This window comes from Chroococcus sp. FPU101, from assembly GCF_017312365.1.
Classification (GTDB): Bacteria; Cyanobacteriota; Cyanobacteriia; order Cyanobacteriales; family Microcystaceae; genus Chroococcus.
The window spans coordinates 460,653-518,323 of record NZ_BLJI01000001.1; the positions used below are offsets into that span (position 1 = coordinate 460,653).

A 57,671-nucleotide genomic window follows, 5' to 3' on the forward strand; every position below is an offset into this window, starting at 1 on the left:
GCCGAAGCAGTGATTCAAACCACCCAACAAAACGCTAACCTATATGAATATTTACCGAAACCTTGGTCAAAACACAAATTTTTGGCAACGGTTCAATCTGCATTAACTCAATCATGAGTAAACTGGTTATTCTCTGTGTAGACGACGAAAAAAGTATTCTAGATAGTCTCCAAATTGAGCTAGAAGCCGCTTTAGGAGACAGTTACCTCATCGAACTTGCCCAAAGCGGTGAAGAAGCCTTAGAAGTCATTGAAGAGTTAGTGGCCGAGAATTATGAGATCGCTTTGGTGATTGTCGATTACATCATGCCTGGTTTTAGAGGTGATGATTTATTAATTCGCATCCATGACCAGTCCCCAAAAACAGTTAAGATTATGCTGACGGGACAAGCGGAATTAATTGCGATCGCAAATGCCATTAATAAAGCAAATCTCTATCGCTATCTGACTAAACCTTGGCAATCAGACGATTTAATTCTCACCGTTAAAGAAGGGATTTATCGCTACTGTTTTGAACAACAACTCGAAACCATCAACACGCAACAAGCGAACCTCATAGCAGAACTCCACGACAGCCAAAATCAGCTAAAACAATTTTTAGAAGCGGTTCCCATTGGTATTTTTATTACCGATGCACAAGGAAAACCTTACTATCTTAATCAGATGGGACAACGCATTACAAATAGTGATGAGCCTCCAGATATTTCAATTTTTACATTACTAGAAACCTATCAAGCTTATTTAGCGGGTACTGAGCAAATTTATCCTCTCGAAAAAACGCCGATTTGGAAAGCTATTCACGGCGAAAGTAGTACCGTAGATGATATGGAATTACACTTAAATGATCTTAGAATTCCTATCCAGGCAAGCGGCACACCCATCTATGATCAAGAAGGCAATATTATTTATGGTATCGTTGCCTTTCAAGATATTTCAGAACGCAAACAAGCTCAAAAGGTTCTTTCTGACTATAATCGTACTCTAGAGATCCAAATTTCCGAACGTACCGAAGCCCTTCAAGAAGCTAAAGAAGCCGCAGAAGCCGCAAATAAAGCTAAAAGTGCTTTTTTAGCGCATATGAGCCATGAATTACGAACGCCTCTGAATGCTATCTTAGGTTTTGCTCAACTCATGGAACGAGAAGCCAGTTTAACGCCGCGACAACAAGAATTTCTCGCTACCATTAACCGTAGTGGTGAACATTTATTGAATTTAATCAATGATGTATTAGAAATGTCGAAAATCGAAGCAGGGCGAACTGTTGTACACCCCGTTGCTTTTGATTTACATCGACTTTTACAAACCTTACAAGAAATGTTTCAAATTCGCTCTGAAGCAAAACAACTTTATTTACAGTTTCAAAGTAGTACAGATTTACCGAATTATATTATTACCGATGAAGGAAAACTGCGTCAGGTTTTGATTAATCTTTTGAGTAATGCCGTAAAATTTACTCAAAAAGGTGAAATTATTTTGCGAGTGAATTGGCATCAACTAAAAAGCGACAAACAAATTAAGCTTTTATTTGAGATTGAAGATACAGGAGTTGGTATCTCAACATCAGAAATCCAAAATTTATTTCAACCTTTTATCCAAACCGAAAGTGGCATTCACGCGAAAGAGGGAACAGGGTTAGGTTTAGCCATTAGTCGTCAGTTTGTACAGCTAATGGGTGGCAATATTTCAATTAGAAGTAGCCTAGGTAAAGGTTCAGTTTTTGGCTTTGATATTAAAGCTAAACTCGCTGATGCTTCAATGATTATGATTCCATCAGCCAAACGAGTCTTACAACTGGCTCCTGATCAACCACAATACCGCATTTTAATCGTTGATGATCAACAAGAAAATTGTAATTTAATTGCTCAACTCCTCGATAGTGTCGGTTTTTTGACTGAAACTGCGTGTAATGGAGAAGAAGCAATTAGTATTTGGCAAACTTGGCAACCTGCTTTAATTTGGATGGATATGCGAATGCCGATTTTAAATGGATATGATGCAACGCGACGCATTCGACAATTAGAGACACAATCCCATACGGTTATTATTGCACTCACCGCCAGCACTTTTGATGAAGAACAACATCACTGTCTTGCTGTTGGTTGTGACGATTTTGTCGGTAAACCGTTTAGAGAACAAGATATTTTTGACAAAATGAGTCAATATTTAGGAGTGCGTTATCTCTATTCTGAATCAATTTTGTCTGTTGTATCTTCATCTGCTCACTGTCAACTGAAAGCTGATTCTATGACACCATCCGATTTATCTATCATGCCGAAAATTTGGCTTAGTGAAATGAATCAGGCTGCTACTAGAGTCAATGCTAAATTATTGAATCAACTCATACAACAAATTCCAACTGAACATCAAAACTTAGCCAATGCTTTAACCGAATTAACTAGACAATTTCGCTTTGATCTCATTGTTGAGTTAACCCAGTCTAACCATGAATGAATCTAATTTAACTAAAGGTAATATTTTAATTGTTGATGACACTCCCGATAATCTCCGCTTGCTTTCAACCATGTTAGTTGAACAAGGTTACGATGTGCGGAGTGTGATTAATGGTGCAATGGCTATTATGGGGGCTAAAGCTGAACCACCCGACTTGATTTTACTAGATATTAATATGCCGCAAATGAACGGATATGAAGTCTGTCAGCGTTTGAAAGCAGATAATGAGACCCAAGAAATACCCATTATTTTTATTAGTGCTTTAGAAGATGTTTTTGATAAGTTACAAGCTTTTTCAGTGGGTGGAGTTGATTATATTACTAAACCGTTTCAAGTTGAAGAAGTTTTAGCCAGGATTGAAACTCATTTAACGATTTGTCGGCTACAAAATCAATTAAAACATCAAAATCTACAATTAAAATTAGAAATTGAACAACGCACACAAGCTGAAGAAAAGTTTGCTAAAATTTTTCGATCTAGTCCGAATCCAATTGCTATTGTCAGTTTCAATAATCATCAATTTTTAGATGTTAATCCGAGTTTTTTAAAATTAAGTGGTTTTACGTTAGATGAAGTACTAGGACATACCACTTATGAACTTTGGTCAGGGAAAGATAAAGAAGCGATCTCAATAACGATTCAAGAGTTACCACAAACGGGTATTATTTACAATAAAGAATTTGAACTACGAACTAAAACAGGTGAATTGAAAATTGTTTTATTTTCTTTAGAATTAATTGAACTTTCGGAACAAGTTTGTGCTTTACTGATCGCCAATGATATAACAGAACGGAAACGCTTAGAAAATGAATTTATCTCTTTAGTGAGTCATGAATTAAGAACACCGTTAACCTCTTTAATGGGTTCATTAGACCTTTTAGAATCAGGACAATTAGGTAAACTTGAGCCATCGGGACAAAAACTTTTAAATATTGCTATTACCAATACGGAAAGATTAATTAGACTTATTAATAATATTTTGAATCTAGAACGGATGAAATCGGGAAAAATTAGTATAGAAAAAACACAATGTATGGCAGCAGAATTGATGAAACAAGCCATAGAAACAATGCAAACAATGGCAGAGCAATCACAGATTCAACTTATCAGCCAGCCCCTTGATCTAGTCATTTATGCTGATAGCGATCACTTGTTACAAACCTTTACGAACTTACTTAATAATGCAATTAAATTTTCCCAACCTGATACTAAAATTTGGTTTAGTGCAGTTACCAATGAACAACATATTTTATTCCAAATAAAAGATCAAGGACGAGGCATCCCTAAAGATAAACTAGAACTAATCTTTGAACGATTTCAACAAGTGGATGCGTCTGACTCACGGACTAAAGGAGGAACAGGACTAGGTTTAGCCATCTGTCGTCAAATTGTCGAACAACACAAGGGAAAAATCTGGGTAGAAAGTGTCTTGGGTGAAGGTAGTCAATTTTTTGTGCAATTGCCGTTAGAAATAGATTCTAAATAATCAGTCGAAAATGTTAGTTTTGTGTGCCTAATGGGAATTCTAAACTCGAAGCCATAGATATCAGGCATAAGGATAGGAAACTCACTATGGATAAATCACCCGAAACAGTCATTAACAACTCTAATGCTCTACCTTGGTGGAAACTTCCGATTTGGGGTGAGGAAAGTATTATCGAATATATACTCAGTCGTGGTAAGTCTCCCATTGCTGAAACAGCCATCATGTTACACAGTCGGGAAATGATGGATGCTCATTTTTTTGCTAAAACAGCCGAGAGCATTGATAGTGAGAAATTTACAAGCCAAGAATTTATTCTGTTTCTCAAGATTAAATACTGTTTAGCTAAAGGAATAGAAGAATATGAAGGACTTGCAGATAGTGTAAAACTCTTACAAGCCGCTATTGAAGCCAAAAATAGTTTTATTACCCTCGACCAAACTGAATTACGTTATCGTAGTTCCAAACAGCAGGAATTTTATCAGTTTGTTGAAAAGTTATTAACGAATCATGAAGATAAAGAAAACTTTAAAACTCAAATTCAAGAAAAGTTAAACGAAGTTTTGCCATCTGTGAAAACAGAAGAAGGAAAAGTAGCACTCCAAGGTTACGTCAAAGAACTAGATAAACTATCGGAGTATGAACTAGGATTAAAACTACTCGCTTTGTTTAAAACCTATCAACTAGCAGATTATTCAATTCTTAGAACGGTTGCTGATATGGTTAGTACCTTACGCGAAAAAGAAGCGATTGATTTTAAGGGTTTAATTGCATTAGTAACCAGTAAATATGAAGTCTTTGAAAAACTGAGAAACATTATCGGAGTTTCCGAAAAACGAAGCAATCCTGATACTTATGCGCGCATGATTCAGTACATCACCCTTGGCTCTCGACATAAAGCATCATACGCTAAATTTGATGAACTGCTTCAAGTATTAAGAAAATGGATCAAGCCTTATTTTGCAATTAGTGCAATTCGTGGAGAAAATCCCCCCGATAAATATCGTCAACCCAAAGCATTTCGAGAACCAATTCCAGGTGAAAGTACTTACCAAAAATATAAGAAATCATTAACTGACCCAAAAACGGGGCGTATCTATCTTGATTTGGATGAGGAAACGGTTTCAGAAAAAGCATAAAAAAAATTACTGCTGCTTTCGGCTACAATGCTTTTATAGGTAAATCATCACCTTCAGCATTTTAAGAATGGCAGTACAGCAAGTAACCCAAGATAACTTAGTCCTTCGTCAAGAGGTCATCGGTTCTCGTCGTTTTAGTAATTATTGGTGGGCGACCATTGTATCTCTCGGTGGCCTTGGCTTTTTGCTATCGGGACTTTCTAGCTACTTGAAGGTTAATTTACTTCTCGTTAGCAATACGACAAGTCTACAATTTATTCCCCAAGGCGTGGCACTCCTATTTTATGGAGTAGCAGGTACTCTACTGGCCTCCTATTTGTGGTTGTGTATTTACTGGAACCTTGGAGGGGGCTACAACGAGTTTAATAAAAAAACGGGTACCATTAAAATTTTTCGTTGGGGTTTTCCTGGGAAAAATCGTCGGATCGATTTAGATTACAAGATAGAAGATGTCCAAGCGGTTCGTGCCGAAATTAAGGAAGGAATTAACCCAAAACGAGAACTTTATCTCAGAGTTAAACCTCGTCGAGATATTCCTTTAACCCGTGTCGGACAACCTCTATCTCTCTCGAAACTGGAAAATCTCGGTGCAGAACTAGCTCGATTTCTAGAAACTCCTTTAGAAGGTTTGTAAATCTTTACAAAAAGCAATCATGGGTAAATCGCTCCAATATTGGTTTAGTTTTTTGCTGTGTTTTTTGGTTTTAAATACTGTATTACTTACAGGTTGTTCATCAAATGATACAGGTACCAACACCAGCAATGCAACACCAACTGAAACCACCACTTTAGCTCAAGCAAATAATTTAAGTATGGATAATTATGTACCTCGTCTTGACGGCACTGCTGTAGTCGAGATGACAATTAAAGGTTCTCCCGTTCTCATCGAAGTGGATGGGAACAACGCCCCCGTCACAGCAGGAAATTTCGTTGATTTAGTGCAACGGGGTGTTTATAATGGGCTGGTCTTTCATCGCGTTGTTAAAGATCCTGAACCCTTTGTCGCGCAAGGGGGTGATCCTAGAGGTAATGGAACAGGTGGTTTTATTGATCCCACGACTAAAAGAGAACGTCAGATCCCTTTAGAGATTAAACTTAAGGGTCAAGAGCAACCTACATATGGCAAAGGACTTGGACGACAAGCGGGTGTTTCTGCCCCTTCTGTTGTCTTGGAACATAAACGGGGTGCGCTTGCAATGGCACGTTCTCAGATGCCGAATTCCGCGTCCTCTCAGTTCTATTTTGCTCTATCGGATCTAGAATTTCTTGATGGTGACTATGCCGTTTTTGGTCATGTTACTAAAGGAATGGAAGTCGTTGATCAGATTAAGCAAGGCGATAAAATTGATTCAGCTAAAGTAATTTCAGGTTCCGAAAACCTGAAAAAATAATTGGATTATCGCGTCTTTACAAAAATTGCCACTCAGCAAAAGTCGCCGCTTGTCCTAGATAAATCCCGTGAGCGTTCGTAATATTCCAAACGATCGCATTTTCAATTTTAAAAAGTCTTCCTGTGCTAGTAATTCGGATACCTTGATAATGATCGATGTATCCTTTTTTTTTAGCGGTATCAAGCATTTTGGCTCGTTCTGCCTCAGAAATCGTATCTTTTACTGTTTTTCTAGAAGGCGTTTTTAGTAAATCTAAGAAACTGATTTCCCAGAGATTGAGTGCTGTTTGATTACCATAATTAAATATGGGGTCACTTTTAGTATCATGAGAAACAACAACAAAGGGAGCTAAAAAAAGACTTTTTGCTTGTTCTTCTAAATCACTTTTTCGTTCAATTAAAGCTCGATTTAGTCTATTCTCATAGCTATTTAGTAAATTCTGTGTCCAAATTATAACTTCTGAATTTTGCCAAATTTTGCTCATGATGAATGACTAACTACCAACGTTTGACAGCGCGTTGCATTTCTCGTTGATCCTGACGACGCTTTAAGTCTTCTCGTTTGTCGTGTAGTTTTTTCCCTTTACCCAGTCCAATACTCACTTTTACCCAACTTCCCTTAAAATACATCTTGAGGGGGACGAGGGTTAAGCCTTTTTGTTCAACTTGACCGATTAGTTTATTAATTTCTTTGCGGTTCATCAACAATTTTCGACTGCGACGCGGGTCATGATTGAAGTATTCACTACTCGCATCATAGGGTGAGATATGAACATTAATTAACCACGCTTCCCCATTGCGTAACAAAGCATATCCATCGCGTAAATTGACTTTTCCCGCACGAATAGACTTGACTTCAGTTCCCACCAGTTGCACTCCTGCCTCAAATGTCTCTAAAATCTCATAGAGAAAACGTGCTTGGCGGTTGTCACTAATAATTTTGATTTTATCGTCTTGATTTGCCATATTGATCTAGGATAACACCTGTTTTCATCTTGCGCTTTGCCAAGTTCCATGAAATCCAGGGGGAATGACACTAGGAAGTCCTAAACGACAAATTGGATCATTTTCTAAGTGTTCGCTATTATAAATTTGAACTTCGCTACGATGCTCATTCCCATCATAGACAACGGTGATTATCCATCCTTGTTCATCGTGAGAAACAAAAATTGGTTCACTTGCGTAATAATTTTTTTCTAGATTAGCAACGGATAACGTTTGTGTCTTGTGGTCAAATTTGGCGGGAATTCCTAAAATTTCTCCTCGGTTGTCTACATCTTTAGAATAAACCAGTAAATAAGTCACTTGATGTTGTTTTCCCACTTGGTATGATGGAATAATTGGAAATTCGCAACCTTGTTCACTCAGCACATTTGTATCAATTAGTTTGCCTGTTTTTGGATTGAGACGAATTTGGGTTAATTTCCCCTCTGCAAGGGTATGAGTTTCTCCTGTGACAACTTCTTTAAGAAATTGGTTGGTTAGAAAATCTTGATAGCGAACACATTCAACAACAATCGTACCGTCATTCTCGACATATCCGTTTGTAAAATGCCACTGAAACCAAGAATCAATGGTATTTTGAGTAATTAAATTGAGAGTTTGACGGTCAAAAATTAATACTTGTGTTCCTAAGTCGGGTTTCCATTCAAACGCATCACCGACACTCTTTAAACCCGATAAAGCAAAAAACAGATTCACTCTCAAGGGTGAAATAAAAAAGATGATATACTCTCCCGCAATGACAAAATCATGAATTAGCGGTAAACCTTGTAGGGTTGTTGAGCGTTGTTGTAGAATTTTTCCATGACGATCACAGCGATATAATTTAAGTTGGGTATCTTTTCCCGCAACGACACCAAAATTATAGATTTCTCCAGTTAGAGGATCAATTTTTGGATGTGCAGAAAACGCATCCCCTGTTGTGAGTCCCCCTAAATCATCGGTTCCAAAAGTTTCGAGGGTTTGCAAGTCTAAAGCATGAGGGTATCCCCCTTCCCACAAAGCGAGAAGTCGATCGGAAAACGCTAATACTGATGTATTGGCACAATTTTTATACGTTTTTCCCCAACTTTTCCAAAAAGCACCTGGTACCGTCATTCCATAATTTGGATAAATATATTGATTTGCTTTAGTTTCTTCTTGATATCCTTCGGTTTGGACGTAGCGATAAACCGCAGAGGCACCATCGTTGGTAAAATGAACTCCTAAAATCGCACCATCACCATCAAACCAATGACCGACTCTTGTTCCCCCTCGTTCTAGTCTACCAGGGCCATTGCGGTAAAGTGTTCCTCTAAATGATTCTGGAATAGTACCCGAAAGAATGGGTAAAGGAGTTAAAGGGAATTCTTCTGCAGTGGTAGAAATCGCTTTTGACCAAGATTTCGGCGATGATGTTTTAATCATAATTTATTCTTTTATTTCTGCACCAGGAAGCCATAATAAATCAGTAACACCTGGTTCATAACCGACTTGCTTAATCAAAGTCGTCACTTGTCCACGATGATGAGTTTGATGATTGAAAAAGTGTAGAACCAAATGCCCTAAAAGATAAGTGTGATCTTTTTTTCTCACAATACTATGATAACGAAACGGTTGGGCGAGTTGGTGTTCTGTAAGATTATTAATCCAGTTTTCTATATCTTGATCAGTTTTTTGTCGTTCTTGCCAAAGTGTTACAAAGTCTGAGTATAATTCTTGCTCAAGAGAGTTGACTTTAAACAAATTATTTTTAAAGCGTCCTAACCAAATGCGATCGGCAAGTAAAATATGATTTAGGGTACCGTGAATGGATTTAAAAAACGCGCCTTTGTCTTCTTTACGAACCGCATCTGGAATATTTTGACAAATGCTGTAGATTTTCTCATTCATCCAGCAATTATAGGAACAAAGCGTTTTTATATAGTCTAATCCTTGCATTTTCAAGCCTTTTTCGGCAGTTAACTCTATTTTGGTGTTAATTTTTTAAAGATCTTTTGCAACAAGTTAGCATCATCAGGCGATTTTTGAGCCACCTCAATTACTTCTAGAGGATATTGGAAATCGAGTAATAAAACAACCCTTTTTTCTGGGCCACGATGCCAAACTTCATGTTCTGTTGTATCATCAAAAACCAAACATTTTCCTTCTTGCCAATTCCGAGTTTCTTCTCCAACTCGAATTCCACAGCCAACGCATCCCATTAAACCTAAATGACAACGTAGCACACCTTCAGGATAACCCGAATGAGGTGCGATATAAGTATTCGGTTGCAATGAAGAAAAACCAGCAGTTATCATCCCTAGAATGCTTTCTACCAGTCGCGTTGTCTCAGGACACAGTTGACAGTTTTTATGAAGTTTCATGTTATAGGCATATAAACCAAAAACGTCCCAACCTTTACCATATAAATGTTTTTCTGGCCAGGGTAAAAAGTCATTTTGCTGAAGTTGTTCTAATTCTCGTCGAACAATTTGCCAGTTATCCTCTAATGTTTTGATAAAAGGAAATTCATCTGTATTTTTAAACATCTTACACCCCTGTCAAATCAGCTACTTATTAAGTTTTTTTAATCTTCTTTTGTGTTGTTTTTGTCGCCAAGCACGCTGTATCAAAATTAAGGCAGTTGTCGTCAAAGTGCTGACAATTTCCTTTATTCCTCCCATCCGCTTTAAATTCTGCCAGCTAAAGACGAGCCATTGCCAAGATCTTTTAATCTCTCTTTTTAAAGTTTTCTTTTCTTTAGGGGGATAGGATACTGTAAAAGGTGAGTTAGGTTCTGGGTTAATCATTGAACTTATACTGTTTTTGACACTCCTGTATATAATACTATTTACCCTAAAAGTCATTAAAAATAAAGAGGTTAGTTCAATTAGTATTGACCCATGCTGTGCTAAAAGTCTATTGTACGCCGATCGCACGTCCACCAGAGCCAAAAACGATCGGTGTTTGTAGGGTATGGGGTTCCCAACCGACATCAAAACCGTTATCCCAAGCTTGTTTTCTGGCTACTCGAAATGTCGCAAAACTATCGGGACGCACAATAAAAGCTAAATAGTCTGTTTTCGGATTAAGTGTTTTTAGTAAAGTCGCAAATTTAGCATCTTTTTGAGACAATTCTTTAATCGTTTCCCCAACATTAGCCGATTTAGGTTCATATAAAATTGCATCACCTCCTACAAAGCGAACTCGATAAAAATCTGTTTCTGTTTGAAAAGATTGTAGTTGTTTCATCATTGTTATTCTACATCTTTCATATTCTTGGATTTTAAAAAGATAATCTTGGTAGGAGTATTCATCAAGTGTTGAAGGATCAGGGGGTTCTTGACAAGTTGGTAAAGTATTTAATAATTCATTTAATTGTCGATCAACTATTTTGTCATCAATATACGACACGCGATTATTGCGTATTTCAAAAAAATAAGGTTGTTTTTTACTGGCTTTAACTAAAGGAGTCCGTATAATAGAACCAGTTTGAACCGTAATTAAAGTAATAAATAAACTGACAAACATCAAAACACCAACAGTATTTGTTAAAATATCTAAAAATGAATCTAGATTCTGTGTTGGTAGATTATTTTGTCTTCGTCTTCTTCGCATCTGTTTCTGTCTCTATTTTAATTTTCCAATTTTGATCAATCGGTTCGTAACCGATATCAATTCCTTGTTTTTCGATTAATCCTCTAACTTGCTGAAATGTTTCTATCCCATCGGGACGCACAGCGACAATTAAATACTCTTTATCTTTATTTTGTTTGAGAGTCAAAAGCAATTCTAAGAGAGTATCAGAAAGTTTTAAGTATTGTTGAGGGATAAATTCTTCTTGAGGATAAATAATAATTCCATCTTGACGACATTCAATATATCTAGGTTTTTTAGACGCATTTTTACCTGTTTCAGATTTAGCAATAATTGTAACTGATTGCTGTTCGCCAAATATTTGAGTCGTTAAAACAATAATCAATAAAATAAGTGTGCCGATGGTACAAGCTAGAACAGAAAGAAAGGGAAATAATTCGATTTCTGTAGCTGGAGGAGAAAAAGAACGCCGCCGCATAAAGATTATTCATCATCCATAAAACTAACAATTCTTGGTTTACTCAATTTATCTAAACTAGGTTTGAGTTGAGTTAAACTTTCTTTAAGATCAGTTAAAAGTTTTTCGGATTCTAAAACTTCTATCAAAGAATGGTTTAAATTTAGTAATCCTTCTTTGATTTGATTGATTTCTGTCAGTTTTAGGGTCGCTTGTTCTAATGAATTTAGTCGATTTTCTAATAAATTTGAAGTACTTTCTAAGTTTTGACTAATTTGAGCAGCTTGTGCTAAAAGATTTTGAACCGTTTCTATATTACTAGAGCGAATCAGTTCGATAATATTTTCTAAATTAGCCAGTAAAGTAACCTGATTTTTTTGTTGTTCGATTAAAGATTCGGAAAATTGATTTCTATCTTGTAAATTATTTTGATTAAGTTGTTCGATTTGTGTCACCCAATTAGAACTTAAATTTTGTAGCTTATCTAATTCTATGACAAAACGCTGTGTGAATTGGCTAACCGCTTGTTGAGCGTATTGATGAGCAGGTTCAATCAATGATTCAGGAGAGGGAAAATATTCTTTTAAAGCTTCGGAAACGGTTTGATTAATCGTCGTCGTATCTAATAAAGTTTCCTGTTTTTCTCCAAAATTTCCTAATAATCGATCATGAATAAAAATATCTATTGCCAATAATAAGCGAGATTCATAACGTTCAACTAAAACCAAAGGAATCATCACTAAAATACTTAATAACAAAGCTAAAAGAGTCGTATCAAAAGCAATAGCTAAACCCGTGGTTACTGTGCCAATTCCTTTTTTAATTTGTTCAATATCACCCGCTTTGTCTAATAATCCTGAAAAACCATTAACAGCAGCACTAATCCCAAAAACTGTACCAATAAATCCTAAGAGTGGAATCGCCCAAACTAAAATTCTTGGTAAAGCATAAGAACTTTCGGAAGAACTTAGATAAAAGGACGAATCATCTAACGCAATTTCTGAAGCAGCTTTCCGACTATTGGACTGAAGATAAGCGGCAATGACTCGACTACAACGAGTGGCTAATAAACTGTTAGAACGAGATAAGTTTTTTTGTAAAATAGATAAATCTCTATTGGATGGATCATTAAAAAGGTTGGGAATTTCGGGAACTAAATTTTGTTTAAACAAAGATAGTTCTTTGCTCACCTTAAGCCATTTAGTTATCGTCAACGTAACCACGATCGCACTAAACCAAATTGCTAAATATTGCGTCCAGCCTCTCTCATATAATAAAATACCTAAATAGGAACCCCTAAAAGGTAAAACTAGACCATAAATTACTAGACTCAGAATTAAAGCGATCACCAAAGTTAAGCCAAAATTAATATCTAGTTTTTTCCGCTCATGATCACTCGCCACCCAGGGAGATAAACCCTCATTTCTTCGCTGCATTTGATTGTTCAAAATATAAACTAAACAAATAATACTAGAAAACCCGCATCAATCTGTTATATCATTGCGGGTCTAAAAGTCAGTAATAATTACAAATTTTTAATAACTATCGTCTTTTAGAACTGTTTTAGAGGATAATAATTGATTAGCGGTCACCAGAGAATCAGCAACGGCTGTACGATCCGTTAAGGCAACAGTCGGAGTTGCTAGAATTTCTTGTGCTTCTTGACGATAAATAGCCCCAGTGACTAAATCAACTTGATCAATTGTCTCTAGGTTGGTACACACTTTTGCTACAGATTCAGGCACTTGAAAAGCCCTCCTATCTCGCTTATCTTTCTATTTTAGACAATAAAACAAATTAATTTCAAAACACATCTATCGAGGGGAGAATTATACTTAGACTCACCCCCAAGTGAAGAATCAACATTGTTTTTTGCATAAAGTGTACCGAAACAAGGACAATAGGATAAAGAACTGTTTAAGACTTTTGATCAGCAAAAGTTTTTCTTAAAGAGCGATGAAAGCCTGAGCGAACATTTGTATTACTAATGTCTAGCAACAACATTAATTCTTCCCCACCCTTCAAACAAGAAAATTCATCGATTCTAATGATTAACTGGGACAAACCGCCCTTTTGTTGGCTAAGTCCAGAACAACAACTACAATTAAATCAAAAAGCACAAGTTTATCACTACAAATTAGGCGAAAAAATTTGGGGTTCTGAGGAGACAGACGATCGCTTTACAGGATATTTTCTAATTATCGCAGGTAAAGTTCGCCTTAGACAAGAAGACTCAACTCAGTCTCTAGCAACCTTAGATGTAGAAAGTTGGTTTGGTGATTGGTTAAAAACAGAGATCCCCATTAAAGCAGTTGCAGCGAGTAAAACCGTCGAAGTTATTCGCTGGGATAATACGCTGTGGAACTCAGTTACCACCGTCGCTATCCAACAGTTTTGGACTCAGCAGCAAACCCGTTTAATCACTCACACCGTTGAAACCTCAAAAACTATATCAGGTTATCCATTTATTTCAAGTACAAATACAGGTGCAGCGTGTTTAACCATGGCTGCCTATTATCTCCAACTTCCTGCACAATTAGAATGGATACAACGGCGTTTACGAGGGCAAAAACCCCAACAAATCATTGATGCTGGCGAAAAAATCGGGCTACAACTGAGAAAGCTACAACTATCTTGGATGGATCTAAAACAGATACAATTTCCTGCGTTAATCCACTGGCAAAACGAATCATGGGTTGTTGTCTATGGCATTAGAGGCAATCGTTTAATCATTAGTAATCCGCTTAATCCTGATTCTAAGAACGAAAGTATCCCTAAAACCCTTGTCGAAGCATCATGGGATGGCAAATTATGGCAAATTGAACTCATTCAAAAGCAACAACGATTTAATTTAACTTGGTTTCTCCCTGCGGTTTGGCAATATCGAAATCTACTTTTTGAAGTTCTGTTAGCCTCATTTACCCTACAAATTTTGGGTTTAGGAACACCGATTATCACTCAAGTCATCATCGATAAGGTCATGGTACAACAGAGTATCCCCACTCTCGATGTTATGGCACTTGCTTTACTCGGTGTTGCCGTTTTTGAAGCTATTTTAGGGATTCTACGTTTATTTATTTTCACTCATACGGCGCGTCGTCTCGATTTACGATTATCTTCTCAGCTATTTCGTCATCTAATGCGTCTTCCTTTAGCTTACTTTGAAAATCGTCGAGTAGGTGATACAGTAGCCAGAGTTCAAGAATTAGAAAATATACGAGAATTCCTTACTGGAACAGCAATGACAGTCATTCTCGATAGCATTTTTGCGGGTGTTTACCTGGCAATTATGTTTTATTACAATACTAAATTAACCTGGATTGCCTTAGCTGTTTTACCCTTATTTGCGCTACTCACTTTATCCGCCACCCCGATTTTACGATATTGGTTAAACGAAACATTTAATCGTAGTGCCGACAGTCAATCTTTTTTAGTTGAAACAATTACTGGAATTCAATCTCTTAAAGGTCATGCTGCCGAAAATAGCACGAGAGAACGCTGGGAGGGATTATTTGCCCGTTTCATTCGTACAGGTTTTAAAGCCTCTACAACATCGAATATTAGTAATAACATTGGGGGATTCCTAACCAATTTTTCTAATCTTTTAATTCTTTGGTTTGGGGCGCAATTAGTCATCGAGCAAAAGTTTACAGTAGGTCAATTAGTCGCTTTCCAAATGCTATCAGGACGAGTCACAGGGCCATTATTAAGATTAGTGCAATTGTGGCAAAATCTACAACAGGTTTTACTCTCAGTGGATCGAATTGGTGATATTCTTAATGTTCCTCCCGAAGCTGAAGCAGGAACAGGATTAGTTTTACCACCCCTACAAGGTGAAGTCATTTTTGATCAGGTAATTTTTCGCTATCAACCTGATCAAGAACCGATATTACGAGGTATTTCTTTTACGGCTAAACCTGGAATGTTTGTCGGAATTGTGGGTAGAAGTGGCTCAGGAAAAAGCACTTTATCGAAATTAATTCAACGATTATACCCGATCGAAACAGGACGAATTTTAATTGATAGTTTTGACTTAAATAGTGTTGACTTAGGCTCTTTACGACAGCAAATTAGTGTAGTTTTACAAGAAGATTATTTATTTAATGGAACGATTTTAGAAAATATTTCTTTGAATAATCCAGATCTGACCGATGAGCAAATTGTTCAAGCAGCTAAACTAGCAGTCGCTCATGATTTTATCTGTGATTTACCCTATGGATATGATACAAAAGTCGGTGAAAGAGGTGTCGCTTTATCAGGAGGACAACGACAAAGAATTACACTAGCACGTCTGTTTATTTCACAAGCACCTATCCTAATTTTAGATGAAGCAACAACGGGATTAGATGCAGAAACCGAGCAACAAGTTTTACAAAATTTACAAAACTTTTCACAAAATCGCACCGTTTTTATGATTGCCCATCGCTTTGAACCCTTACAAAAAGCAGATTCAGTTTTAGTCTTAGAGAAAGGGATTTTAGTAGAACAAGGAACTCACTTAGAATTATTACAAAAACGCGGTTTATATTGGTCACTCTATCAACGTCAGCAAAGTAGTTTTTAGAACTTGTCGTTGTTGAGTCATGGTAGATTCCATAGTCTTTTTACTTCTTGCACACTAACTTCGGCAGCAGCTTTCATTAGCTTGTCCCTTGTCAATGGCTCGCACTAACAAGTCTAGCATAGCACTTGGTGAAAAAGGTTGAGCCTCTAAAACACCTAATAAGGCAGTATTTAAGCGAGAATAAGAATATTTAATCGTTCTCTTACATTTTGCAGTTCTTCTAATTCTAAGATAGTTCTTTCGGTTTCTCCATAATTTTCAAAGATTAACCATTCTTTACGCTGAAGCATCTTCTATCCTTACTGCTAGTTGTCGTAATAAGTTAAAGATAATAGTTAATATTTCATCGGTTAATTTTACTATTTTTACTTTAAGCTAAATCCAAAATATAATCAATAAATTTTATAGCTATATTTGCTATAAATCATAGAGCAAAATTAGCGTTTATCACTTGCTGAACTTTTTCAATTTGTTTAGGTGCTTCTATTTCTGTAAACAGTTGTATGGCTATTTTAAAAGATTTTTTGTAATTTTCTCCTAATTGCTGTTGTGTTATTCCTAACTGATAATAGCTTTCTGCTAAATCACATTTCGCGCCAATTTCTTCTAAAAGATTAATCGCTTCTAACTGTTTAGTTATAGCTAAATCTAAATTTCTTTGTCTTCTATTAATTTCTGCTAAACTGATTAAAGCTTTGGCTCTAACTTGCGGATAATGACTCTTTTTAGAAAACGCGATCGCACTTTCTAAAAGTTTAATTGCTTTTTCCATTTCCCCCAAATTTACATAGGTTTGTCCAAGAATTTGCATAAAATAAGCAAAACTTCCAGTTTCTTTAAATAAATCTTTATTCAAATAAATATTATCTGCAAGTAATAAAGCTTCTTGTTCACCTCCTAAATAAGATGTTACTAATGCTAAACAAATCGATGCTTTTTGCGCCCAACGAAAATGAGGAGTATTTTCAGATAAATTAATAACTTTATTCAAAAAAGAAATAGATTTTTTAAGTTCCCACAAATCAATATGATACAAACCAATACTGAGTAATGAATCTATTTCTAGCATTTTTAGATAATGAACTATCCGTTGGTTTTCTGTTGATTCTTGAAGACTTTTAACGGTAATCTTAATCGTTTCTTCTTGACACAATATAGCACTTTTTATATTACCTGTAATCCAATATAAATCACCTAAAATATTATAAAGCTCACTACGATGGGAAGGATTTTTGACCTGCTCAATAATCTGACTAATTGCTGTGAGAACAGGTTGCAGTAAACCCATCCTATAGAAAATACTACCAAGGGGTAAAAATTGTCCCCATTGATTTTTCTTAGGTTGTAGAATAACCTGACTCGCTCGCTCAAAATCATTAATTTCAAGATAATGATATAATGCTTCCCAAGCCGTTATACCATCTTGTAATGTCAAAATTTCTCCAATACTTTCTGTCCAAAATTTAGCCGCTTTAATGTTTGTTTGCTGCCATTCTTGAGTACAACGTAAGCGAGTAATTGCTTCACAACGTATAACTGGATGTAACCAGTATTCCCCTTGATCATACTCAATTAAAGAGCGATGATATAAAGACTGAATCACTCGTTTACGTTGATTATTATCGACATCCCAAAGTAAAGCTAATAAAGCTTTTCGTGAAAGCTTAGGAATATCTTGATAACGATAACACCCCAAACGACACAACAATTTATAAGCATTAAGCTCAAGAATTTTGATGCGCTCAAATTGACTAGCAACTAAGTTTTTTAAATCGATTTCACTTAAAGGATCATCTTGAATCTCTTGCCAATATTCCCGCATATTTCCCGCAAAATCCGTTTTAATCACTCCACACAAAATTCTCATTGCTTTAGGGTTTCCTCCATAGGTTTTGTGCATTGCTTGTAATGTAGCAAAATCAATCTTTATAGAAGAAGCATTAAAATAATTTTCCCATGTTGGTAAATCTAACCCAGTTAAACGATAATGATAAAGATTTAAAGCAGGTTCAAAAATACGATCGCGGCTAGTAATTAATGTGACAGATTGAACTTTTGAGGCTAACACTCGCAATAATTCTACATAGCCACTGTGAACAGGAATAAACATACCTTTAGCATCTAGGGCAGGTTCCAAATTATCGATTATGATGCCAATCCGTCGTGTTTCTAGATGACGTTTTAACCGTCCCAAAGTAATACCAAACTCTCGTCCTGGTTCTTCTTGTAAGTCTTTTTTTAGCCATTCTTCGATCACATTTTCAACAGAAGTAATATTCTGAGTTTCCTTAGCCATTAAAAGTTCTAAGACCAACTCAAACTCCTGTTGTTGAAAATAGTGTTGCGCTAAAGTTGTTTTTCCGATTCCTCCTTCTCCTTGAATAACAATGACTTTATTTCCTTGTTGAACAAGAGTACACAGGTCTGTAATATCACTGTTTCGCCCAACAAAATTTAGATTTGTCGCTAAAAATATCGATAAATTTTCTTCAGATTGAGTGAGCAACTTTCGTTCTAATATGGAGCGAACATTACTTTTAGTGACCTTTTCTCCTAAAGCGATCGATAACAATTTCCATAACAGCGAAGCGACATCCTTAACGTATCCTTCAGTGCAGTTATACTCATTGGCAATCTCAAGATACTTTTTACCTTGCCAAACTTGCCGTAAAATGGTGCATTGTAAATCGCTGAAATGTTTGCCAGTCTGAGTAAAAATTAGGGTATCTGCTAATATTAATGCTGCTTCTACATTCATGGATAATTTTTACAACCAGATTGCTCTTTAGTCTAGTCTAACTCTAGGATGCTGTTGAGCAAGTCAATATTAAGGCTAAATCACCGCAGAATAACTGAAATGTGAGGCAATTTCCCTGTAGGTTGATAGCTGTTTCTCACACCTTATAATCTAGCTGTAAGCCTTATATAGGATTTTAGATTATGCTGGCACATCGTATCGAAACGACTATTAATCAGGACAAAACCCTAACCTTAGAAAATTTACCCTTTCATTCTGGTGAACAGGTTGAGGTAATTATCTTATCTCGTCCACGGGAAGAGTTTTTTAGCACGTCACGATGGTGGAAACCTGTAACGTCATTGAGCGTTCTTGTTCAAGTCGATCCTGAAACATTAGCTTGGTTTCAAGCGCACGGAGAAGACTATGAAAAGAGGATGGCTACTGCATTACGGATTTATGCAGAGGCACACAAGATATCGTTAAGTTCAGTAGAAAGCGACACAACAAAATTTACTTGAATCAATACTATCTAATCCGACTTTTTCCGACTCGGTAGGTTATCGAAATTCCCGACTTTATTCGACTGACAAAGTTTATGAGTCTATCTAAATTGGAACAAGGAATACAAATAAGACTCAGTAAACAATGCTTTCTTACAAACTCAATATCGATAAGAAAAGTGAAATTGATCCTAAGAAGAACATCTTAAAGCGACTTGATACGCTTATTCACCAATATCTTACCCCGCAAATACTAAACGCTCGTCTTGAAGATCTCCCTATCCAATTCAAAAACCCTCAACCGCGTCCTTGGCAGCCCATTCACTGGCAGAATATTAAACCAGAACAAGTGATTGACATTAAATTAGAAGTATTTCTTTCAATTCTAATTGGTGCAATAGAAACAGAAGAACCTATTCGCGGTTATACCCAAACCAGTCGTCAGTATCTAGAACCCATTCACCCACAACTAGCCCGTTTTGTTGGTGGGATTGCTGCCCTTGATGGCACAATGTTAGAACTAGGGTTATGGGAAAAAGAGGAACGACAACACGCACCCGCATTAATCAAAATCTATAAACAGCTTACAGGCAAACATCCTAGCTTTACTCTTCATACTCCGAAAACTTATGAACTTTTAAATAATCCCTATGATGACTTATACCGTCATGGACTTCATCGTGTCATCACTGAATATAGCGCGGTTTGTCTTTATCTGTGGTTGATGGCACATACTACTGGAACATTGCAACAAGTTTTTGCTGAACTACTACAAGATGAAATCAATCACATGACTAAATTTTGGGGTTTTGGCTTATGGTTATTCCCAGAATCTTATCTGAGTCGAATTGGGTCTAGTTTACGTCAAATGTTTGTCCGACAAAACGCTACTCAAGCGAGTCATATCCAATCTACAATCCATTTATTTCGCACTTTCCGCCGCATGATGGGTGTCTTGAATTGGAATGGTTGGTCATGGCATCACAGACTAGAGTTAGTCTACATCTTTATTAAGGTTTTACATCTCCTGTGGCGTTGGAGCAAAAATCTAACACCACAATATTTAGAACAACTTTTTGTAACTGAAGATTAATAAGTGACCTATGAAACGAGCGACATCTATATTCTTCCCAAATCTGCCTTCTAAAATCCCGAATTCCTTACCGCGTCACGTGGCTATTATTATGGATGGGAATGGACGCTGGGCAACTCAACGAGGACTACCCCGTATTGCTGGACATTACCAAGGGGCAGAAGTCGTTAAAGATATTCTACGCTGTTGTAAGGATTGGGGAATCAAAGTACTTACTGTTTATGCGTTCTCGACTGAAAACTGGGGCCGTCCAACCGTTGAAGTAAACTTTTTAATGCGTTTATTTGAACGTTTGCTACGTGACCAATTAGAGGAAATGCAGCAACAGGGGGTTTGTTTAAGTCTTCTGGGTGAGTTAGATGCTTTACCTCTATCTTTACAACGGGAAATGCAACGCGCAATTAATCTAACTTGTCAAAATCAAGAGGTTTATTTTAACGTAGCGATTAACTATAGTGGTCGTCAAGAAATAGTCCGCGCCTGTCGTCAGGTGGCTAAACGAGTGGAACAAGGAGAACTAAAAGCAGATGCGATCGATGAAATAATCATACAACAATCCCTATATACACTCGATCTTCCTGCGCCTGATCTTTTGATACGGACTAGCGGCGAAATGCGTCTGAGTAATTTTCTCTTGTGGCAACTGGCCTATACTGAGATCTATTTTACTAATACACTTTGGGCTGATTTTAATCGTGAGGAGTTTCGCAAAGCTATTGAAGATTATCAAATGCGCGATCGTCGTTTTGGTAAACTATAACTATCCATAAAATCTTATTTTTCTTTGGCTAAAGCATTATCAAAATAAACGGTTGCTGCTTCTTCTTTACCCCGCATTGAAAAAACCGCTACTTTGCCAGATTTAAAAGATTGATCCCGAAAACTTCCCACCCTTTTTCCATTAATCACACCAAAAATGAGATTGTTTTTGCAGACAATTCTTAAATTATTTTTATGATTTCCTGCCTTGATCGCTCCATCTTTTTGCCATCCCACTTTAGGGAACCAACCGTCTTTTGTGTGTTTACCTAACACAAAATTTTCTTTTCCATCAATTAATAAATAATAAAAATTTTCTGATGATTTGCCGTTGACTCTAGCGGTGATTCCATAGGCATTATTATCTCCACCCTTTATTTGGGTTACATCTGTGGCAAAATCAACATCTGTAAAATTCTTTTTTGTCCAAATTGAAGCACCAAAATGATAAGGAATCGGCTGTCTTTGAAATAAACTTCCTTTTCTAACAATTGAGCCATCGGTTAAAGACCAATTTTTAGAAGATTTAAAGCTTTCTTGTAAAACAACTTTTTTAAAATCACTGGTATTAAATTGTTGCATCCATAACCAATAGCCAAAAACTCCCGATATCCCTAGAATAATTGGAATAATTGGATTTATAAGTAAATTAAATTTTTTCTTTTGTGATGAACGAGATTTAGGCGATGATTTTTGATACGGCGAATATGAATTAGAGGGACTGGAGTAGAGAGGTAGAGACGGTTGTGAGGTCGTTTTTTGATGTTTAATAACAGGAGGTACAATTAAAGAACTTTCAAGACTTGGTGATGATTTTTTACCCGTTGATAGATTAGTTTTAGGTAATTTTTCTGCTGATGAATGAAGAGAAGATGATAAAAATTGAGTTTTGCTAGAACTCGGTGAATTTTTTCCTAAATCACTATTCAAGGATTTAGAATTGCCACGACGAATTATGCTAAATTGACGAGATTGACAACTTGGACATTGTCCAGGTTTAATTGATAAAGTGATTTCATTTCCACATTTTCGACACTTATAAATAGGCATAAGCGTATTCTGAAATAATTAAAAAAAGCCTTAAAGCTTCAATTGAACCACAAACTATATTTTATTAAGCATTTTTACTTAGAAAAACCACTGAAAAAAATTTATGAGAAAAGAGAGGTTTAATTCTCCTTTCTCAATAGATATGTGAGAAGTTGATGAATCATTAAGAGTCTAAAATCAGTATTTGATACAGTTTAATTGAGGATTACGCCTTATGACGGGAGTAATCATCTTGAAAGCGGATGATATCATCTTCTCCTAAATATTCCCCATTTTGGACTTCAATTAACACTAATTTGATCACACCTGGATTTTCTAAACGATGAGCAGTACATTGAGGAACATAAGTCGATTGATTAGCCGCTAAAATTTCTTCAATTTCTCCGCAAGTTACTTTAGCAGTCCCCGAAACGACAATCCAGTGTTCACTGCGATGGTGGTGCATTTGTAAACTCAAACGGTGGCCAGGGTTGACTTCAATGCGCTTAATCTTATAGCCAGGTCCTTCTTCTAGAGTCGTAAAAGAACCCCAAGGACGCATTTCTGTCGCCCCTGTCGGTTCAGCAACCGAGATCATTCGAGACATCATGGTAGTAGTTTCTTTTGCCATATAAATTTATCTCCAAAATAACAAAGTGATTACAAAATAAAAATTAAACTGGTGGGTATACGCTACCTTTGTACAAAGATAGCAGTTAATTTTAAAAGTGGTAAAAAAAGTCTGACCTCACCAAAAAATTGTGATAGAGTAAGAGCCAATGCGATATAATAGAAAATGCTGTCTAAATAAAGAATCTATAAAAGAATTCAGATATGGCTAAAAAGTCCATGATTGAGCGCGAAAAAAAGCGCGAACGTCTAATTGCTAAACACGCTGCCAAACGCGAAGATCTTAAAGAACAATTCCGTCTTGCAGAAACCCTCGATGAAAAACTAGAAATTCACTCTCAGTTACAACAACTGCCCCGTAATAGCGCACCAAGTCGTCACCGTAACCGTTGTTGGGTAACAGGAAGACCTAGAGGTTACTACAGAGATTTTGGATTATCTCGTAACGTTTTAAGAGAATGGGCGCACCAAGGTTTACTCCCTGGTGTAGTTAAATCTAGCTGGTAATTTAAGTTAAGCTTGGTTTCTTGGGTCGTTAGGATGCTGATCTAACGACTTATTTTTATATATGTTTAGCTTTGTCCGCAACAGCGATCAATTCCTAGACTCGCTAAAATCAGATCACTGACGGCATTAGCGATCGCAAATTCACTATAAAAGCTTTCTCGAAAATCAAAGGCTTGCATTTCCGTTACAATAGCAATCACCAATGAGCCAAGATCGTTTTCCCCTTCCAAGCGTTGTCGGGTATAAATTTGAGTCGCTCTTTCTGCTATTGTGGCATTTATAGGCTCTGGAATGAATTCTTGATCTAACCAGCGATGTAACGCATCACGTAACCATATCCCTTCTTGTTGGGGATCTCTCATCGGAGGCAAGGTTATCGGGGGAATCGGTTCAACGCTCATGACGAGAATTAGTTTTAATGAGTGATCAAGGGGAGAGGGGTGATCAAAGTGGATACTGCATCTATTATACAAGGCTATGCTCACGGTTATTTTCTGATGGCAGACGATCGCGGTCAATTGGGATGGTATACAAGTCGTAAACGTGCTTTAATCCCTTTAGATCAACGCTTTCATTATCCTAAATCTCTTCGTCCTCTCATCAATCAAGAGCGTTTTAGTGTGGCGATTAATCGTGATTTTAAAGCCGTTTGTTCTGGATGTGCTAACCGCGATACAACTTGGATCTCATCTGATTTGATGAATGTTTATTTAAAACTACATCATGCAGGATGGGCCCATAGTTTTGAAACTTGGTATGATGGACAGTTAGCAGGTGGAATTTTAGGGATTGTCATTCGGGGTGCATTTATTGGCGAATCGATGTTTTATCAGGTTCCTAATGCTTCTAAGGTGGCAATGGTTAAGTTGGTTGAACACTTAAGAAATCGAAATTTTTTATTATTCGATGCTCAGTTACAAAATCCTCATTTAGCTCGTTTTGGGGCTTATTTAGTAAATGACAAAGAATATAATCAACTTTTACAAAAGTCTTTAGCTCGACATTGTGTATTTAGTTGAGTGAAATTTCAATGACTCAAGAAAAATTTTTAAACAATCTTTATAATCGGCTTTTATTTGTTCTCGTTTTTTTAGCACTTGCGTCCTCATTTTGGTTCTACAGTAGTCTTGTCAGAATTATTTTAAGTTTGATTCTTGTCATTTTTATCTATAGTGTTATTCATACTTTTTACCCTCATAAGAAATTTCATCGTAATGCTTATTTAAGTTTTGCTGTTATAACTCTTTGTTCGCAAATTTTGATTGAAACCAAACCCAGTTTTTTAGGAAGACCTTTTTTAGTTTTTCTTATTGGAATTATTAATTTATCTTTTTTAGGATTAGCTATTTACTTAATTGCTGAAAAAGTAGCACAGGCTGATCGGGTTAATGACGATATTCTGAAAGGAGGAATCTGTATTTATTTTTTAATTGGAATTTGGTTTGGTTTTTTATATGAGATGATTTATTTTTTAGATGAAAAATCGTTTTATATTTCTCCATTAAATCATCAAAATATTCCTTTTGAACCCATTTATTATAGTTTTACAACTTTAACAACACTAGGCTTCGGCGATATTTTACCTGTGGCTAGAATTACTAAAGTTTTATCTGTTCTAGAAGCAATGCTCGGCGTTTTCTATGTGGCGATTTCGGTTTCTCGCTTAGTCAGTCTGTTTATTACTGAGGAAATGAAAAAAAGAGATTAGTCAAGCTTTCCTGACATCAGATTTAGATTGCTAATCTAATATGTATACAATCACTCAATAAGCCATGTTGCTCATTGATGCGACGGGTTCAGTTCGCTTTCATTGTATAGAGTGACAAACATTTATTTTTTGGAAAAGTCCCTATGAGCTTAATCTTGTTTATCATTGCACTTTTTGTAGCGGCGACTCTATTCGGTTGGTTGATGAGTGTTCTCAGAAGTGCGTTAAGTATTGCTTTTACGATCGCGATTGCTTTATTATTGCTAAAATTTCTGTTTGGGATTGAACCGAGTGAAGTTCTACGACCGATTACCCGTTTTGTCCAAAGCTTAGGCAAAGAATTAAACTTAGGACAATATACCTCTGGAATTGATTTTGCTCAACTGTGGTATGGTGCGACTCATTTTGTCAAAACCAGTTTGCAGCAATTAATCGGAGGATAATTGTTTAAAAATGTTAGAGGATTAAAAGGTCGTTGGGGTTTGAGAATGCCCAAGTTCAATGTAAAAGCTTACGCATTTCTCACCCCAATAACCTGCGCGGTCGTTTCTAGACAATTAGGCTTCTGTTACTGCACCCTTCACGTCTTTAAACCCATACTTAGATAATTCTCCAGGGCTGGTGGTCTCCAACAACATTTCTTTAGTAAAGAATCCTATAGCTTGGAGCATTCGGGCTACACAGGCTGTCCATCCTGTTTGGTGACTAGCACCAATTCCCGCCCCGTTATCTCCGTGAAAATATTCGTAGAACAGAATCAAATCTCGCCAGTACGGGTCAGTTTGGAATTTCTCGGCAGCCCCATAAAGGGGACGGCGGCCGGACTCATCCTTAAGGAAAATGCTAACAATTCGTTCGCTGATACACTCGGTGATATCAAAAAGCGATAGGTACTCACCCGACCCTGTAGGATATTCAACCTTAAAGGACTCGCCGTAGTAGGTGTAGTATTGAAGCAATGCTCGAATTAACAGGAGATTCATCGGCATCCAGATCGGGCCACGCCAGTTGGAATTACCACCGAACATCCCAGAAGTCGAATCACCAGGGACATATCCCACTTTGTACTCTTGTCCTTCATGATGGAAGTAATAGGGATTTTCAAGATGATAACGAGAAAGAGAGCGAATACCGTAATCACTTAAGAATTCCGATTCATCTAGCATCCGCGAAAGCACCCGACGCAGTTTATCTTCGTTCAAAATAGACAGCTTCAGTCGGTTCTGCACACCTGGTGTAGTGACAAGATGGATGTTCTGCATCAATTCAGGATGGCGTATAATAAACTCTTCGATCTCTTGCTTCAGGTTTGGCAGTTTTTCAAAAGCTTCACCTGGGAAAACAGAAACAGCCATCAACGGCAATAAACCGACAAGCGATCGTACTTTTAAGCGCGTGGAATTATCATCAGGTAGACGCAGTACATCATAGAAAAAGCCATCTTTTTCGTCCCACAGTTCGTCATGATGTTCTCCAAAGCGATCCATCGCTCCAGCTATCCACATGGTATGTTTGAAAAACTTAATAGCGAAGTCTTCATAGAGAGGATCGTGGAGTGCCAGTTCAACCGCAATCTGAAACATCCGTTGACTAAAGAACACCATCCAAGCGGTACCATCTGCTTGTTCGATGTGTCCACCTGTAGGCAAGTTGGCACTACGATCAAATACACCAATATTGTCTAGTCCTAAGAAACCACCTTGAAATAAATTGTTACCTCCTGCATCTTTGCGATTGACCCACCAGGTAAAGTTGATCACCAGTTTGGAAAAGGCATACTTGAGAAAATCGATATCGCCTTCACCGTCTTTGATTCCACGATCACGGGTATAAATTTCCCAAGTTGCCCAAGCGTGTACAGGTGGATTAACATCACCAAAGTTCCATTCATATGCAGGAATTTGACCGTTTGGGTGCAGATAATCCTCATTTAGCATCAGCAAGAGTTGCTTTTTGGCAAAGGCTGGATCGATTAAACCAATCGGAATTACATGAAAGGCCAAATCCCAAGCTGCATACCAAGGATATTCCCACTTGTCGGGCATGGAGATAATATCATCATTGTGCATATGAAACCAATCATTGTTCCGCACGTGCCACCTGTGAGCAGTTTGCGTCCAAGGATTAATGTTACGCTCCCTGAGCCATACATCCACATCGTAGTAGAAGTATTGTTTCGTCCACATCGTCCCTGCCAAGGCTTGCCGCATCACATTAGCGCGATCGCTATTAGCCAGAATCGCTGGCGGAATCACCGTTGCATAAAACTCATCTGCTTCTAGTTGGCGAGTTGCAAACGTTTGCTCGTAACCAAAGCCAAAGGGATCTCCCATTTGATTCGGCTCGTTTTTAGAAAGGCGCAATTTGATTACTGTCGTCTCCCCAGCCCCAATCGTGATTTCGTAATGAGGTGCGACTTTAGTGCCAATATTGATAGGATTAACCGCATCAGATTGACCATTTACAATGTAATTGTTGAAGCTATCTTTTACATAGGGGCTGGCATTCGGTGTACCAAATATTCGCTCGTTGTTGGTTTCATTTTCTGTAAACAGTAACGGAACCACACCCTCACAGTAAAAGTAATAATCTTTGATGTGTTGATTGAGCAGGGTATCGTTGATTTGAGCATGAACTACACTATTGCCTGTTCCCTCATATTTTGTCATAACAGGCTTAGAGCCACCATCTGTCCAAGACCAAGTGTTCCGAAACCACAGGGTAGGTAATAAGTGAAGGGTAGCAGCGTCGGGGCCTCGATTGGCAATGCTGATTTTGATCAACATATCTTCAGCATCGGCTTTAGCGTATTCCACAAAGACATCAAAGTAGCGATCATCATCAAAGATCCCTGTGTCTAATAGTTCATATTCCAGTTCATAGCGATCACGGTTGCCATTCGTTTCGATCAAATCCTTGTATGGAAACTCAGCTTGAGGATATTTGTAGAGATACTTCATGTACGAGTGAGTGGGCGTACTATCGAGGTAGAAGTAGTATTCTTTGACATCTTCGCCGTGATTCCCTTCTGGGTTAGTCAAGCCAAACATCCGTTCTTTGAGGATGGGGTCTTGACCGTTCCATAAGGAGAGTGCAAAGCAGAGTAAGTTATGGTTGTCGGTGATCCCACCCAATCCGTCTTCGCCCCAACGGTAAGCCCGCGAGCGCGCATGATCGTGTGGAAAATAATTCCAAGCATTCCCATCATCGCTATAGTCTTCCCGCACTGTTCCCCACTGGCGTTCACTCAGATAGGGGCCCCATTTATACCAATCAACCTGACCAGTCGTATTTTGTTCGAGTCGTTGTGATTCTGCGGTCATAGTTCTATTCGGTAGTTTTAGATAATTCTTAATTTTTATTATTTAATTAAGACGAGCTTTAGAAATCTTATCTAAAATACCAAGTTCTAAGCTATTAAATCTTTCTAAAAATCCTCTCATTTTGCCGAGCGTAATTAAATTTTGTTTAAGATCATCTATCTAATAAAACACCTGAAAAAATAGATTGTTTTAAGTGAAAAAATAAAATTTAAGAGACAAGGGGTTTGACGACCAAACCCTTATCAATCAAACACTGACAATTCCAGACCACTGTACCTTTTTTTCTTTAGTTCGACGAAAAGAAAAGAAATAATCGGGCTGTTGATAGGTACAATAGGGAGCGATCGCAATTTGTTCAGATTCAATCCCTAATTGTCGCAATTGGAGAAAATTAACCCGACGCACATCAATCCGAACTCGTCCAGGGAAAGCATCACTTAACAACGGAGAATCAGGCATATTTTCCAAAGCCGTTAAAATATCATCTGAAGTATCCATCATCAGACTTGCCCCAATTTCACGCGCAACAGTATTCGTCACTTGGTAAACTGTTCCATTAATAGCGGGCCCCATTCCTACCCGTAAATCTTCTAAACGACTACCAAAATTTAAAAAACGAGAAATGGCTTGAGGGACAATTTTTTGGGCGGTTCCGCGCCATCCTGCATGAATAGCCGAAGTGTAACCCGTTTTGACGTCTCCAATCAGCAAAGGTGTACAATCGGCACTAGCAACCCAAATAGCTTGATTAGTTTGTGTTGTAATAATCCCATCAGCAGGGGGATAATCATGTTCTAACGGTTCGCTTTGTGCTTGTTCAATTTCCTTTGGCGTGAGAACACAGTTACCATGAACTTGTTTAACGCGATAAACTTCTGCATCGCTTGACAGGATTGGGGTTAAATCTTGTGGTGCATGGGGGTAAAATGAACGAGTAAAGAATCCATGTGGCCAAGGAGACAGTAAATTACAAGTTAAATAGGGTAAATCTTGCCACGTTTGCCATTGCCAAGCTGTATTTTGGGTTTGGCGAAGATCACTGACAGATGCAATCACGATTTCAACCTCAAGACGATATTTTTCTTTACAAATTCGTTACAAAACATCATAACGATGAATTTGAATCAACAACAACTAAAAAGTTTCCTACATTCATCACCTGTTACGGTTCATCTTTATGACATCTTAGAGTCTACAAATCAAACCGCATGGGAATTATTAGAAAAAGGAAAAAAAACACCTTTTGTTGTAATTGCAAGCCAACAAACCGCAGGTAGGGGGCAATGGGGACGTAAATGGGAGTCATTGCAGGGGGGATTATATTTATCTTTAGCCCTCAAGCCAAATTTAGCGGTAGCAGATGCTTTTCATCTCACGCTTTGTAGTGGTGTTGGCTTGGTACAGAGTCTTGAAAAATATAATATTTCCGTAAAGTTAAAGTGGCCGAATGATTTAGTAATAGAGAAGCGGAAGTTAGGGGGGATTAAAACTGAAACTAAGGTCTATAAAGATCAGATTACACAAGTAGTAATCGGAGTTGGAATTAACTGGGCTAATACTGTACCCGAAATCGGCATTAATTTACACAGTTTAAAAGATTGTTCGATTGTGTCTTTGGAACAGTTAGCAGCGATCGCAATTGATGGATTATTATCAAGTTATGATTTTTACTTATCACAAGGTATAGAAGAATTAATACTTGCTTATAATCAGTGTTTACAAAATTTTGGACAAACTATTACCCTAGATGGTTGTCATGGCGTTATTATCGGTATAAACCACCAAGGAGCTTTAAAAGTTTGTTTACAATCTCCTAGCGCATCTACGGAAATCTGCTTCCCAGTCGGTACAATAAGTCTGGGGTATGATTCGTAAAACCCTCTTAAAACAGTGAATATAAAAATAAAATTATAGTAAATCCTCAGTCGTGAGAAGTGAGACAGCATATGAGTCAAAAAAGTTCAGCCCCTAAACTTTGGTTAAGTGTATTCGGTAGTTTAGGAATAGTCGGAAGTAGCTTAATCCTTCCCACGACACCAACTTTAGCCAGCACGAGTGATGTACTTGTCATTCCAGACAGCAGTAAAGCTCCTGTAAGTTCCCCCGAATCATCACCCGTTAAATTAACTGCCCCGAAAATCCTTAATCAACAAGCGACACAGCCCACCACTCGGTTAGTGCAACCCGAAAGTCATCGAACCACCAGAGCCACTTTAGCCCCTCAACCGATAGAAACGGGCAAAAATCAATATATTGATACAACTAACTATGCTAGACCGTCTTATACGCCACCCAAGCAAGCGTCATAACTGAACGTCGAAAGGGTTGTCAGACGGTTTCTCAAAATGGACAGTTAGTAAGTGGACAATGTGCAGTCACCGCAAAAGCTAAACCGACGAGAACTGTTCGCACAATTCAACCCTCAACTAACCTAGTGGCTGCGAGTTCACCGAAAGCTTATCGAACTGCTCAACCGATACGGTCTACAGCACGGCGTTTTCGCTCAGATACGACCGTTAGAGTTGCTGCACCGCGAATTAATGGCGTTTCTCTGGCTGTCTCTCCCATTCCGTCTAAAACATCTTCAGTTAATACGGTTGCGTTGAATTTGGGTGCAGGTTCACCGAGAGTTGCCCTCGAACCGATGCCACAATATCAACGTGCAACTCGCATGAGTCCGACAGAAACTAATTCACCTGAAAACAAACGTACTGATTTACTGTTTCCCATTCCCATTCCCACAGCAATTACATCGGCTTTTGGTTGGCGTATTCATCCCGTCAGTGGACAAACAGCGATGCACTCTGGCACTGATTTAGGTGCACCGATTGGAACTCCTGTACTAGCCGCTTACTCTGGTGATGTTGCTGTTGCTGACTGGGTGGGAGGTTATGGTTTAATGGTGATTCTACGTCACCTCGACGGTACCCAAGAATCGCGTTATGCTCACCTTTCAGAAATTTATGTTAAACCAGGTGAGAAAGTAGAACAAGGCGCGGTCATTGGTCGAGTGGGGAGTACAGGTATATCAACGGGGCCTCATTTACACTTTGAATGGCGACATCTGACGGCTCAAGGTTGGGTCGCTGTCGATGCGGGGTTACATTTAGAATATGCTTTAGATAATTTGTTACAGTCGATGCAGTTAGCCCAAGCAACACCACAACCCCAACCCGTACAACCTCAATAAGATTGTTAAATTGGTCATAATAAGAGATGGAGGCGCACGATGATGCGTCTTTATTTTGATTATTAAATGTAAAAGAATGGAAATTGATTTACAGGTAGATTCGGGAAAAGAAAGGCTAGACCGTTGGTTATCTGAGCAATTATCCGATTTTTCTCGTTCTTATTTACAAAAATTAATAGAACAAGGACAACTGACTATCAATGGTCAAGTTTGTAGTGATAAAAATATTAAAGTAAATTTAGGCGATCGTATCCATCTGATTATCCCACCGAGTGAACCCCTAGCCGTAGAAGCCCAAGATATAAAACTAAATATTTTGTATGAAGATGAATCATTGATTATTATTAATAAACCTGCGGGGTTGGTGGTTCATCCCGCCCCAGGACATGATTCAGGTACCTTAGTGAATGCTTTATTATTTCATTGTACTGATTTAGCGGGAATTAGTGGAGTACAAAGACCTGGAATTGTCCACCGACTTGATAAAGATACAACAGGGGTTTTAGTCGTTGCAAAAACCGATTTTGCTCAAGCTAATTTACAAGCTCAACTCAAAGCTAAAACCGCAAGACGAGAATATCTAGCTATTGTTCATGGTGTTCCAAAAACAGAAACAGGTATCATAAATCTGCCCATTGGTCGTCATCCTATTGACAGGAAAAAAATGGCAGTTATTCCCATCGAAAAAGGTGGCAGAGAAGCGGTGACCCACTGGCAAATTCTAGAACGAATTGGCAACTATACCCTCATGCAATTTCGTCTAGAAACAGGAAGAACTCATCAAATACGAGTGCATACCAGTCATTTAGGATATCCCATTTTAGGCGATCCTGTTTATTCTTCGGATCGTTCCATCGGGATCAATTTACCTGGTCAAATGCTTCATGCTCATCGATTAATCTTAATACATCCTGTAACAAAAGAAACCATAGAAACAGTAGCCCCCCTTCCTCCCATTTTCACCAAAGTATTAACTGCCTTGCGCCGCAAGATTTAAAAATTAATTAATTCTATAATCCAAGAAAATCCCTTTTTTCTTTAGGGAACTTATGATATTTTGTGTCTATCTTAAGCGTTAACTGATTTTCGGTTAAATTGGGTGTAGGTGTAGGTGTAAGGAGAAATATATGGTGTTGAGTCAAGAACCAACTACCACCGTTGTTACTAGGAGTCGTTATAATTACCAACTCTCAGAAATTATTCGTCAACGGGCCTGGGTAGAAATTGATCAAAGCGCATTAGCTCATAATGTTAGACAGCTAAGAGCTTTTTTGTCTCCAGACACAGAATTGATGGCAGTGGTGAAAGCGGATGCCTATGGACATGGTGCCATTAAAGTCGCTCAAACTGCTTTACAATATGGAGCATCTCGATTAGCGATCGCCACCTTAGGAGAAGGGATAGAACTTAGAGAAGCAGGTATTATCGCCCCTATTGTCGTTTTAGGTGCCGTCAATAACCCCGAAGAAATTGCCGCCCTTTGTCATTGGAAACTACAACCGACTATTTGTACTTTCCAACAAGCGATTACTTTTTCTAAAACCTTGGCTGAACTCGAACAAACTTTATCGGTTCATCTCAAACTTGATACTGGAATGTCTCGCCTAGGCACATTATGGCATCAAGCAACCGAATTTGTAACATTAGTTCACCAATTACCTTATTTAAAGATTGCAAGTATCTATTCACATTTAGCAACAGCCGATGAGCTAGAGCCAACTGTCATGAAAATGCAGCAACAACGCTTTAAAGATGCAATTGAGAAGATTAAAGCGATGGGTATTTCAATTCCTTGTTTGCATTTAGCTAATTCTGCGGCGGTTTTAAGCGATCGTTCTTTACACTATGATTTAGTGAGAGTCGGACTAGCGATGTATGGGCTTTATCCTGCACCCCATTTAAAATCAACGATTGATCTTAAACCTGTTTTACAAGTCAAAGCCAAAATTACTCAGGTTAAAACCATTGCCGCAGGAACAGGAGTCAGTTACGGATATCAATATATTACTCAACGAGAAACAAAAATCGCAGTGGTAAGTATTGGTTATGCTGATGGAGTGCCGCGCAACTTGTCAAACCGTCTCAAAGTATTGCTCAGAGGACAATACGTTCCTCAAATTGGTGCCATTACAATGGATCAGATCATGCTAGATGTTACTAATTTGCCTGATGTAGAAGTCGGCGACATTGTAACATTGATTGGCAAAGACGGCGAAAATTCAATTAGTGCTGATGATTGGGCTAAGACTTTAGGTACAATTTCTTGGGAAATTTTATGTAGTTTCAAACATCGATTACCGAGAATTAGTACAGGTGAATGCTAATTTTTGACATATAGTTTATGTTTAGTTAATAAAGGATTCACCCTTAGGCATAGTTTCGTCTCTAACAATAGATAGGTTACCGACAAAGTAAAGATTAGTAAAGTAGAGATATGACAAATAGATACTGGCTGAAGACTAGATCCTAGTGATTTGGAACGGTATTCTCAAAAAAAGCAAACAACGATGATTAAGTGTCTGTCTTTACTAAACAGTCTGGAGGATTAAGACTTGAGTAATATCTTAAGCCTTAACTCTTGTATGATGTAGTAGAAAAAGAAAACTATCTTGATTCTTTGTTATGTTGACCCATCAGTGAAAAATTGCTTGTTTTCCTGTCTTCGATCCGTATTTAAAAGCTCACATTTTACTTAAAATTCTTTTCTGATTATCTAGTATGGAAAATTACGATATTATTATCATTGGTGCAGGTCACAATGGTTTAACTTGTGCTGCTTATCTACTCAAAGCAGGATACAGCGTTCTACTCCTCGAAAAGCGTTCTGTTCCAGGTGGAGCAGCTACTACAGAAGAAATAATGCCACAAGAAGCCCCAGGATTTCGCTTCAATCGTTGTGCGATCGATCATGAATTTATTCATTTAGGCCCTGTGGTTCAAGAATTAGAATTAGAAAAATACGGACTCAAATATTTATTCTGTGATCCCGTTGTCTTCTGTCCTCACCCAGATGGTAAATACTTTTTAGGACATCGCTCAATTGAAAAAACCTGTGCTGAGATTGAACGTTTTAATTCCAGAGACGCGAAAAAGTATGCTGAATATATGGATTTTTGGCAACGTCTAATTAGTGGTATTATTCCTATTTTTAATGCGCCTCCTAAATCTTTATTAGATATTGTTGGAAACTACGACATTAAAAAAATTCAAGATCTATTTTCAGTGATGGGTAGTCCAAACGGAACGCTTGATTTATTCCGTACCATGCTCACCAGTGCCGAAGATCTACTAAATGAGTGGTTTGATAGCGAATTTCTTAAAGCTCCTCTAGCTAGATTAGCATCTGAACTCGGTGCGCCCCCCTCTCAGAAAAATTTAGCGATCGGTGCGATGATGATGGCAATGCGTCATCACCCTGGAATGGCTAGACCCGTAGGTGGTACAGGTGCATTAGTCGACGCTTTACTGAGACTGGTTAAATCGCATGGTGGTGTCGTTCTCACCGATCAAAGCGTTAAACAAATTCTAGTCGATGATGGTCGTGCAGTGGGTGTACAAGTAGCTAATGGGCAAGAATATCGAGCGAAACACGGTGTAATCTCGAATATTGATGCAAAACGCTTATTTTTACAAATGATGGATACTGCGGATGTCGATTCAGCCGACCCCAATCTTAGAGAAAGATTAGATCGTCGAATTGTCAATAATAACGAAACAATTCTTAAAATTGATTGCGCCCTTTCTGAACCGTTGCGCTTTGAACATCACGAACATCAAGACGAATATTTAATCGGCTCGGTTTTGATTGCAGATTCAGTAAAACAGGTGGAAATCGCTCACCAAGAACCGAATCTTGGCAGAATTCCAGACTCTGATCCTTCGTTTTATGTGGTGCAACCAACCACGCTCGATCCGACGATGGCACCACCTGGAAAACATACTCTTTGGATCGAATTTTTCGCCCCCTATGAAGTTGAAGGTCTTGAAGGAACGGGTCAAAATGGCACAGGTTGGACAGATGAGCTAAAAAATAAAGTAGCCGATCGCGTTCTTGATAAATTGGCTGATTACGCGCCCAACCTCAAAAATGCTTTAATAGCGCGTCAGGTCGAAAGTCCCGCCGAACTGGGTGAACGCTTAGGAGCCTATAACGGCAATTATTATCATATTGATATGACTTTAGAACAAATGATCCTATTCCGACCCCTACCAGAGATCGCCAACTATCAAACACCGATCAAAGGATTGTATCTCACAGGTGCGGGAACTCATCCAGGTGGCTCTATTTCGGGAATGCCTGGGCGAAACTGCGCTAATGTTTTTCTAGCTAATCAAAAACCAATAGCACAAATTGTAGAAAAAGTCAAGAGTGCCTTTGCTAGTTAGTTAGAGTTCGTATAATTCTACAGGGATTTCCAGCCGCAACTACATCGGCTGGAATATTTTTTGTTACTACACTTCCCGCACCGATCACACTGCGATCGCCTATTTTCACTCCTGGACACAAAATAACCCCACCACCGATCCAAACATAAGAACCGATCGTAATTGGTTTAGCATATTCTAATCCTTGTGAGCGAGTCGTCCAATCTAGCGGATGAGTTGCCGTATAGATTTGTACATTAGGCGCAATTAAAACAGAATCACCAATGATTACAGGTGCAACATCGAGAACAACGCAATTAAAATTAAAATATACATTCTCGCCGACTGTTATATTAAAACCATAATCGCAATAGAAAGGCGGTTCAATCCAAAAATTTTGACCTTGGGTACCAATGAGTTTTTTAAGAATATCTTGACGGTATTCCGTATCATCGGGACGAGAATCATTGTATTGCTTTAAGAGTAAACGACATTGAAGGCGATCAGCAATTAATTCTAGAGCGAAAGAATTGTAGAGTTCACCCGCGATCATTTTTTCTTTTTCGGTTTTCATAGGGATGTAAAGTTAAAATCTATTTTGAATATAACCGTCTCATGGCTTGAAAATAGGAACGCCATCTAAAATATAAATAAAGTATTAGAGGATAATTATGGTTGCTATTCAAGATACTTATTACATGACTCCCGAAGAATATTTTATTTGGGAGGAACAACAACCGATTAAATACGAGTATATTGATGGTCTAGTTTTTGCCATGACTGGCGGGACTATTCCTCATAATGAAATTACGATCAATTTAGCAACATTAATCAAAAACCATTTAAGAGGTAAAAAGTGTAAAGTTTTAGGAACAGATGCTAAAGTTGGAATATCAGAAGCAGGGCCGTTTCATTATCCAGATGTGATGGTCAGTTGTGATGAAAGAGATAGACAAGCAATAAAAGTTATTGAGCATCCTTGTTTGATTATTGAGGTACTTTCTCCAAGCACAGAAGCTTTTGATCGGGGTAAAAAGTTTCAAAACTATCGTCAGATTCCAAGTTTAAAAGAATATGTATTAGTCAGTGCAGAACAGATGATGATTGAGTGTTTTCGTCTTAATGCTCATGGAATTTGGGAACTATATACTTATACTCAAGGAGAAGAATTAGAATTAAATAGCATCAATCTTCGGTGTGTAGTCGATTCAATCTATGAAGATGTAATTTTAATTAGTAGTGAAGAGACGAAGGAATGATCTAAGCAGTTTTTAATAATTTCCCTAAAGAGAACGGAGGCAACTTCCCATAAGAATAAACCAAAATACAAGGCAATACTAATACTGATAAATGTAATCGTCAAAAAAAGTGACAAGGCAAGATTAAAATTTACTCCACTTTCTGCTAAAACTTGTACCCATTTACCATTGCCCAAACCTAATCCTAGCCCAGAAACAGTACCCACACCAGCACAAAAAATTGCATCTACAGAAGGAACATGACCGTGTGATGGATCTTCTAAAGGATCACCTAAAACACCTGCTTTTGCTAGGGTTAAACCAAAAGCAAAACCTAAACAGGTAGCTAAAAACGTAGGAAACAGAGTTATTTTAATTTGATTTTTCCAAGTTGTATCAACTGAGCGCAAATATGAAGTAAGCGTAAACGTAAAAGCAAACGTGAAGGCAACCGTAAGAGCCGAGTAGTAACTAAAAGTCCAAGCTAAAGGTATTTTATAACCACCCGTCAAACTGACGACTATTCTAAAAAACAAGGAAGCTATAGGAATTCCTAATGTAAGCAGGAAACCTATACCAATCAATATACCAATCATCTTGTCTAACAAAAACCAAAAGACCCGGAGATTACGCCTACTACAAGCATCCCGTATTGCTGCTGCCTTCCGGCCCTGACAAGATTTGAGCGTTGTAATCGCATAAGTCCGAGTCAATATCTAGAATAACACATCCCCTGTCTAAAAATCTGCTAAAACAATCTTATCTTTAACAAAAGTAATTTCTTGCCCTCCGACAGTTACCTGTGCATCTAATCCCGTTCCCGTAACCTTAACTGCGGGTGCTTTACCTTTTTGGACTGTCATCACCACAAAAAAGTGATCCTCACCTTTGGCTAAAATCTTGTTACCTGTAGCTGTTTTTTGTAAGTAAATTTGTACTGACTTTGGAGTGATAAAGGTTCCTTGCATTGTTGCACCATTATTTGATAAAAGGGTAAAAGTATTATTTTTGATTGACACTTGTTCTTTTGTGTGCATTACCCAAATTTTTTCTTTAAATTCTTTTTCTTTGATTGAACCGATAAACTGATCGACAACGACAAATAACCCTGGTGAACCTGACTTACCGCTATAATCGACTGCAAAGGAACGAATCGAACGAACCCCCACAAGTGGATCACTTAAGGGGCGAACGATCGGATTTGTCAGTACACTCACAATTCCCGAACCATCGAGACGCGACTGAAAAACAATTGATTTGCCTGTTTGCCAAGGTTTAACATTCGGCAAGACAACCACATTCTCATCATCCCATTGTCCATCAGACGAGCCAGGAATTGCCCAACGTCCCCCTAAACCCCAGATCCGAAAACTACCCACATCGGGAAACTTCCAAGATTCAGCTAAGGGTTGCTGTAGAGTATAAATACTTGCGATGAAATCATCATTATCTTGCCATCGATTCCGAAACACATAAAATCCCTTTTCTTCATCTACAAGAGTATGGTCGAAAATCTCGGCAGGATTGGTCAATTTAGATGATTCAGGATAACCCGCTAAGATATAGGCTGCTTCATAAGGCGATTGTATACCAAAACTGCGATCCCCATCTTCCCCAATTGAACGAGCAAACACCCACATCACGGCGGGTAACATAGATTCTGGAACTAAACCCAATCCCATCGCAAATAAAGATTTACCAGCATAATGGCGATGTCTCCCATAGGTGGCAATGGGTAAATTGGAATCAGAACTAAGCGATCGCATAACATAATGGGGTAACATCCAAGCTACATTAGTATCAGTCACTAAATCCTCCCCTAAAACCTTCTGTGTTGCTTGTAGGAAAGGAATCACAGAAATTACCCAAGGTTCTGTACTATAGTGATCCCCTTCTGTACCAAAACCCTGATTACCGATCGCAGTGGTCAAATATCGTTTAATATTTTGTTGGGAACGTTGCGCTAGATAGAGTGGAGATTGTCGTTTTAATGTCGCTTCATCGATTAGTAACGGATCATCTATAATTGCTAAAGCCGCTAATCCAGATGCACCTCTAGCCCTAGCTTGCCAGTTACTCCAAGGCGTACTATTCCAGCCCCCTTTTTTGGGTGAATCTCCTTTGAGAAGTTGATCCGCTTGACGATACAGCCATGTAGCGACTTGTTCTTGACGTTCTTTTCCCCATTGTTGATAACACAGATCGTATGCTAAGGCGACACCCGCAACGACGGCTGAGTGTTCAAGTATTCTATTTCCTGGGGTATTCATCGATTTTTCGACAATTCGCCAAGCTATTTCGGCACTTTTAGCATCTTCATTTAAGACAGCTTGTAAACAGTATCCTGTCGCGTGGTAGCCACCATTAGGAACATAACCACCATAATCAATCGGTTGTTTTAGGGATTGATTGAGTTGTGCAAGAATCGCTTTTCCGATTGGTGTTTTGGCTTTTTCTTGTAAACGAGAAACTTCATTTTTTCGGAAGATAAGGCGAGGATGTTCTTGCAGTTGAATCGGTTGGAAATTCGCTACAGGTTTTGGCCAAAGTGGGGTAATGATTCCTGTCACTTCTCCCTGTAAAGTTCGCTCATTATAGTTTCCTGTATAACTTCCCAGTAATTGATCTTTTGCTGGAACTAATTCGATTGTATATTGAGCATTTTCTAATGTTTTGCTCCAAGGTGAGGGTAGAATATTTAGATCAACATTCAATAACCAAGCATTATTTTTTTGAGTAACTTTTACGGTTCCTTGATGATCGACATCTGGGTTAAATTTTGGTGCATATCCCCAAACTTGCGGCTGACATTTACTCTGTTCACAGGATAAATATAAATTGATATCTTGAAAAATCAGTTTTTTATCTAACTCTCGCCACACCCCTTGTTTAAGTTTAAGATTAATATTACCTGACAACAGATTAGGATTAATTTGATTAAAGCTAGGAGCTTTTGCACTCCCAATAAATAATGTTAATAATGAGCCTAATAAATAGCTTTTTTTCATTGAATAATACAAGCAATTGGAAAAACTAAATATTCTAAAAAAAACAATTTCCAAATAAACTGATAAAATTGAGAGATTTCTTTTTTCTCTTCTAGATTAACGCTTTGACTCCGCCACCAAAGCAAAACGAGCAGAAATAGATGAGCAAAAATTAAAACCCATGAATTAACTTGTGGAACTTGAACAACTCCAGCTAATATTATTCCTAAATAACAAAAACTAATAATCCATAAAGCCAGTTTTAAAATCTTTTCCTTTCCTAAAATTAAAGTAAAAGTCGTGATTTGATATTGCCGATCGCCTTCTAAATCGGGAACATCTTTAAAAATCGCGATCGCCACAGTAAAGATTAAAACAAAAAGCGTCAATAGCCAAATCGAAAGCGGTAAAAAAGCTTGTCCTGAAAATAGCTGACTCAAATGGAGAAATAAACCTAAATTAATTACCACACCTCGAACCGTAAAAATACAAAAAGCAGCCCAGAGAGGAAACCGTTTTAAACGAAAAGGTGGTAAAGAATAAGCAGTTCCTAAAGTTAAACTAAGGCTAACTGTTGCGAATAACCATTGACCGAGTAAACTAGCTAGAATTAAAGATAAAATTCCTGAAAGAATAACGATTGTTTGACCCGTTTGTTTAGTAAACTCACCACTAGCAAGCGGTAAATGAGGTTTATTAATCTGATCGATTTCAATATCTTCTAACTGATTCAGACCAACAATATAAATATTTCCTAGAATACAACTTGACCAAACACCAAACACTTGAAAAAAAGTCTTTACTGTTAATTGATGCTGACTGGATGCCAAAGCAATACAAGAGAGAGCAAAAACGCTTAAACTGGTACCAATAATTGTATGAGGTCGAGAAAATTTCCAAAGACTATAGAACCAAGATGACGGATTTTGCCAAAATTTAAGCGGATAGGTCAACCGAACTTGACTCATAGCAATCTAACTTAATTTTTCTTTCAGCATAATCTGTTTCATCCCCCTAGGCCAAGACGGGATCTCAAAGATATAATTTTTTATGCTTAAGGTAATCATCTTAGCCTAATCCTGTCTGGATGACCATCACGAAGACAACAATGGTTAACTTATCCCAAAAATATAGAGATTGAGGAATTGGTATGGAACTAGAATACCCCGATGATCTAAGGTATTTGGATTCACATGAATATGTCCGTTTAGAAGGCGAAATTGCTATTGTAGGAATTAGTGCTTATGCAATTGACCAACTAGGGGATATTGTTTTTATCGAATTACCCGAATTAGGCGACTCTGTAGATGTCGGTGAACGTTTTGGTACAATTGAATCGGTTAAAGCGGTTGAAGAACTTTATCCCCCCGTCTCAGGTACTGTCGTCCAACGTAATGAAACGATCATTGAGACACCCGAACTTATTGGTGATGATCCCTATGGTGAAGGATGGTTACTGAAAGTCAGGGTGGAAAACCCAGATGATGAGTTAGCAGATACCCTGTCATCGGTTGAATATCGTTCTCATGTCGATGGAGAATGATTTGGTTATAAGCATCAATTTTTAGCGTTACAAAATGATGAGGGCTTGAGGGCAAGCCCCTATAATGATTTCAAAATAAGTCAAATGTTGTAGAAATTATCAAGTTTAAAATCTTTTTGTCGATCTATTAGGGTGGGTTTATCCCCAAAGCTTAAGAAAAATAGGTAAGCTATTACATATCTACGGTCGTCTTTTTTTGAAGTATTATCCACCCTCAATCTATGTCCTTCGCTTCCGTCATCCGCAACATTGAAAAATCTCCTCTCACGGCTGAACTGATCCAGAAATTAAAGCAAAACCAATCGCTGACTCTTACAGGCATTCCGAGACTTCCTAAAGGGATTGTGGCTTCTAGTATTGCTCGATCGCTACAGCAAAATCTATTTGTAGTTTGTGCAACCCTTGAAGAAGCTGGACGATGGGCGGTTCAATTAGAGGCGATGGGGTGGAAGAGTGTAAATTTTTATCCAACCTCGGAAGCGTCGCCCTACGAGCCATATAACCCCGAATCAGAGATGATTTGGGGACAGATGCAGGTCTTAGCAGGTGTCGGAAATGATCAAGGGAATTTTGCGATCATTACTACTGAAAAAGCCTTACAGCCACACCTTCCACCGAGTGATGTTTTTGCGTCCTACTGTCTTGAATTTAAACTCGGCATGACGCAAGATGCCAAAGATCTCGATCAAGCTTTTACTAAATTGGGGTATGAACGGGTTAATTTAGTTGAAATAGAGGGCCAATGGAGTCGCAGAGGCGATATTGTTGATATATTTCCTGTTTCTGCCGAATTACCCATCCGTTTAGAATGGTTTGGCGACGAATTAGAAAAGATCCGTGAATTTGATCCCGCTACACAACGATCGCTCGATGTAATCGATCATTTAATCCTAACACCCACCAGTTTTAATCCGATGATTGTCGATGCCATTAACCAACAGCATCAGACGTTAGAAAACTATTTATCCCCAGAAGAATTAGATTTACTCGAAACAGGTAACTATCCTAAAGGAATGCAACGCTTTTTAGGAATAGCGTTCCAAAATCCTGCTTCTTTACTCGACTATTTACCTCAACAAACCCTATGTGTTTTTGATGAAGTCGAACAATGTGAATCACATAGCGATCGTTGGTTAGAATATATCATCGAACAATGGCAAGATACCCCAAATCCTGTTCCTCAAATTCATCGTTCTTTTGAGAGTTCTTTAAAACTAGCCCAACAATTTTTAAATCTTTATTTATCTGAATTAACTGATGCTAATTCAACAGGTGTTAATCTCTCAAGTCGTTCGATTCCCATTACTCCACATCAATTTGCTAAACTCGCAGAAATCATCCGAGGAAAACGGGAAGTTTATAATGGACTTAATCTTAATCGTTATGCAACTTGGCTAATTTCTGCCCAACCGTCTCGCACTGTTTCATTATTACAAGAACACGATTGTCCTGCTCAATTTATTCCAAATCCTGAAGATTATCCCGCGATTGATAAACTGATTAATCAAAATACAGCCGTAGCCGTTAAATATTCAGGATTAGCCGAATTAGAAGGATTTATTTTACCTACATTTCGGATTGTTGTTGTTACAGATCGGGAGTTTTTTGGACAACACGTATTAGCTACAGCTGGCTACATCCGTAAGCGTCGTCGGGCTGCATCTACTCAAGTTGATGTCAATAAATTGCGTCCAGGTGATTATGTCGTACACAAACATAATGGAATTGGACGTTTTTTACAACTGGAGAGTTTAGATACACAATTAGGGCTAGGATCGCGGGAATATTTAGTTATAGAGTATGCAGATGGACTATTAAGAGTACCTGCGGATTCTTTGGATAATTTATCACGTTATCGCCATACCAGTGACCAACCACCACAACTGCATAAAATGACGGGTAAATCTTGGGAAGCGGTGAAAACGAAAGTCCGTAAATCCGTCAAAAAATTAGCTGTTGATCTGATGAATTTGTATGCTAAACGCTCTCAACAGACGGGTTTTGCCTATCCAATGGATACCCCTTGGCAAGTGGAACTAGAAGACTCTTTTCCCTATCAACCTACCCCCGATCAACTTAAAGCGATTCAAGATGTTAAACGAGATTTAGAAAACGAAAGACCAATGGATCGTTTAGTCTGTGGTGATGTGGGTTTTGGGAAAACAGAAGTAGCCATTCGAGCAATTTTTAAAGCCGTAACTGGTGGTAATAAACAAGTCGCTTTTTTAGCCCCGACAACCATTTTAACTCAGCAACATTATCACACTCTTAAAGAACGTTTTGCACCCTATCCGATTAATATTGGTTTACTAAATCGTTTTCGCACTGCTTCAGAAAGAAAAGATATTCTTAAACGCTTGGCAACAGGTGAATTAGATATCGTAGTGGGAACCCATCAACTACTTAGTAAAGAAGTCCAATACAAAGATTTAGGATTATTGGTGATCGATGAAGAACAACGGTTTGGAGTGGCACAAAAAGAGAAAATCAAAAGCTTAAAAACACAGGTTGATGTTTTAACTTTAACTGCAACTCCTATTCCAAGAACGCTGTATATGTCGATCTCTGGAATACGAGAAATGAGTTTAATTACCACACCTCCTCCGTCGCGTCGTCCAATTAAAACCCATCTTTCGGCGTATAATCCAGATGTAGTAAGAACGGCTATTCGCAATGAATTAGATCGCGGGGGACAAATTTTTTATGTTGTTCCCAGAGTCGAAGGAATTGAAGAAATTGCAGGAGAATTACAACAGATGGTAGCAAGTGCGAGAATTGCGATCGCACATGGACAAATGGACGAATCAAATCTAGAAACCACGATGTTAGCGTTTTCTAATGGAGAAGCTGATATCCTAGTCTGTACGACAATTATTGAATCAGGGTTAGATATTCCCAGAGTTAATACGATTATTGTGGAAGATTCCCAAAAATTCGGTTTATCTCAACTCTATCAATTACGAGGACGAGTCGGACGTTCAGGGATACAAGCTCATGCTTGGTTATTGTATCCTAATAAAGGGGAACTCAGCGAAAATGCGCGGGCTAGATTACGAGCTTTACAAGAATTTACACAACTGGGATCTGGATATCAACTCGCAACCAGAGATATGGAAATACGTGGAGTCGGGAACTTATTAGGAGCCGAACAATCTGGACAAATGGAAGCGATCGGCTTTGAGTTATATATGGATATGTTACAAGAAGCGATCCGAGAAATTCAAGGTCAAGAAATTCCAAAAGTCGATGATACACAAATTGATCTAAAACTCACAGCCTTTATTCCGACTGAATATATTCGCGATGTTGAGCAAAAAATGGATGCTTATCGGGCAATTAGTACCGCGAGTACGAAAAAAGATTTAGCACAAATTGCGGCCGATTTGAGCGATCGTTACGGAACTTTACCCTCACCTGTTGAACAGTTATTTAAAGTCATTGAACTCAAACATCTGGCTAAATCATTAGGTTTTTCTAAGATCAAAAGCGATGGGAAACAACACGTGAGCCTAGAAACACCGATGGAAGAACCCGCATGGAAATTATTACACGAAAACTTACCGCCCCATTTAAAATCGCGTTTTGTCTATACTCCTAAAAAAGTTACTGTACGCGGTTTAGGAGTAGTTAAACCTCAAGTACAACTCGAAAACCTCATCGACTGGCTAGGAAATATGCAAGGTGCTTTACCCGAAGCTACAGTCCAATTAGTTTGATCATTGCCCACCTCTTACGATTAATTAAAATCCAATTTATGAAGTATAACTTATGGATGATGACAGAATTGCTAATTATTTTTTAATTTAATCTATAACGTAGCAAATTATTTTAAAAATTGTGGCCGCTTTTGATTATTCATTAGATTTTAAAAATATTGATTTTCGTTCTTCACCAGAACTTTACAGAGTTGGTAAAGGCGAACAGGGAGTTTTACTCGTAGAACCCTATAAATCTGAAATATTACCCTACTGGCGATTTAAAACACCAGAAATTGCTAAAAAATCTAGTGAGGAAATTCATCAACTATTTCTCAATTATTTAGAACAAGATGATTTTATTGGCGCAGATATGGCTCGAAAATTCTTACAAATGGGTTATACGCGCTCGCGGCGTTATGCTAATCATAAAAGTGGTCGCAAGTATCAACAGAATCCCCAAAAAGCTGCAACTTTAGACGAACAAAAAAAACTTAGAAAAGAAATTTTACCTAACCAACTTGATGAAACTAAAGCTCAATCTGCTGAAATTTTTAAACTCAAATGGATAGAAGCCAAAACTAATCAAAAATATTTAGAATTGAAATTAAAACATGAACAAATGTATGAATCAAATTTGTTAAAATAACCTCTTCCCGCCTTCTTTTCCCTTTCCACCTCAGCCAAGCCCTCCCTTATGAGGAGAGGGGATGATAAGGAATATATTTTTATATATTAGAGAGGCAGGAAGAGAGGTTAAAATTAGTTATCACCGATTTTTTACTTCATGGTATTCTCAATTTGCTTTTCTTGTGCAAATTGATTTAAACGAGAAACTACGTTGTAATTATCGGGGCTGGGTGCATCTTCATTAGTTGCGATACCATCTACACTTCCACCAATTTTAATAAAATCATTAATTCCGCCTTGAAGTTCTGCAACTCTGGCAAAACCAGCTTGACGCAACATATTAGCCGCTTCTGCTGATTCTTCATCAGATGCACCGTAAACATAAATGTCACGATTATATTCTAAGCTAGATTCTGCTGTTTTTAATAAGTTATCCATTGGTACATTCATAGCACCTTGAATACGGCTTTGTCTAAATGCTTCACTATCACGAACATCAATAATAGTTAAAGCAGGTTCACCATTATTTAGACGTGATTTTAATTCGTGAGCAGTTGCATGATTACTAAATTCTTTGCTTTCAAGTTTTTGATCTTTCATGATTCTATAATCCTTAAATCTAAATTACATTAACTAAACTGTAGTGGATAACTTTTATGATTACTTCTCTCTGAAGAAAGAAAAAAAATAATTTAATGACTATTCTTTTTCATCATAAGAACTATCTCTACCTTGAGAACTTGTTTTAAGTTCTTTTGTTAAATCAATGTCAACATCTTCGGAAGCCGAACTATGTCTACCCTGATTTGCTTTTTGAGGATCTCCAGTCGGATGAATTTCAGCCTCTTCAGAGGCCAATCTATGTCTACCTTGACCTTCTTTATTGGCAGTCATAATACTTGTTTAAATTAAATTAGATCCCAAATATTAAGTCTATAGATTAAAAAATTATTTTTTATCTTTCCCAAGATTTATTAATTGATGCGCCATAAGTTATAGATGAAAAAAAATACTAAAAAAGGCGAACACAGCCCGAAATCAGAAAAATGACTGCACTGCCTATAGAAGGAATTTCTGTTACTTAAGAACGTTTTTTGGGTAAACGTGGCTTTTTGCGGGCTAAAATTTGAAATTCTTGAATCACACGATTAAATTCTTCACCAGCAACGGCTAATAAATTATTATGTCCTCCGTAGGGAACTAAGAAGATTTTTTTCGCTACGGTGGCTGTCTCATACAAAACTTGACTCATCGTCGGTGGGACTAGACGATCATCTGTACCATGTAAGAGGAGTAGGGGAACTCGTAGCAATTTTAGTTTACTAAGATTATCAAAGCGTTGATTTAAAATTAGATCGGCTGGAAAGAAGCGATAGACAGGCTGATACATCGCCATATCACGCATAGACGTAAAAGTATTATCGACAATGACACCTGCACAACAGGGTTGACGAATGGCTAAATCAATTGCGATCGCGCCCCCTAATGAGTGACCATAGAGATAGATCTGGTTTGCTGCAATATCTCGTTCTAGAGTTAAATAATTCCATGCTGCCTGTGCATCCCGATAAACTTCAGCTTCAGTAGGAAATTTTCCTTCACTCTTCCCATAGCCTCGATAATCAAACATGAGAATCGAAAAGCCTAACTGATGCAATAACTGGGCATTCCCTAAGTTATAGCTAATGTTACCGCGATTGCCATGAAAATAGATCAAAACATCATCACTTGAACCAGGTATCCACCATCCGTGAAGACGTTCAATTTTTCCGTTCCAATTCCGAACCCCGATCCAAACATCCTCATAAGATAATCCTACATCTTGAGGAGTCGCTTCAAGTTTCATACTGGGTACAAAAATCAAGCGGTTTTGAATCAGATAGATGACGAAACACAGTAGGAGATAGGCTGCAAAACCAACACTAACACCAGTCAGCAAGAATTTTAACAGAAGATACGTGGTCATGGGGGGTAGATCGTCCTCAATATAGCCCGATATTTTAATGACTACTTTAGCGGAGGTTTGTGCTTATGCCAATCGGTAGACTGTTCATACGCATAGCCAACATGGAATAAAATATCTTCCCGTAAAGCATTGCTAATCATTTGTAAACCGATGGGTAACCCTTGTTGATCAAAACCACAGGGGATACTCATTCCGGGTAAACCAGCAAGATTAACAGGAATCGTCATTAAATCGGATAAATACATACTAAGCGGATCTTCGATTTTTTCACCTGCTTTAAAGGCTGTTGTTGGTACAGTCGGAGATATTAAAACATCGACTTGCTCAAATGCGGCTTCAAAATCCTGTTTAATTAGGGTGCGTACTTTTTGGGCTTTGAGATAGTACGCATCATAGTACCCCGCCGACAGCGTATAAGTTCCTAACATAATACGGCGTTTAACTTCATCACCAAAACCTAAGGCGCGAGTTTTGGTATACATGGAAAGCAAAGTATCAGCTTTTTCTCGGATACCATATTTAACCGCGTCATAACGGGCGAGGTTAGCAGATGCTTCACTGGGTGCGATGATGTAATATGCAGGTAAACCGTAGCGAAAACGTGGACAGGAAATTTCTTGAACCGTTGCGCCTAATGATTTAAGTTGTTCAATGGCTTGATGTACGGTTTGGGCAACGACGGGATCTAATCCTTCCCCAAAGGTTTCCATAATAATACCGACTTTGACACCTTTAAGATCTGGTTTTAAAAATTGGCTGTAGTCGGGAATCGGAACGTTTAAAGATGTGGAATCTTTGGGATCATATCCTGCGATCGCATTCAATAAAATCGCTGAATCTTCGACGGTGTGAGAAAATGGCCCAATTTGATCTAAAGACGACGCATAAGCCACTAAGCCAAATCTTGAAACAAGTCCATATGTGGGTTTAATGCCCACTACACCGCAAAAGGATGCTGGTTGACGAATCGAACCCCCAGTATCAGTTCCAAGCGAGACAACGCATTCTGATGCTGCTACAGCCGACGCAGATCCACCAGATGACCCCCCTGGAACTCTCGACAAATCCCAAGGGTTTGCGGTGACTTGATAGGCTGAATTTTCTGTTGAACTTCCCATCGCAAACTCATCGAGGTTGGTTTTCCCTAGCATGATTGCCCCGATCTCTTTGAGCTTTTGGGTTACGGTAGATTCGTAGGGTGGGATAAAGTTTTCGAGAATTTTGGAACCGCAAGTAGTGGGGATACCTGTCGTACACAATACATCTTTAATTGCGATCGGAATTCCTTCTAAGAGTTCGATGGTTTCATTGTTGGCGATCTTAGCATCTACTTTTTTGGCTTGTTCAATGGCTTGTTCTGAGGTGACGCACAAATAGCTATGGACTTTGGGTTCTAGTTCAGAAATGCGCTCTAAGAATTCTGTTGTAACTTCAAGGGCGGTACGTTCTTTATTGATTAGTTGTTGATGAACTTCACGAATCATCGATGACATCGGAATTAGCCTATTGCATGAATACTTCTATCGCTCCATGCTACCGTATCACAGGAGTCTTTAGAGAAGAAGTTCAGTTGTAAGATTATGGTATGAGTAAATTAAAAAAGTTAGTTGAGCTATTTCTTAAGAAATCCCTGATGTTAACTTTGATGATGTACGCTATCTTCTAGAGGCTTTTGATTTTGAGGAAAAACGTTCTAAAGGGAGCCATCATATATTTCGAGATTTGCAAGGTAGACAAATAACTATTCCGAAAAAGGGTGGACAGAAAGTTAAAGGCATATATGTTGTAAAAATTATTGAGATTCTAAATTTGAGAGAATGGAATAATGAAAACTCTGAACCAGAATAACCAAATTAATCAATATCCTTTGAATTATTATTTGAATCTTCCCTATGCGATAACTCTCTATTCAGATACAGAAGGAGGTTATGTTGCTGAAATTAAAGATTTACCAGGATGTCTAACACAGGGTGAAACTTTAGCAGAAACGATTAATAATTTTAATGAGGCTAAAGAACTCTGGTTAGAGACAGCTTATGCAGAAAATGATCTAATTCCTTTACCTAGTCATGAAATTAATTAATCACTAAAGTATTTTGTGATAAAGTCTGCCAAAAATTTAAGACTTGCTGGCTGACTTCTTCTGGGTAAAAATAGTGAAAGAAGTGATGACCTTCAGGAAATTCCCAAATACGATCGCCATTTTTTAACCAACTTGCCCAACGATACAAGCTATTGCGATCTACAATAAAATCATCTTTACTCCCACAAACTAATAAAGGAACTTCGACACTTTCAGGGGAAATGTTCACTTCTTGATACAAGGAATGGGGCGATGGTGATGTAAGTAAATCTTTTTCGAGAATTTTAATCAGTGATTTCGTTTGCGAGATTTTTTGCTCCCCAAATAGATTATGTACCATTTTCGCTAACACGCGTTCCCGACTACAGGGAAACAGACGCAGCATCGCATAATAATGGACTTGCCAATCAATTGCAGGGTTTGCACCGACTCCTAAAAGCGTTAAAGATTTGACTCTCTCGGGATGACGACGAGCATATAATAATCCTACCAGTCCTCCAGTACCATGTCCAAGTAAATGAACGGGTTTTGCTTGGCTTTTAAAATAATCATGCAGTAGAGTTAAGGCTATCTCAAGAGAACTCGGTTCATCGGGTTCTTGGATATATTCCCATATTGCGATCGTTTTCTGAGTTGCCAAATGATTGATGAGATGATTTTCAAAAACCTTAAAACTCGGATTAGCATTGATCCAAACAGCCTCTGGTTGGTTTTTCATAGCATTTTACTTTTGATTCTAGAACAATTACACTGAGCCGAAACGACATTAGGTATTTTTTCACTTTCAACAATTGCCTCAAAGTCTCGACAATTAATCGCATCTTCGGATAAGGCGATATAAGGATTTACTGTACATTTTAGACGATAATCCCCTGTAAAATAAACACAGCCAGAGCAAGGAACTTGATGTAATTTTTTGACATAAGTTAGTCCGCTTACAGTCACTTGTCTAATTTTAAAGAGACTAAGCACAACTAATAGCCATGCCAAGAGACTACAGATGATTTGTAGCAACATATTCTTAAGTAATATAAATAAGAAAAAAGATAGAGAGTTAATGAGAACCTGCAAAGAAACTAAGATTATTTAAAGGATTTAATCTTGTAACTTTACGATCTCCCTATCTAATAACGAGCCTCAAATAGAATACTTGATGTCAATAGCTTAAATACACCCTCTTTTAGAGTTAAATCCCAAATTCACCTTTTAATTGGGATACCCAAGATTTAATTCGTTTAGCGGTCAATTCTGATTGATTATCTTCATCTAAAGCCAATCCGACAAATTTACCATTTTTAACAGCTTTAGATTCATCAAATTCATAGCCATCTGTTGACCAATGTCCTACGGTTTTACCACCTAATTCAGTGATTTTCTCTTCTAAAATACCCATGGCATCCTGAAAGTTTTCTGAGTAACCAACTTGATCCCCTGTTCCAAAATAAGCGACTTTTTTTCCACTAAAATTAATGTTATCTAGTTCATCATAATACCCACTCCAGTCGGCTTGTAATTCACCAATATCCCAAGTAGGACAAGCGATAATGATGTTACTATACTGCTCAAAGTCGCTATCTTCGACTTCAGCAATATCATACATGGCTACTACATCATCGCCGCCTAGTTCTTTCTGAATTGTTTCTGCAACGTCTTGTGTTTTACCCGTTGTGCTTCCATAAAAAAGTCCGATTTTAGCCATATCAATTTCTAAGAGCATTTGTGTGTAATGAAGAAATGAGATTCACTCAGCAATCATTCAAGTTTTTTTGAGATAGGAGGATAGACAGAAATTTAAAATCTGAATGAGGTTTGATTTTTTTTCCATGACACGGAGTTAGCCAAAAATTATCTTTTGATGCTTTCGCCCTCTTTCTAATTAAATTTTAAACTGTTCTATTTAACTAAATCAAGTTAGGTTGTTGGCTTTTGTCTTGAATTTAGTTTGAGAATAAACCGATGAATGATTGCGGTGAATCTCTATTTTTAGATTATATTAAATGAGAAATTATGTCAATAACTTTTTTGATATTTTTTTCGTTTAAATAAAAATTATTGGGTGGCTATTTCCCACCATAAATATTAGTCATCAGTTATCTTGATTTGTTAGATGACTGATGACTGATTACTGTTTAGACCCAACCCCTACAATAATCAAAAATCTAAATTTGTCCTGCACTAATTGATTGTAATAAACCCAGATTAGTCAACAGCATATAAGCAAAAATGGCTCCACCTATTCCTCCCACTAAAAAAGCAGCCGCAAATTGACTCCAACCATCGACTGTTTTTAAAGAATCGGGTATATTTGGATTAGCTGTAGCATAGCTTAATCGTCCCTGTTGAACTTCTTTTTTAAAGGAAACTGTTCCATAAATGGATAAGCAAACAGTCATGATAATAATCAAGCTACAAGCAGATAATAAACCAACTATATTTCCTTGTTCAGTATCTCGTAAAGGCGATAATTTAATAAAAGGCCCCAAGATAAAATAGCCGTGAGCCATGCCAATTTCTAGACCTCTGGCTAAAGGCGATAAACCTTGTCGATAAATGGGTAAATTCTTTAAAAGAGACAGGGTAAAGTCAGAATAATTAATCGGTGTTAATAGATTTCCGTTATAAGGATTTCCAGCAACTTTGACGACTGTATCACCGCGTTTAAAATCAAATCCTGCTGCTTCACCACGAGAGCGAATGGCGTGCCAAATATGACCAAATAAAAAGATTACAGCAAAGACAAAATGGAACGTTGCTAACCAACCTCTGGCAGAAACCACTCCCGTTTCAGTTTCAATTAAACCAACAGGGCCATAAAAAACTTCAGGATAAACCGTATCATTAACCGTGACAAAATAGGCTGCCAAAAATCCCATGTATGCGATCGCACCTAAGCTATATGATAGATATGCTTCCCCAGAATAGACTAAGACACGACGCGCCCAAGGAAGAGGTTTAGTCGCCATATGCCATAAACCACCGAGAATACATAGCGTACCCACCCAAAAATGACCGCCTACCACATCTTCTAGGTTATCGACGGCTGCCATTCCCTGAAAACCTGATGCACCGACTAAATAACCAAAGATTTTTACTGGGTTTAGGTGTGGGTTCGTAATAACGCGTACCATACCACTATCACTAGCCCAAGGGTCAAAAATTCCACCCCAAAACATCGCTTTAAAAACCAGTAAAAACGCACCTACTCCTAAAAGAACCAGATGTATTCCGAGAATAGTCGTTATTTTACTGCTATCATTCCAGTCATAGCCGAAAAATCCCGCAAAAGTGCGATTTTCTTCGAGAACTTCTGGCCCTAATAACGCATGGTACAGCCCTCCTGCACCCAAAACCGCCGACGAAATCAAATGTACAACACCAATAACAAAATAGGGATAGGTATCAACAATTTGACCTCCTTCACCGATACCAAAACCCAATGTAGCGAGATGGGGCAGAATAATTAGACCCTGTTCGTACATCGGTTGTGCAGAGTTATAGCGGGACAATTCAAATAAAGTCATTGCCCCCGCCCACAGTACAATTAAACCAGCATGGGCTACGTGTGCGCCAAGTAATTTTCCTGAAAGATTGATAAAACGAGCATTCCCCGCCCACCAACCAACGCTAGGAATTCGGGAACGATAGGGACTTTCATCAATAACGGCAGTCATATTTATGCCTCACAAAAATAGGTACAATAAAAGAGGAAAGTTGAGATTCAGATTAGGTTTGGGAATGGACAGAGCTACTAAATCTCAACAAAAGTCAGATAGTTAAATCGGTTGTGTCGGAACTAATGCAGGGTCAACTCGACCTTTACGAAAATCAAATCCAGCAGAACGTAAAGCGTGCCAAATATGGCCTTGAAGAAAGAAGAAAGCTAACCAAAAGTGAGCATTCGCTAACCAAGTCCGCGAGGTAACCTCATTGTGGTTATCGGCTGAAAAATAAGGAAAAAGACCTAATTTAATCGAAAGTGGCGAACCGTAAAAGACTTCTGGGTAAACGGTGGTATGAATGGCACAGAAATAGGCCGCAATAAAGCCCATTAATGCCAATGCACCTAAACTATAAGATAGATAAGCTTCTCCAGACCAGACAAAGAGACGATGTGTCCAAGTAAAGGGTTTAGTAAGAATGTGCCAAATACCGCCCGCAATGAGCATCGCACCAACCCAAATATGACCCCCAACAACATCTTCTAGGTTATTAACTCCTGCAAGCCAATTTTTTCCAACCGTCCCAAAAAGATAACCATAGATGATACCTGGGTTAAGAGTTGGCTGTTCAATGACTCGAACATTTTCCACCGCAGGGTCATACAAACCCCCGAAATACATTGCTTTAGCCACTAAGAGAAATGCACCTAACCCTAACAGAACCAGATGAAAACCGAGAATAGTAGTCATTTTATTCGTATCTTTCCAGTCGTAACCGAAAAAATCATACTTGGTTTCTAAATATTCAGCCCCAAGTATCGTGTGAAAAATTCCGCCAAATCCGATAAAAGCGGACGAAATAAGGTGTAATACGCCAATAAAAAAGTACGGATAAGTATTAATCACTTCTCCGCCAGCACCCACGCCAAAACCAAGCGCGGCTAGATGGGGTAACAAGATTAATCCTTGTTCACTCATGGGTGCAGTGACATCAAAACGAGACAGTTCAAAAAGCGTCATTGCCCCAGCCCAAAAAACAATTAAGCCAGCATGAGCAACATGAGCACCTAATAATCGACCAGAAATATCAACTAGACGAGCATTACCCGCCCACCAAGGGATATCTTGTAAGCCCTTGTTAATCGGTGCGGAAGCTTCTGTAATCGTTGTCATTGTAAAATCTAATTGAGAATAAAATTCAATAAGTTTAAAATCAGCTTACAGGATCTTGACAAATAATTGAGAATAGTTCGCGTTAGATGAGTAATTTTAATCGTGTTAAGGAAAAGTTACAAGGAAAACTAATAATATTTATTCTTAATTAAGAATGATATTGAATTCTCAAAACTAGATTCAGCAAGACTTATAAACATGACTTCTCTCTTTAGGCTGATTAGTTTATTAAGAATTATTAGCAATAATTGTACAAAGGCAGACAGATAAGGCACAATCAAGCCAAACAGAGTTAACACAACTTAATAGGAGATTCAATGCAATCATACGGAAGACCCAATGTAAAGTATGACTGGTGGGCGGGTAATGCTCGCTTTGCCAATCTTTCAGGCTTATTCATCTCGGCCCATGTTGCCCAAGCCGCTTTAATAGTCTTTTGGGCGGGCGCGTTTACCTTATTTGAAATTTCCCGCTATAATCCAACTTTACCGATGGGTGAACAGGGTTTAATCTTATTACCTCATCTAGCAACTTTAGGCTTAGGTGTCGGTAATGGAGGCGAAGTTATTAGCACTTATCCTTTCTTTGTGGTTGGTGCAGTCCATCTGATTTCCTCTGCTGTACTCGGTGCAGGCGCACTCTTTCACACCTTTAAAGGAGAAAGTGACCTCAAAGATGCCTCTGGACAAGCTCGTAAATTCCACTTTGAATGGAACGACCCCGCACAACTAGGCATGATTTTAGGACATCACCTACTATTTTTAGGTGCAGGTGCCTTGTTACTCGTGGCTAAAGCGATGTACTTTGGTGGATTGTATGATGCTGCTTCCCAAACCGTCCGCGTCGTCACCAACCCCACCTTAGACCCCTTAACCATCTACGGCTATCAAACCCATTTTGCCTCGGTTGATAATCTCGAAGATTTAGTCGGTGGACATATTTATGTCGGTATCATGTTAATTGCCGGTGGAATTTGGCACATTATTACACCTCCTTTAGCTTGGGCTAAAAAAGTCTTGATTTTCTCAGGTGAAGCGATATTATCCTATTCACTTGGTGGAATTGCCTTAGCTGGTTTTGTGGCAGCGTATTACTGTGCAGTCAACACCCTAGCTTACCCCGTAGAATTTTATGGTGAGCCTTTAAAGATTGAATTAGGCATTGTTCCCTATTTTTCAGATACGGCTGTGTTACCTGTGGGCGTACATACCGCACGCGCTTGGTTAGCGAATGCTCATTTCTTCCTTGCCTTTTTCTTCCTACAAGGACATCTCTGGCACGCTTTACGGGCGATGGGCTTCGATTTCCGACGCATCACCACCGCGTTAGACAATGCAGCAATTCCTAAAGAGGGTCAACCCATTGTTGGTAAAGCCAAACCTGCGGCGATTGAAACAGAATAAAAAGGGGGTTAAAAAAAGTCCCCCAAATATACACACAATAACTTCATTTTAAATGATTTTGTAGAGGGCGGAAAATGCCCTCTGATTCCTGGCATTCAAAACCTAGAAGATTTATGACTACTGCAAATATTCGTACCCCCCAACAATATGATTGGAGTTGGTTAGCTGGAAATACGCGTTTAATTAACCTCTCTGGACAACTATTAGGCGCACATATCGCCCATGCGGGTTTAATTATGTTTTGGGCAGGTTCAATAACCCTTGTCGAACTAACCAAACTAAACCCAGAACTCCCTTTATCTGAACAAGGATTGTTACTAATTCCCAATTTAGCCCGTTTAGGTTGGGGAGTAGGCGCAAATGGCACAATTATTGATACCTATCCTTATTTTGTCGTCGCAATACTTCATTTAACGGCTTCGGCTGTCTTGGGTGCAGGTGGCTTATTTCATGTTTTCCGAGGCCCTGCAATTCTTAAAAATGCTACTGGACAAGCGAAAAAATTTCACTATGAATGGAATGATGCTAAACAGTTAAGTTTAATTTTAGGACATCATCTTCTCTTTCTCGGTGTAGCGGCTTTATTATTTGTCGGTAAAGCGATGAACTGGGGTGGTATTTATGACCCTGCTATTGGCAATGTTCGTTTAATCACCAATCCCACTTTAGATCCTTTTACGATTTTTGGTTATCTCTTGGGTTGGGTTAATGGACATTGGAACCCTTTGGGAATGGCTGCGGTGAATAACTTAGAAGATGTCATCGGTGGTCATATTTGGGTCGGAGTGATGTGTATTGTAGGTGGAATCTGGCATATTATCACCGAACCCTTTAGCTGGGCCAAAAAGAGATTGATTTTTAACGGTCATGGCATTTTGTCCTACAGTCTCGCAGGTGTCGCACTCATGGCGTTTACATCCTGTTATTTTGTGGCGTTCAACGATACTGTTTATCCTACTGTATTCTATGGTAATGAGCGTACAACATTCGCAGCCGTTCAATTTGCCCTGTGTGTTACCTTTTTAGGGGGTCATGTTTGGCACGCAATAATCGCCAAAAACCAAGGAAAATCCCTGAGTAAGCAAGAACAGTTTAACGGATTTCTCGCGGGTTTTGTCGGTTTAAGTGTTATGGTGATTGGTTTAGTCCTGTTGACTTGGCGTTAAAATAGTAGGGGCTTGGTTTCCAAGTCCCCACACCAGAATCGCGCTTGAATGTTAACCTAGAACTGTTCAATCTCTACTCTTAGAAAACTGTGTTTTTTAGCGTTGTCATTCCGACTTATAACCGTAAACCGATTTTAGAAAAATGTCTCAAAGCCTTAGAAAATCAACAACTCAGTGAGGAGAAAGTACAAGGTTATGAAGTCGTCGTAGTCGATGATGGTTCAACGGATGATACCCTCAA

Annotated in this window: 58 protein-coding genes and 1 other RNA gene (2 of these 59 cut by a window edge); 29 read left to right on the forward strand and 30 right to left on the reverse strand. The window is 38.2% G+C overall.

The annotated features are described in order from the left end of the window. The 6 genes from CFPU101_RS01925 to CFPU101_RS01950 all read left to right on the forward strand — a co-directional run. A protein-coding gene (locus CFPU101_RS01925; RefSeq protein ID WP_206813632.1) for a response regulator crosses the window boundary here: on the forward strand, positions 1–117 show its end. Its footprint begins 279 nt before the window's first position; only the last 117 of its 396 coding nucleotides appear in the window; its start codon lies off the left edge, out of view; its stop codon occupies positions 115–117. Continuing rightward, positions 114–2,450 (forward strand): response regulator, encoded by a 2,337-nt coding sequence (locus CFPU101_RS01930; RefSeq protein WP_206813633.1) that lies wholly within the window; start codon positions 114–116, stop codon positions 2,448–2,450. Before CFPU101_RS01925 ends, CFPU101_RS01930 begins: the two co-directional genes overlap by 4 nt. Then, positions 2,443–3,936: an ATP-binding protein gene (locus tag CFPU101_RS01935; protein ID WP_206813634.1), complete on the forward strand. Its 1,494-nt coding sequence runs from the start codon at positions 2,443–2,445 to the stop codon at positions 3,934–3,936. Before CFPU101_RS01930 ends, CFPU101_RS01935 begins: the two co-directional genes overlap by 8 nt. Positions 3,937–4,022: 86 nt before the next feature. After that, the gene (locus CFPU101_RS01940; RefSeq protein WP_206813635.1) at positions 4,023–5,072 is read left to right on the forward strand and encodes a hypothetical protein; all 1,050 of its coding nucleotides are present in this window, start codon (positions 4,023–4,025) and stop codon (positions 5,070–5,072) included. A 67-nt stretch (positions 5,073–5,139) separates the two neighbouring features. Next, positions 5,140–5,706, forward strand: a complete 567-nt coding sequence (locus CFPU101_RS01945) for a photosystem I assembly protein Ycf4 (protein ID WP_206813636.1) — start codon at positions 5,140–5,142, stop codon at positions 5,704–5,706. A 19-nt stretch (positions 5,707–5,725) separates the two neighbouring features. Then, positions 5,726–6,463, forward strand: coding sequence for a peptidylprolyl isomerase (locus CFPU101_RS01950; RefSeq protein WP_206813637.1), 738 nt, complete (start codon positions 5,726–5,728; stop codon positions 6,461–6,463). 16 nt (positions 6,464–6,479) lie between these two features. Here the strand turns inward: CFPU101_RS01950 and CFPU101_RS01955 are convergent, their stop codons facing one another. The 10 genes from CFPU101_RS01955 to CFPU101_RS02000 all read right to left on the reverse strand — a co-directional run bounded on the left by CFPU101_RS01955 (position 6,480) and on the right by CFPU101_RS02000 (position 13,224). Further along, positions 6,480–6,947 (reverse strand): MEKHLA domain-containing protein, encoded by a 468-nt coding sequence (locus CFPU101_RS01955; protein ID WP_206813638.1) that lies wholly within the window; start codon positions 6,945–6,947, stop codon positions 6,480–6,482. Positions 6,948–6,960: 13 nt separating this feature from the next. Then, a complete protein-coding gene (smpB, locus tag CFPU101_RS01960) occupies positions 6,961–7,428 on the reverse strand; it encodes an SsrA-binding protein SmpB (RefSeq protein WP_206813639.1) in 468 nt (155 codons plus the stop codon). A gap of 24 nt (positions 7,429–7,452) precedes the next feature. Then, complete coding sequence (locus tag CFPU101_RS01965; RefSeq protein ID WP_206813640.1) at positions 7,453–8,871, reverse strand: carotenoid oxygenase family protein; 1,419 nt, start codon at positions 8,869–8,871, stop codon at positions 7,453–7,455. A 3-nt stretch (positions 8,872–8,874) separates the two neighbouring features. Continuing rightward, complete coding sequence (locus CFPU101_RS01970) at positions 8,875–9,384, reverse strand: DinB family protein (protein ID WP_206813641.1); 510 nt, start codon at positions 9,382–9,384, stop codon at positions 8,875–8,877. A gap of 26 nt (positions 9,385–9,410) precedes the next feature. Continuing rightward, a complete protein-coding gene (locus tag CFPU101_RS01975) occupies positions 9,411–9,974 on the reverse strand; it encodes an aspartyl/asparaginyl beta-hydroxylase domain-containing protein (protein WP_206813642.1) in 564 nt (187 codons plus the stop codon). A 21-nt stretch (positions 9,975–9,995) separates the two neighbouring features. Beyond that, the gene (locus CFPU101_RS01980) at positions 9,996–10,235 is read right to left on the reverse strand and encodes a hypothetical protein (protein WP_206813643.1); all 240 of its coding nucleotides are present in this window, start codon (positions 10,233–10,235) and stop codon (positions 9,996–9,998) included. 109 nt (positions 10,236–10,344) lie between these two features. Further along, entirely contained in the window at positions 10,345–11,043 is a 699-nt protein-coding gene (locus CFPU101_RS01985) for a hypothetical protein (protein WP_206813644.1), read from the reverse strand. Then, positions 11,018–11,500: a hypothetical protein gene (locus tag CFPU101_RS01990; RefSeq protein ID WP_206813645.1), complete on the reverse strand. Its 483-nt coding sequence runs from the start codon at positions 11,498–11,500 to the stop codon at positions 11,018–11,020. Before CFPU101_RS01990 ends, CFPU101_RS01985 begins: the two co-directional genes overlap by 26 nt. Before the next feature lie 5 nt (positions 11,501–11,505). After that, positions 11,506–12,915, reverse strand: coding sequence for a MotA/TolQ/ExbB proton channel family protein (locus tag CFPU101_RS01995; RefSeq protein ID WP_206813646.1), 1,410 nt, complete (start codon positions 12,913–12,915; stop codon positions 11,506–11,508). Between the two features lie 99 nt (positions 12,916–13,014). Continuing rightward, on the reverse strand, positions 13,015–13,224 hold the full coding sequence (locus CFPU101_RS02000; protein WP_206813647.1) for a hypothetical protein: 210 nt from the start codon (positions 13,222–13,224) through the stop codon (positions 13,015–13,017). A 242-nt stretch (positions 13,225–13,466) separates the two neighbouring features. On the opposite strand from CFPU101_RS02000, the gene CFPU101_RS02005 reads away from it, so the two are divergent. After that, entirely contained in the window at positions 13,467–16,043 is a 2,577-nt protein-coding gene (locus CFPU101_RS02005; protein WP_242577718.1) for a peptidase domain-containing ABC transporter, read from the forward strand. A 424-nt stretch (positions 16,044–16,467) separates the two neighbouring features. Here the strand turns inward: CFPU101_RS02005 and CFPU101_RS02015 are convergent, their stop codons facing one another. Beyond that, entirely contained in the window at positions 16,468–18,801 is a 2,334-nt protein-coding gene (locus CFPU101_RS02015; protein WP_206813648.1) for a lipopolysaccharide assembly protein LapB, read from the reverse strand. Positions 18,802–18,983: 182 nt separating this feature from the next. On the opposite strand from CFPU101_RS02015, the gene CFPU101_RS25355 reads away from it, so the two are divergent. From CFPU101_RS25355 to CFPU101_RS02030, 3 genes are all read left to right on the forward strand, one after another. Continuing rightward, positions 18,984–19,301: a BrnA antitoxin family protein gene (locus CFPU101_RS25355; RefSeq protein WP_242577719.1), complete on the forward strand. Its 318-nt coding sequence runs from the start codon at positions 18,984–18,986 to the stop codon at positions 19,299–19,301. A 127-nt stretch (positions 19,302–19,428) separates the two neighbouring features. Continuing rightward, complete coding sequence (locus tag CFPU101_RS02025; RefSeq protein WP_206813649.1) at positions 19,429–20,376, forward strand: ferritin-like domain-containing protein; 948 nt, start codon at positions 19,429–19,431, stop codon at positions 20,374–20,376. 10 nt (positions 20,377–20,386) lie between these two features. Further along, positions 20,387–21,136, forward strand: a complete 750-nt coding sequence (locus tag CFPU101_RS02030; protein ID WP_206813650.1) for an isoprenyl transferase — start codon at positions 20,387–20,389, stop codon at positions 21,134–21,136. Positions 21,137–21,150: 14 nt separating this feature from the next. On the opposite strand, the gene CFPU101_RS02035 is transcribed toward CFPU101_RS02030, so the two are convergent. Together CFPU101_RS02035 and CFPU101_RS02040 are read right to left on the reverse strand one after the other, a co-directional pair. Beyond that, positions 21,151–22,185: a family 16 glycoside hydrolase gene (locus CFPU101_RS02035; protein ID WP_206813651.1), complete on the reverse strand. Its 1,035-nt coding sequence runs from the start codon at positions 22,183–22,185 to the stop codon at positions 21,151–21,153. Between the two features lie 205 nt (positions 22,186–22,390). After that, the gene (locus tag CFPU101_RS02040; RefSeq protein WP_242577732.1) at positions 22,391–22,774 is read right to left on the reverse strand and encodes a phosphomannose isomerase type II C-terminal cupin domain; all 384 of its coding nucleotides are present in this window, start codon (positions 22,772–22,774) and stop codon (positions 22,391–22,393) included. Positions 22,775–22,998: 224 nt separating this feature from the next. Here CFPU101_RS02040 and rpsN point away from each other — a divergent pair, with 224 nt between their 5' ends. Continuing rightward, positions 22,999–23,301, forward strand: coding sequence for a 30S ribosomal protein S14 (rpsN, locus tag CFPU101_RS02045; protein ID WP_206813653.1), 303 nt, complete (start codon positions 22,999–23,001; stop codon positions 23,299–23,301). A gap of 65 nt (positions 23,302–23,366) precedes the next feature. Here the strand turns inward: rpsN and CFPU101_RS02050 are convergent, their stop codons facing one another. Beyond that, positions 23,367–23,702 (reverse strand): hypothetical protein, encoded by a 336-nt coding sequence (locus CFPU101_RS02050; RefSeq protein ID WP_206813654.1) that lies wholly within the window; start codon positions 23,700–23,702, stop codon positions 23,367–23,369. A gap of 48 nt (positions 23,703–23,750) precedes the next feature. Between CFPU101_RS02050 and aat the strand changes: the two genes are divergently transcribed. From aat to CFPU101_RS02065, 3 genes are all read left to right on the forward strand, one after another. Beyond that, positions 23,751–24,320: a leucyl/phenylalanyl-tRNA--protein transferase gene (gene aat, locus CFPU101_RS02055; protein ID WP_374191919.1), complete on the forward strand. Its 570-nt coding sequence runs from the start codon at positions 23,751–23,753 to the stop codon at positions 24,318–24,320. 11 nt (positions 24,321–24,331) lie between these two features. Next, positions 24,332–25,009, forward strand: coding sequence for a potassium channel family protein (locus CFPU101_RS02060; protein ID WP_206813655.1), 678 nt, complete (start codon positions 24,332–24,334; stop codon positions 25,007–25,009). Between the two features lie 143 nt (positions 25,010–25,152). Then, positions 25,153–25,452, forward strand: a complete 300-nt coding sequence (locus CFPU101_RS02065) for a hypothetical protein (protein ID WP_206813656.1) — start codon at positions 25,153–25,155, stop codon at positions 25,450–25,452. A gap of 114 nt (positions 25,453–25,566) precedes the next feature. Here CFPU101_RS02065 and CFPU101_RS02070 read toward each other — a convergent pair whose 3' ends face one another. Together CFPU101_RS02070 and pgeF are read right to left on the reverse strand one after the other, a co-directional pair. Beyond that, positions 25,567–28,332 carry a glucosidase gene (locus tag CFPU101_RS02070; protein WP_206813657.1) on the reverse strand — a complete coding sequence of 922 codons (2,766 nt, stop codon included), beginning with the start codon at positions 28,330–28,332 and terminating at the stop codon, positions 25,567–25,569. Positions 28,333–28,578: 246 nt separating this feature from the next. Continuing rightward, positions 28,579–29,388: a peptidoglycan editing factor PgeF gene (gene pgeF, locus CFPU101_RS02075; protein ID WP_206813658.1), complete on the reverse strand. Its 810-nt coding sequence runs from the start codon at positions 29,386–29,388 to the stop codon at positions 28,579–28,581. A gap of 57 nt (positions 29,389–29,445) precedes the next feature. Between pgeF and CFPU101_RS02080 the strand changes: the two genes are divergently transcribed. From CFPU101_RS02080 to crtO, 6 genes are all read left to right on the forward strand, one after another. Continuing rightward, complete coding sequence (locus CFPU101_RS02080) at positions 29,446–30,207, forward strand: biotin--[acetyl-CoA-carboxylase] ligase (RefSeq protein WP_206813659.1); 762 nt, start codon at positions 29,446–29,448, stop codon at positions 30,205–30,207. A 71-nt stretch (positions 30,208–30,278) separates the two neighbouring features. Then, complete coding sequence (locus CFPU101_RS25360) at positions 30,279–30,641, forward strand: hypothetical protein (protein WP_242577720.1); 363 nt, start codon at positions 30,279–30,281, stop codon at positions 30,639–30,641. A 125-nt stretch (positions 30,642–30,766) separates the two neighbouring features. After that, positions 30,767–31,522: a M23 family metallopeptidase gene (locus tag CFPU101_RS25365; protein ID WP_242577721.1), complete on the forward strand. Its 756-nt coding sequence runs from the start codon at positions 30,767–30,769 to the stop codon at positions 31,520–31,522. A 76-nt stretch (positions 31,523–31,598) separates the two neighbouring features. Beyond that, a complete protein-coding gene (locus CFPU101_RS02090; protein WP_206813660.1) occupies positions 31,599–32,519 on the forward strand; it encodes an RluA family pseudouridine synthase in 921 nt (306 codons plus the stop codon). A 130-nt stretch (positions 32,520–32,649) separates the two neighbouring features. Further along, positions 32,650–33,846 (forward strand): alanine racemase, encoded by a 1,197-nt coding sequence (gene alr, locus CFPU101_RS02095; protein ID WP_206813661.1) that lies wholly within the window; start codon positions 32,650–32,652, stop codon positions 33,844–33,846. Between the two features lie 394 nt (positions 33,847–34,240). Beyond that, complete coding sequence (gene crtO, locus CFPU101_RS02100; RefSeq protein ID WP_206813662.1) at positions 34,241–35,908, forward strand: beta-carotene ketolase CrtO; 1,668 nt, start codon at positions 34,241–34,243, stop codon at positions 35,906–35,908. On the opposite strand, the gene CFPU101_RS02105 is transcribed toward crtO, so the two are convergent. Beyond that, positions 35,901–36,461: a sugar O-acetyltransferase gene (locus CFPU101_RS02105; protein ID WP_206813663.1), complete on the reverse strand. Its 561-nt coding sequence runs from the start codon at positions 36,459–36,461 to the stop codon at positions 35,901–35,903. The two genes, crtO and CFPU101_RS02105, sit on opposite strands and share 8 nt — an antisense overlap. 97 nt (positions 36,462–36,558) lie before the next feature. On the opposite strand from CFPU101_RS02105, the gene CFPU101_RS02110 reads away from it, so the two are divergent. Then, the gene (locus CFPU101_RS02110) at positions 36,559–37,146 is read left to right on the forward strand and encodes a Uma2 family endonuclease (RefSeq protein WP_206813664.1); all 588 of its coding nucleotides are present in this window, start codon (positions 36,559–36,561) and stop codon (positions 37,144–37,146) included. Here the strand turns inward: CFPU101_RS02110 and CFPU101_RS02115 are convergent. From CFPU101_RS02115 to CFPU101_RS02130, 4 genes are all read right to left on the reverse strand, one after another. Further along, complete coding sequence (locus tag CFPU101_RS02115; RefSeq protein ID WP_206813665.1) at positions 37,101–37,661, reverse strand: hypothetical protein; 561 nt, start codon at positions 37,659–37,661, stop codon at positions 37,101–37,103. The two genes, CFPU101_RS02110 and CFPU101_RS02115, sit on opposite strands and share 46 nt — an antisense overlap. Before the next feature lie 78 nt (positions 37,662–37,739). Beyond that, positions 37,740–37,836: signal recognition particle sRNA small type (gene ffs, locus CFPU101_RS02120), an RNA gene on the reverse strand. A 26-nt stretch (positions 37,837–37,862) separates the two neighbouring features. Further along, on the reverse strand, positions 37,863–40,133 hold the full coding sequence (locus CFPU101_RS02125) for a hypothetical protein (RefSeq protein ID WP_206813666.1): 2,271 nt from the start codon (positions 40,131–40,133) through the stop codon (positions 37,863–37,865). Next, positions 40,130–41,080 (reverse strand): homogentisate phytyltransferase, encoded by a 951-nt coding sequence (locus CFPU101_RS02130; protein WP_206813667.1) that lies wholly within the window; start codon positions 41,078–41,080, stop codon positions 40,130–40,132. The genes CFPU101_RS02125 and CFPU101_RS02130 overlap by 4 nt, the downstream gene beginning before the upstream one ends. Positions 41,081–41,262: 182 nt before the next feature. Between CFPU101_RS02130 and gcvH the strand changes: the two genes are divergently transcribed. The 3 genes from gcvH (at position 41,263) to CFPU101_RS02145 (ending at position 45,999) form a co-directional block, all read left to right on the forward strand. Beyond that, complete coding sequence (gcvH, locus tag CFPU101_RS02135; RefSeq protein WP_206813668.1) at positions 41,263–41,655, forward strand: glycine cleavage system protein GcvH; 393 nt, start codon at positions 41,263–41,265, stop codon at positions 41,653–41,655. A gap of 221 nt (positions 41,656–41,876) precedes the next feature. Next, a complete protein-coding gene (gene mfd / locus CFPU101_RS02140; protein WP_206813669.1) occupies positions 41,877–45,371 on the forward strand; it encodes a transcription-repair coupling factor in 3,495 nt (1,164 codons plus the stop codon). A gap of 121 nt (positions 45,372–45,492) precedes the next feature. After that, positions 45,493–45,999, forward strand: a complete 507-nt coding sequence (locus CFPU101_RS02145) for a DUF4385 domain-containing protein (protein ID WP_206813670.1) — start codon at positions 45,493–45,495, stop codon at positions 45,997–45,999. Between the two features lie 131 nt (positions 46,000–46,130). Here the strand turns inward: CFPU101_RS02145 and CFPU101_RS02150 are convergent, their stop codons facing one another. From CFPU101_RS02150 to gatA, 4 genes are all read right to left on the reverse strand, one after another. After that, a complete protein-coding gene (locus CFPU101_RS02150) occupies positions 46,131–46,580 on the reverse strand; it encodes a rhodanese-like domain-containing protein (RefSeq protein WP_206813671.1) in 450 nt (149 codons plus the stop codon). A 99-nt stretch (positions 46,581–46,679) separates the two neighbouring features. Further along, positions 46,680–46,874 (reverse strand): hypothetical protein, encoded by a 195-nt coding sequence (locus CFPU101_RS02155; RefSeq protein ID WP_206813672.1) that lies wholly within the window; start codon positions 46,872–46,874, stop codon positions 46,680–46,682. 187 nt (positions 46,875–47,061) lie between these two features. Beyond that, entirely contained in the window at positions 47,062–47,946 is an 885-nt protein-coding gene (locus CFPU101_RS02160) for an alpha/beta hydrolase (RefSeq protein WP_206813673.1), read from the reverse strand. Between the two features lie 41 nt (positions 47,947–47,987). After that, positions 47,988–49,430: an Asp-tRNA(Asn)/Glu-tRNA(Gln) amidotransferase subunit GatA gene (gene gatA / locus CFPU101_RS02165; RefSeq protein ID WP_374191924.1), complete on the reverse strand. Its 1,443-nt coding sequence runs from the start codon at positions 49,428–49,430 to the stop codon at positions 47,988–47,990. Positions 49,431–49,572: 142 nt separating this feature from the next. Here gatA and CFPU101_RS26215 point away from each other — a divergent pair, with 142 nt between their 5' ends. Next, a complete protein-coding gene (locus CFPU101_RS26215) occupies positions 49,573–49,794 on the forward strand; it encodes a type II toxin-antitoxin system HicA family toxin (RefSeq protein WP_206813759.1) in 222 nt (73 codons plus the stop codon). Continuing rightward, a complete protein-coding gene (locus CFPU101_RS02175) occupies positions 49,772–50,029 on the forward strand; it encodes a type II toxin-antitoxin system HicB family antitoxin (RefSeq protein ID WP_206813675.1) in 258 nt (85 codons plus the stop codon). The genes CFPU101_RS26215 and CFPU101_RS02175 overlap by 23 nt, the downstream gene beginning before the upstream one ends. On the opposite strand, the gene CFPU101_RS02180 is transcribed toward CFPU101_RS02175, so the two are convergent. The 5 genes from CFPU101_RS02180 to CFPU101_RS02200 all read right to left on the reverse strand — a co-directional run bounded on the left by CFPU101_RS02180 (position 50,022) and on the right by CFPU101_RS02200 (position 54,861). Continuing rightward, positions 50,022–50,747, reverse strand: a complete 726-nt coding sequence (locus tag CFPU101_RS02180; protein WP_206813676.1) for an alpha/beta fold hydrolase — start codon at positions 50,745–50,747, stop codon at positions 50,022–50,024. The two genes, CFPU101_RS02175 and CFPU101_RS02180, sit on opposite strands and share 8 nt — an antisense overlap. Beyond that, positions 50,744–51,046, reverse strand: a complete 303-nt coding sequence (locus tag CFPU101_RS02185) for a hypothetical protein (RefSeq protein WP_206813677.1) — start codon at positions 51,044–51,046, stop codon at positions 50,744–50,746. Before CFPU101_RS02185 ends, CFPU101_RS02180 begins: the two co-directional genes overlap by 4 nt. Positions 51,047–51,215: 169 nt before the next feature. Beyond that, positions 51,216–51,728 (reverse strand): flavodoxin FldA, encoded by a 513-nt coding sequence (gene fldA / locus CFPU101_RS02190; RefSeq protein WP_206813760.1) that lies wholly within the window; start codon positions 51,726–51,728, stop codon positions 51,216–51,218. Between the two features lie 460 nt (positions 51,729–52,188). After that, a complete protein-coding gene (locus CFPU101_RS02195; protein WP_206813678.1) occupies positions 52,189–53,700 on the reverse strand; it encodes a chlorophyll a/b binding light-harvesting protein in 1,512 nt (503 codons plus the stop codon). 102 nt (positions 53,701–53,802) lie between these two features. Continuing rightward, a complete protein-coding gene (locus CFPU101_RS02200) occupies positions 53,803–54,861 on the reverse strand; it encodes a chlorophyll a/b binding light-harvesting protein (protein ID WP_206813679.1) in 1,059 nt (352 codons plus the stop codon). 317 nt (positions 54,862–55,178) lie between these two features. On the opposite strand from CFPU101_RS02200, the gene CFPU101_RS02205 reads away from it, so the two are divergent. The 3 genes from CFPU101_RS02205 to CFPU101_RS02215 all read left to right on the forward strand — a co-directional run. After that, complete coding sequence (locus tag CFPU101_RS02205; protein WP_206813680.1) at positions 55,179–56,264, forward strand: chlorophyll a/b binding light-harvesting protein; 1,086 nt, start codon at positions 55,179–55,181, stop codon at positions 56,262–56,264. Between the two features lie 113 nt (positions 56,265–56,377). After that, positions 56,378–57,430 carry a chlorophyll a/b binding light-harvesting protein gene (locus tag CFPU101_RS02210; protein WP_206813681.1) on the forward strand — a complete coding sequence of 351 codons (1,053 nt, stop codon included), beginning with the start codon at positions 56,378–56,380 and terminating at the stop codon, positions 57,428–57,430. An 89-nt stretch (positions 57,431–57,519) separates the two neighbouring features. Beyond that, positions 57,520–57,671 carry the 5' portion of a glycosyltransferase family 2 protein gene (locus CFPU101_RS02215; RefSeq protein ID WP_206813682.1) on the forward strand. Its footprint extends 787 nt past the window's final position, so the window shows 152 of its 939 coding nt (coding positions 1–152); it begins with the start codon at positions 57,520–57,522; its stop codon lies off the right edge, out of view.

What these genes read in the sequence shown, in the direction of transcription:
- alr (WP_206813661.1), top strand. Translation starts at nt 32,650, where the DNA reads ATGGTGTTGAGTCAAGAACCAACTACCACCGTTGTTACTAGGAGTCGT.
- CFPU101_RS25360 (WP_242577720.1), top strand. Translation starts at nt 30,279, where the DNA reads ATGAGTCAAAAAAGTTCAGCCCCTAAACTTTGGTTAAGTGTATTCGGT.
- CFPU101_RS02005 (WP_242577718.1), top strand. Translation starts at nt 13,467, where the DNA reads ATGTCTAGCAACAACATTAATTCTTCCCCACCCTTCAAACAAGAAAAT.
- CFPU101_RS02175 (WP_206813675.1), top strand. Translation starts at nt 49,772, where the DNA reads ATGAAAACTCTGAACCAGAATAACCAAATTAATCAATATCCTTTGAAT.
- CFPU101_RS02130 (WP_206813667.1), bottom strand. Translation starts at nt 41,080, where the DNA reads ATGAGTCAAGTTCGGTTGACCTATCCGCTTAAATTTTGGCAAAATCCG.
- mfd (WP_206813669.1), top strand. Translation starts at nt 41,877, where the DNA reads ATGTCCTTCGCTTCCGTCATCCGCAACATTGAAAAATCTCCTCTCACG.
- CFPU101_RS02210 (WP_206813681.1), top strand. Translation starts at nt 56,378, where the DNA reads ATGACTACTGCAAATATTCGTACCCCCCAACAATATGATTGGAGTTGG.
- CFPU101_RS01965 (WP_206813640.1), bottom strand. Translation starts at nt 8,871, where the DNA reads ATGATTAAAACATCATCGCCGAAATCTTGGTCAAAAGCGATTTCTACC.
- CFPU101_RS02035 (WP_206813651.1), bottom strand. Translation starts at nt 22,185, where the DNA reads ATGCCTATTTATAAGTGTCGAAAATGTGGAAATGAAATCACTTTATCA.
- CFPU101_RS25355 (WP_242577719.1), top strand. Translation starts at nt 18,984, where the DNA reads ATGCTGGCACATCGTATCGAAACGACTATTAATCAGGACAAAACCCTA.
- CFPU101_RS02150 (WP_206813671.1), bottom strand. Translation starts at nt 46,580, where the DNA reads ATGAAAGATCAAAAACTTGAAAGCAAAGAATTTAGTAATCATGCAACT.
- CFPU101_RS01990 (WP_206813645.1), bottom strand. Translation starts at nt 11,500, where the DNA reads ATGCGGCGGCGTTCTTTTTCTCCTCCAGCTACAGAAATCGAATTATTT.
- CFPU101_RS02025 (WP_206813649.1), top strand. Translation starts at nt 19,429, where the DNA reads ATGCTTTCTTACAAACTCAATATCGATAAGAAAAGTGAAATTGATCCT.
- CFPU101_RS01930 (WP_206813633.1), top strand. Translation starts at nt 114, where the DNA reads ATGAGTAAACTGGTTATTCTCTGTGTAGACGACGAAAAAAGTATTCTA.
- smpB (WP_206813639.1), bottom strand. Translation starts at nt 7,428, where the DNA reads ATGGCAAATCAAGACGATAAAATCAAAATTATTAGTGACAACCGCCAA.
- CFPU101_RS01975 (WP_206813642.1), bottom strand. Translation starts at nt 9,974, where the DNA reads ATGTTTAAAAATACAGATGAATTTCCTTTTATCAAAACATTAGAGGAT.
- CFPU101_RS01985 (WP_206813644.1), bottom strand. Translation starts at nt 11,043, where the DNA reads ATGCGAAGAAGACGAAGACAAAATAATCTACCAACACAGAATCTAGAT.
- CFPU101_RS01950 (WP_206813637.1), top strand. Translation starts at nt 5,726, where the DNA reads ATGGGTAAATCGCTCCAATATTGGTTTAGTTTTTTGCTGTGTTTTTTG.
- fldA (WP_206813760.1), bottom strand. Translation starts at nt 51,728, where the DNA reads ATGGCTAAAATCGGACTTTTTTATGGAAGCACAACGGGTAAAACACAA.
- CFPU101_RS02060 (WP_206813655.1), top strand. Translation starts at nt 24,332, where the DNA reads ATGACTCAAGAAAAATTTTTAAACAATCTTTATAATCGGCTTTTATTT.
- CFPU101_RS01995 (WP_206813646.1), bottom strand. Translation starts at nt 12,915, where the DNA reads ATGCAGCGAAGAAATGAGGGTTTATCTCCCTGGGTGGCGAGTGATCAT.
- CFPU101_RS02080 (WP_206813659.1), top strand. Translation starts at nt 29,446, where the DNA reads ATGAATTTGAATCAACAACAACTAAAAAGTTTCCTACATTCATCACCT.
- CFPU101_RS01980 (WP_206813643.1), bottom strand. Translation starts at nt 10,235, where the DNA reads ATGATTAACCCAGAACCTAACTCACCTTTTACAGTATCCTATCCCCCT.
- CFPU101_RS02160 (WP_206813673.1), bottom strand. Translation starts at nt 47,946, where the DNA reads ATGACCACGTATCTTCTGTTAAAATTCTTGCTGACTGGTGTTAGTGTT.
- CFPU101_RS02030 (WP_206813650.1), top strand. Translation starts at nt 20,387, where the DNA reads ATGAAACGAGCGACATCTATATTCTTCCCAAATCTGCCTTCTAAAATC.
- CFPU101_RS02180 (WP_206813676.1), bottom strand. Translation starts at nt 50,747, where the DNA reads ATGAAAAACCAACCAGAGGCTGTTTGGATCAATGCTAATCCGAGTTTT.
- CFPU101_RS02195 (WP_206813678.1), bottom strand. Translation starts at nt 53,700, where the DNA reads ATGACTGCCGTTATTGATGAAAGTCCCTATCGTTCCCGAATTCCTAGC.
- CFPU101_RS02200 (WP_206813679.1), bottom strand. Translation starts at nt 54,861, where the DNA reads ATGACAACGATTACAGAAGCTTCCGCACCGATTAACAAGGGCTTACAA.
- CFPU101_RS02040 (WP_242577732.1), bottom strand. Translation starts at nt 22,774, where the DNA reads ATGATGTCTCGAATGATCTCGGTTGCTGAACCGACAGGGGCGACAGAA.
- gatA (WP_374191924.1), bottom strand. Translation starts at nt 49,430, where the DNA reads ATGATTCGTGAAGTTCATCAACAACTAATCAATAAAGAACGTACCGCC.
- rpsN (WP_206813653.1), top strand. Translation starts at nt 22,999, where the DNA reads ATGGCTAAAAAGTCCATGATTGAGCGCGAAAAAAAGCGCGAACGTCTA.
- CFPU101_RS01935 (WP_206813634.1), top strand. Translation starts at nt 2,443, where the DNA reads ATGAATGAATCTAATTTAACTAAAGGTAATATTTTAATTGTTGATGAC.
- gcvH (WP_206813668.1), top strand. Translation starts at nt 41,263, where the DNA reads ATGGAACTAGAATACCCCGATGATCTAAGGTATTTGGATTCACATGAA.
- CFPU101_RS02205 (WP_206813680.1), top strand. Translation starts at nt 55,179, where the DNA reads ATGCAATCATACGGAAGACCCAATGTAAAGTATGACTGGTGGGCGGGT.
- CFPU101_RS01945 (WP_206813636.1), top strand. Translation starts at nt 5,140, where the DNA reads ATGGCAGTACAGCAAGTAACCCAAGATAACTTAGTCCTTCGTCAAGAG.
- CFPU101_RS01955 (WP_206813638.1), bottom strand. Translation starts at nt 6,947, where the DNA reads ATGAGCAAAATTTGGCAAAATTCAGAAGTTATAATTTGGACACAGAAT.
- CFPU101_RS02070 (WP_206813657.1), bottom strand. Translation starts at nt 28,332, where the DNA reads ATGACCGCAGAATCACAACGACTCGAACAAAATACGACTGGTCAGGTT.
- CFPU101_RS02125 (WP_206813666.1), bottom strand. Translation starts at nt 40,133, where the DNA reads ATGAAAAAAAGCTATTTATTAGGCTCATTATTAACATTATTTATTGGG.
- CFPU101_RS02065 (WP_206813656.1), top strand. Translation starts at nt 25,153, where the DNA reads ATGAGCTTAATCTTGTTTATCATTGCACTTTTTGTAGCGGCGACTCTA.
- crtO (WP_206813662.1), top strand. Translation starts at nt 34,241, where the DNA reads ATGGAAAATTACGATATTATTATCATTGGTGCAGGTCACAATGGTTTA.
- CFPU101_RS02090 (WP_206813660.1), top strand. Translation starts at nt 31,599, where the DNA reads ATGGAAATTGATTTACAGGTAGATTCGGGAAAAGAAAGGCTAGACCGT.
- CFPU101_RS02110 (WP_206813664.1), top strand. Translation starts at nt 36,559, where the DNA reads ATGGTTGCTATTCAAGATACTTATTACATGACTCCCGAAGAATATTTT.
- CFPU101_RS02155 (WP_206813672.1), bottom strand. Translation starts at nt 46,874, where the DNA reads ATGACTGCCAATAAAGAAGGTCAAGGTAGACATAGATTGGCCTCTGAA.
- CFPU101_RS02185 (WP_206813677.1), bottom strand. Translation starts at nt 51,046, where the DNA reads ATGTTGCTACAAATCATCTGTAGTCTCTTGGCATGGCTATTAGTTGTG.
- CFPU101_RS01970 (WP_206813641.1), bottom strand. Translation starts at nt 9,384, where the DNA reads ATGCAAGGATTAGACTATATAAAAACGCTTTGTTCCTATAATTGCTGG.
- CFPU101_RS02050 (WP_206813654.1), bottom strand. Translation starts at nt 23,702, where the DNA reads ATGAGCGTTGAACCGATTCCCCCGATAACCTTGCCTCCGATGAGAGAT.
- CFPU101_RS02015 (WP_206813648.1), bottom strand. Translation starts at nt 18,801, where the DNA reads ATGAATGTAGAAGCAGCATTAATATTAGCAGATACCCTAATTTTTACT.
- CFPU101_RS02105 (WP_206813663.1), bottom strand. Translation starts at nt 36,461, where the DNA reads ATGAAAACCGAAAAAGAAAAAATGATCGCGGGTGAACTCTACAATTCT.
- CFPU101_RS01940 (WP_206813635.1), top strand. Translation starts at nt 4,023, where the DNA reads ATGGATAAATCACCCGAAACAGTCATTAACAACTCTAATGCTCTACCT.